The organism is Pseudomonas sp. TWR3-1-1, from assembly GCF_049896545.1.
GTDB lineage: Bacteria > Pseudomonadota > Gammaproteobacteria > Pseudomonadales > Pseudomonadaceae > Aquipseudomonas > Aquipseudomonas weihenstephanensis.
In genome coordinates, this window is the sequence record NZ_JAFCUO010000001.1 from 847,262 (window position 1) to 902,922 (window position 55,661).

General features: G+C 55.5%; 55 protein-coding genes (2 of these 55 running past the window's edge). 31 read left to right on the plus strand and 24 right to left on the minus strand.

The window, feature by feature from the left end:
* Window positions 1-1,070: the 5' portion of an S-type pyocin domain-containing protein gene (locus tag ACP7A4_RS04075; protein ID WP_426245635.1), read on the minus strand. 43 nt of this gene lie to the left of the window's left edge; only the first 1,070 of its 1,113 coding nucleotides appear in the window; it begins with the start codon at window positions 1,068-1,070; its stop codon lies off the left edge, out of view.
* A gap of 276 nt (window positions 1,071-1,346) precedes the next feature.
* On the opposite strand from ACP7A4_RS04075, the gene ACP7A4_RS04080 reads away from it, so the two are divergent.
* From ACP7A4_RS04080 to ACP7A4_RS04090, 3 genes are all read left to right on the plus strand, one after another.
* Complete coding sequence (locus tag ACP7A4_RS04080) at window positions 1,347-1,574, plus strand: type II toxin-antitoxin system Phd/YefM family antitoxin (RefSeq protein WP_059762754.1); 228 nt, start codon at window positions 1,347-1,349, stop codon at window positions 1,572-1,574.
* Window positions 1,571-1,945, plus strand: a complete 375-nt coding sequence (locus ACP7A4_RS04085; protein ID WP_059762753.1) for a type II toxin-antitoxin system VapC family toxin — start codon at window positions 1,571-1,573, stop codon at window positions 1,943-1,945. The genes ACP7A4_RS04080 and ACP7A4_RS04085 overlap by 4 nt, the downstream gene beginning before the upstream one ends.
* A gap of 380 nt (window positions 1,946-2,325) precedes the next feature.
* The gene (locus tag ACP7A4_RS04090) at window positions 2,326-2,754 is read left to right on the plus strand and encodes a response regulator (protein WP_059762752.1); all 429 of its coding nucleotides are present in this window, start codon (window positions 2,326-2,328) and stop codon (window positions 2,752-2,754) included.
* 51 nt (window positions 2,755-2,805) lie between these two features.
* Here ACP7A4_RS04090 and ACP7A4_RS04095 read toward each other — a convergent pair whose 3' ends face one another.
* Window positions 2,806-6,441 carry a transporter substrate-binding domain-containing protein gene (locus tag ACP7A4_RS04095; RefSeq protein ID WP_426245891.1) on the minus strand — a complete coding sequence of 1,212 codons (3,636 nt, stop codon included), beginning with the start codon at window positions 6,439-6,441 and terminating at the stop codon, window positions 2,806-2,808.
* A gap of 67 nt (window positions 6,442-6,508) precedes the next feature.
* Window positions 6,509-7,741 carry an EAL domain-containing response regulator gene (locus ACP7A4_RS04100; RefSeq protein ID WP_059762751.1) on the minus strand — a complete coding sequence of 411 codons (1,233 nt, stop codon included), beginning with the start codon at window positions 7,739-7,741 and terminating at the stop codon, window positions 6,509-6,511.
* 196 nt (window positions 7,742-7,937) lie between these two features.
* Between ACP7A4_RS04100 and ACP7A4_RS04105 the strand changes: the two genes are divergently transcribed.
* From ACP7A4_RS04105 to ACP7A4_RS04175, 15 genes are all read left to right on the plus strand, one after another.
* The gene (locus ACP7A4_RS04105) at window positions 7,938-8,564 is read left to right on the plus strand and encodes a response regulator (RefSeq protein ID WP_426245639.1); all 627 of its coding nucleotides are present in this window, start codon (window positions 7,938-7,940) and stop codon (window positions 8,562-8,564) included.
* Between the two features lie 174 nt (window positions 8,565-8,738).
* Window positions 8,739-9,311 carry a fimbrial protein gene (locus ACP7A4_RS04110; protein ID WP_059762749.1) on the plus strand — a complete coding sequence of 191 codons (573 nt, stop codon included), beginning with the start codon at window positions 8,739-8,741 and terminating at the stop codon, window positions 9,309-9,311.
* Between the two features lie 71 nt (window positions 9,312-9,382).
* On the plus strand, window positions 9,383-9,937 hold the full coding sequence (locus ACP7A4_RS04115) for a fimbrial protein (RefSeq protein ID WP_059762748.1): 555 nt from the start codon (window positions 9,383-9,385) through the stop codon (window positions 9,935-9,937).
* A 44-nt stretch (window positions 9,938-9,981) separates the two neighbouring features.
* Window positions 9,982-12,468 carry an outer membrane usher protein gene (locus ACP7A4_RS04120; protein WP_426245641.1) on the plus strand — a complete coding sequence of 829 codons (2,487 nt, stop codon included), beginning with the start codon at window positions 9,982-9,984 and terminating at the stop codon, window positions 12,466-12,468.
* A 22-nt stretch (window positions 12,469-12,490) separates the two neighbouring features.
* Window positions 12,491-13,246, plus strand: a complete 756-nt coding sequence (locus tag ACP7A4_RS04125; protein ID WP_059762747.1) for a fimbria/pilus periplasmic chaperone — start codon at window positions 12,491-12,493, stop codon at window positions 13,244-13,246.
* 35 nt (window positions 13,247-13,281) lie between these two features.
* Window positions 13,282-13,860 carry a fimbrial protein gene (locus tag ACP7A4_RS04130; RefSeq protein WP_082706773.1) on the plus strand — a complete coding sequence of 193 codons (579 nt, stop codon included), beginning with the start codon at window positions 13,282-13,284 and terminating at the stop codon, window positions 13,858-13,860.
* A gap of 10 nt (window positions 13,861-13,870) precedes the next feature.
* A complete protein-coding gene (locus ACP7A4_RS04135; RefSeq protein ID WP_165599921.1) occupies window positions 13,871-14,353 on the plus strand; it encodes a fimbrial protein in 483 nt (160 codons plus the stop codon).
* The gene (locus ACP7A4_RS04140; protein ID WP_426245644.1) at window positions 14,350-14,838 is read left to right on the plus strand and encodes a fimbrial protein; all 489 of its coding nucleotides are present in this window, start codon (window positions 14,350-14,352) and stop codon (window positions 14,836-14,838) included. Before ACP7A4_RS04135 ends, ACP7A4_RS04140 begins: the two co-directional genes overlap by 4 nt.
* Window positions 14,835-15,329, plus strand: a complete 495-nt coding sequence (locus ACP7A4_RS04145) for a fimbrial protein (RefSeq protein WP_203302919.1) — start codon at window positions 14,835-14,837, stop codon at window positions 15,327-15,329. The genes ACP7A4_RS04140 and ACP7A4_RS04145 overlap by 4 nt, the downstream gene beginning before the upstream one ends.
* Before the next feature lie 8 nt (window positions 15,330-15,337).
* Window positions 15,338-15,871 (plus strand): fimbrial protein, encoded by a 534-nt coding sequence (locus ACP7A4_RS04150; protein WP_203302920.1) that lies wholly within the window; start codon window positions 15,338-15,340, stop codon window positions 15,869-15,871.
* 507 nt (window positions 15,872-16,378) lie between these two features.
* A complete protein-coding gene (locus tag ACP7A4_RS04155) occupies window positions 16,379-16,786 on the plus strand; it encodes a hypothetical protein (RefSeq protein WP_420877433.1) in 408 nt (135 codons plus the stop codon).
* Between the two features lie 545 nt (window positions 16,787-17,331).
* Entirely contained in the window at window positions 17,332-18,513 is a 1,182-nt protein-coding gene (locus ACP7A4_RS04160) for an acyl-CoA dehydrogenase family protein (protein WP_426245647.1), read from the plus strand.
* Window positions 18,510-18,785: a MoaD/ThiS family protein gene (locus tag ACP7A4_RS04165; RefSeq protein ID WP_059762740.1), complete on the plus strand. Its 276-nt coding sequence runs from the start codon at window positions 18,510-18,512 to the stop codon at window positions 18,783-18,785. Before ACP7A4_RS04160 ends, ACP7A4_RS04165 begins: the two co-directional genes overlap by 4 nt.
* Window position 18,786: 1 nt before the next feature.
* Complete coding sequence (locus tag ACP7A4_RS04170; protein WP_426245649.1) at window positions 18,787-19,626, plus strand: hypothetical protein; 840 nt, start codon at window positions 18,787-18,789, stop codon at window positions 19,624-19,626.
* A 150-nt stretch (window positions 19,627-19,776) separates the two neighbouring features.
* On the plus strand, window positions 19,777-20,316 hold the full coding sequence (locus tag ACP7A4_RS04175; RefSeq protein WP_426245651.1) for a DUF4142 domain-containing protein: 540 nt from the start codon (window positions 19,777-19,779) through the stop codon (window positions 20,314-20,316).
* A gap of 45 nt (window positions 20,317-20,361) precedes the next feature.
* Here the strand turns inward: ACP7A4_RS04175 and ACP7A4_RS04180 are convergent, their stop codons facing one another.
* From ACP7A4_RS04180 to ACP7A4_RS04200, 5 genes are all read right to left on the minus strand, one after another.
* Entirely contained in the window at window positions 20,362-20,778 is a 417-nt protein-coding gene (locus tag ACP7A4_RS04180) for a low affinity iron permease family protein (RefSeq protein ID WP_203302976.1), read from the minus strand.
* A gap of 108 nt (window positions 20,779-20,886) precedes the next feature.
* Complete coding sequence (locus ACP7A4_RS04185; protein WP_177332363.1) at window positions 20,887-21,204, minus strand: hypothetical protein; 318 nt, start codon at window positions 21,202-21,204, stop codon at window positions 20,887-20,889.
* 121 nt (window positions 21,205-21,325) lie between these two features.
* Window positions 21,326-21,622, minus strand: coding sequence for a DUF6388 family protein (locus ACP7A4_RS04190; RefSeq protein WP_059762736.1), 297 nt, complete (start codon window positions 21,620-21,622; stop codon window positions 21,326-21,328).
* Between the two features lie 102 nt (window positions 21,623-21,724).
* Window positions 21,725-22,927: an MFS transporter gene (locus tag ACP7A4_RS04195; RefSeq protein ID WP_426245654.1), complete on the minus strand. Its 1,203-nt coding sequence runs from the start codon at window positions 22,925-22,927 to the stop codon at window positions 21,725-21,727.
* A gap of 158 nt (window positions 22,928-23,085) precedes the next feature.
* Window positions 23,086-23,406: a DUF883 family protein gene (locus ACP7A4_RS04200; protein WP_048362974.1), complete on the minus strand. Its 321-nt coding sequence runs from the start codon at window positions 23,404-23,406 to the stop codon at window positions 23,086-23,088.
* A 177-nt stretch (window positions 23,407-23,583) separates the two neighbouring features.
* Here ACP7A4_RS04200 and ACP7A4_RS04205 point away from each other — a divergent pair, with 177 nt between their 5' ends.
* Entirely contained in the window at window positions 23,584-23,838 is a 255-nt protein-coding gene (locus ACP7A4_RS04205; RefSeq protein ID WP_048362975.1) for a hypothetical protein, read from the plus strand.
* 55 nt (window positions 23,839-23,893) lie between these two features.
* On the opposite strand, the gene ACP7A4_RS04210 is transcribed toward ACP7A4_RS04205, so the two are convergent.
* On the minus strand, window positions 23,894-24,376 hold the full coding sequence (locus ACP7A4_RS04210) for a GreA/GreB family elongation factor (protein WP_059762734.1): 483 nt from the start codon (window positions 24,374-24,376) through the stop codon (window positions 23,894-23,896).
* A 25-nt stretch (window positions 24,377-24,401) separates the two neighbouring features.
* Window positions 24,402-24,803, minus strand: coding sequence for a hypothetical protein (locus tag ACP7A4_RS04215; protein WP_048362977.1), 402 nt, complete (start codon window positions 24,801-24,803; stop codon window positions 24,402-24,404).
* A 134-nt stretch (window positions 24,804-24,937) separates the two neighbouring features.
* Here ACP7A4_RS04215 and earP point away from each other — a divergent pair, with 134 nt between their 5' ends.
* The 3 genes from earP to ACP7A4_RS04230 all read left to right on the plus strand — a co-directional run bounded on the left by earP (window position 24,938) and on the right by ACP7A4_RS04230 (window position 27,589).
* Entirely contained in the window at window positions 24,938-26,071 is a 1,134-nt protein-coding gene (earP, locus tag ACP7A4_RS04220) for an elongation factor P maturation arginine rhamnosyltransferase EarP (RefSeq protein ID WP_203302926.1), read from the plus strand.
* A gap of 49 nt (window positions 26,072-26,120) precedes the next feature.
* Window positions 26,121-26,693: an elongation factor P gene (locus ACP7A4_RS04225; protein WP_203302927.1), complete on the plus strand. Its 573-nt coding sequence runs from the start codon at window positions 26,121-26,123 to the stop codon at window positions 26,691-26,693.
* 143 nt (window positions 26,694-26,836) lie between these two features.
* Window positions 26,837-27,589: a sulfite exporter TauE/SafE family protein gene (locus tag ACP7A4_RS04230; RefSeq protein ID WP_048398677.1), complete on the plus strand. Its 753-nt coding sequence runs from the start codon at window positions 26,837-26,839 to the stop codon at window positions 27,587-27,589.
* Here ACP7A4_RS04230 and ACP7A4_RS04235 read toward each other — a convergent pair.
* The gene (locus ACP7A4_RS04235; protein ID WP_426245659.1) at window positions 27,579-28,436 is read right to left on the minus strand and encodes a LysR family transcriptional regulator; all 858 of its coding nucleotides are present in this window, start codon (window positions 28,434-28,436) and stop codon (window positions 27,579-27,581) included. The two genes, ACP7A4_RS04230 and ACP7A4_RS04235, sit on opposite strands and share 11 nt — an antisense overlap.
* Window positions 28,437-28,532: 96 nt before the next feature.
* Between ACP7A4_RS04235 and ACP7A4_RS04240 the strand changes: the two genes are divergently transcribed.
* Window positions 28,533-28,712 carry a DUF1127 domain-containing protein gene (locus ACP7A4_RS04240; protein ID WP_059762731.1) on the plus strand — a complete coding sequence of 60 codons (180 nt, stop codon included), beginning with the start codon at window positions 28,533-28,535 and terminating at the stop codon, window positions 28,710-28,712.
* Between the two features lie 72 nt (window positions 28,713-28,784).
* Here ACP7A4_RS04240 and ACP7A4_RS04245 read toward each other — a convergent pair whose 3' ends face one another.
* Window positions 28,785-30,131: a class II 3-deoxy-7-phosphoheptulonate synthase gene (locus ACP7A4_RS04245; protein WP_059762730.1), complete on the minus strand. Its 1,347-nt coding sequence runs from the start codon at window positions 30,129-30,131 to the stop codon at window positions 28,785-28,787.
* Between the two features lie 160 nt (window positions 30,132-30,291).
* Here ACP7A4_RS04245 and ACP7A4_RS04250 point away from each other — a divergent pair, with 160 nt between their 5' ends.
* Both ACP7A4_RS04250 and ACP7A4_RS04255 read left to right on the plus strand, forming a co-directional pair.
* Entirely contained in the window at window positions 30,292-31,047 is a 756-nt protein-coding gene (locus ACP7A4_RS04250; RefSeq protein WP_059762729.1) for a spermidine synthase, read from the plus strand.
* 361 nt (window positions 31,048-31,408) lie between these two features.
* Complete coding sequence (locus tag ACP7A4_RS04255) at window positions 31,409-33,079, plus strand: DEAD/DEAH box helicase (protein ID WP_048362984.1); 1,671 nt, start codon at window positions 31,409-31,411, stop codon at window positions 33,077-33,079.
* Between the two features lie 167 nt (window positions 33,080-33,246).
* Here ACP7A4_RS04255 and ACP7A4_RS04260 read toward each other — a convergent pair whose 3' ends face one another.
* Window positions 33,247-34,014 (minus strand): DODA-type extradiol aromatic ring-opening family dioxygenase, encoded by a 768-nt coding sequence (locus ACP7A4_RS04260; RefSeq protein WP_203302928.1) that lies wholly within the window; start codon window positions 34,012-34,014, stop codon window positions 33,247-33,249.
* 101 nt (window positions 34,015-34,115) lie between these two features.
* Between ACP7A4_RS04260 and ACP7A4_RS04265 the strand changes: the two genes are divergently transcribed.
* Window positions 34,116-34,775 (plus strand): thiopurine S-methyltransferase, encoded by a 660-nt coding sequence (locus tag ACP7A4_RS04265; protein WP_203302929.1) that lies wholly within the window; start codon window positions 34,116-34,118, stop codon window positions 34,773-34,775.
* A gap of 66 nt (window positions 34,776-34,841) precedes the next feature.
* Here ACP7A4_RS04265 and htpX read toward each other — a convergent pair whose 3' ends face one another.
* Both htpX and ACP7A4_RS04275 read right to left on the minus strand, forming a co-directional pair.
* Window positions 34,842-35,729 (minus strand): protease HtpX, encoded by an 888-nt coding sequence (gene htpX, locus ACP7A4_RS04270; RefSeq protein ID WP_048362987.1) that lies wholly within the window; start codon window positions 35,727-35,729, stop codon window positions 34,842-34,844.
* 313 nt (window positions 35,730-36,042) lie between these two features.
* Complete coding sequence (locus ACP7A4_RS04275) at window positions 36,043-37,254, minus strand: pyridoxal phosphate-dependent aminotransferase (RefSeq protein WP_048362988.1); 1,212 nt, start codon at window positions 37,252-37,254, stop codon at window positions 36,043-36,045.
* A 219-nt stretch (window positions 37,255-37,473) separates the two neighbouring features.
* Here ACP7A4_RS04275 and msrB point away from each other — a divergent pair, with 219 nt between their 5' ends.
* Together msrB and ACP7A4_RS04285 are read left to right on the plus strand one after the other, a co-directional pair.
* Window positions 37,474-37,869: a peptide-methionine (R)-S-oxide reductase MsrB gene (msrB, locus tag ACP7A4_RS04280; RefSeq protein WP_426245664.1), complete on the plus strand. Its 396-nt coding sequence runs from the start codon at window positions 37,474-37,476 to the stop codon at window positions 37,867-37,869.
* Between the two features lie 25 nt (window positions 37,870-37,894).
* Window positions 37,895-38,395, plus strand: coding sequence for a glutathione peroxidase (locus tag ACP7A4_RS04285; protein WP_059762724.1), 501 nt, complete (start codon window positions 37,895-37,897; stop codon window positions 38,393-38,395).
* A gap of 71 nt (window positions 38,396-38,466) precedes the next feature.
* Here ACP7A4_RS04285 and ACP7A4_RS04290 read toward each other — a convergent pair whose 3' ends face one another.
* On the minus strand, window positions 38,467-40,782 hold the full coding sequence (locus ACP7A4_RS04290) for a response regulator (RefSeq protein ID WP_426245666.1): 2,316 nt from the start codon (window positions 40,780-40,782) through the stop codon (window positions 38,467-38,469).
* A gap of 168 nt (window positions 40,783-40,950) precedes the next feature.
* Here ACP7A4_RS04290 and ACP7A4_RS04295 point away from each other — a divergent pair, with 168 nt between their 5' ends.
* Window positions 40,951-41,844 carry an ATP-binding protein gene (locus tag ACP7A4_RS04295; RefSeq protein ID WP_426245668.1) on the plus strand — a complete coding sequence of 298 codons (894 nt, stop codon included), beginning with the start codon at window positions 40,951-40,953 and terminating at the stop codon, window positions 41,842-41,844.
* Complete coding sequence (locus ACP7A4_RS04300) at window positions 41,837-42,319, plus strand: GAF domain-containing protein (RefSeq protein ID WP_048398702.1); 483 nt, start codon at window positions 41,837-41,839, stop codon at window positions 42,317-42,319. The genes ACP7A4_RS04295 and ACP7A4_RS04300 overlap by 8 nt, the downstream gene beginning before the upstream one ends.
* A 2-nt stretch (window positions 42,320-42,321) precedes the next feature.
* On the opposite strand, the gene ACP7A4_RS04305 is transcribed toward ACP7A4_RS04300, so the two are convergent.
* From ACP7A4_RS04305 to ACP7A4_RS04340, 8 genes are all read right to left on the minus strand, one after another.
* Window positions 42,322-45,276 carry an HD domain-containing phosphohydrolase gene (locus ACP7A4_RS04305; RefSeq protein WP_426245671.1) on the minus strand — a complete coding sequence of 985 codons (2,955 nt, stop codon included), beginning with the start codon at window positions 45,274-45,276 and terminating at the stop codon, window positions 42,322-42,324.
* A gap of 95 nt (window positions 45,277-45,371) precedes the next feature.
* Window positions 45,372-48,872, minus strand: a complete 3,501-nt coding sequence (locus ACP7A4_RS04310) for a transporter substrate-binding domain-containing protein (protein WP_426245894.1) — start codon at window positions 48,870-48,872, stop codon at window positions 45,372-45,374.
* Window positions 48,873-48,994: 122 nt separating this feature from the next.
* A complete protein-coding gene (locus tag ACP7A4_RS04315; protein WP_048365122.1) occupies window positions 48,995-49,621 on the minus strand; it encodes a response regulator transcription factor in 627 nt (208 codons plus the stop codon).
* 373 nt (window positions 49,622-49,994) lie between these two features.
* Complete coding sequence (locus ACP7A4_RS04320; RefSeq protein WP_048365123.1) at window positions 49,995-51,326, minus strand: deoxyguanosinetriphosphate triphosphohydrolase; 1,332 nt, start codon at window positions 51,324-51,326, stop codon at window positions 49,995-49,997.
* Between the two features lie 265 nt (window positions 51,327-51,591).
* Entirely contained in the window at window positions 51,592-51,936 is a 345-nt protein-coding gene (locus tag ACP7A4_RS04325) for a hypothetical protein (protein WP_426245673.1), read from the minus strand.
* Window positions 51,933-52,307, minus strand: a complete 375-nt coding sequence (locus tag ACP7A4_RS04330) for a phage holin family protein (protein WP_048365125.1) — start codon at window positions 52,305-52,307, stop codon at window positions 51,933-51,935. The genes ACP7A4_RS04325 and ACP7A4_RS04330 overlap by 4 nt, the downstream gene beginning before the upstream one ends.
* Before the next feature lies 1 nt (window position 52,308).
* Complete coding sequence (locus tag ACP7A4_RS04335) at window positions 52,309-52,623, minus strand: DUF883 family protein (protein ID WP_059762717.1); 315 nt, start codon at window positions 52,621-52,623, stop codon at window positions 52,309-52,311.
* A 131-nt stretch (window positions 52,624-52,754) separates the two neighbouring features.
* Window positions 52,755-54,491 carry a cation:proton antiporter gene (locus ACP7A4_RS04340; RefSeq protein WP_426245676.1) on the minus strand — a complete coding sequence of 579 codons (1,737 nt, stop codon included), beginning with the start codon at window positions 54,489-54,491 and terminating at the stop codon, window positions 52,755-52,757.
* A gap of 176 nt (window positions 54,492-54,667) precedes the next feature.
* Between ACP7A4_RS04340 and ACP7A4_RS04345 the strand changes: the two genes are divergently transcribed.
* Window positions 54,668-55,661: the 5' portion of an acyltransferase family protein gene (locus tag ACP7A4_RS04345; protein WP_426245678.1), read on the plus strand. Its footprint extends 104 nt past the window's final position; 994 of the gene's 1,098 nt are visible here — the first part of the coding sequence; the start codon lies at window positions 54,668-54,670; the stop codon falls past the right edge of the window.

Sequence of the window (55,661 nt, forward strand, 5' to 3'; positions counted from 1 at the left end):
TGTTCACCAGTAGTGGCGTCGTACTCGCCTAAGTGGTTTCCTTGCTTGTCGTACACCTCTACTGCCCCATGCTGATAGTCCCATTCGTAAATACGTTTTTTGCTTTCCCAGCGCTTGCGATTTCCTTTTTTACGGATACGGATAGCATCTGGGAACGCAGGAAGTGTAAGCGGGGGAGTGTGGTATTTGATATCCCCACCACCAAACGGTTTTGCATACACCACATACAACGACTTGAGGCCAGTTTCTTCCGGAAAGACCAGAATGCAGTCCTCGGTTGTAATGTCATCGCCAGGAAGGCCGTCAAGCTGGCTGTCCGTGTTTTCCGGGATCGGATGTACGAGGATGGTGCCCAGTTGCTTGCCGTTTTCGTCGGGGTAACTCAGTGGTGGCATGCCTGAAGAGCTGTGTGGTGGCGTCCAAAGGATGGTGATCCCATTTAGCTCAGCCTCCATCGCAGTTTTGGTTGCGTTCCACCTCACTTGCACGATGCGTACTGAGTCATCACCTGACGCGCCGGTGTGAATGCCGTAAATCTGCATGACCCCTTCGGCATCACGTCGGAACTGAAAGCGCACCCGTGTGCTGGCCTTGTTCAAGCTGCGCAGTTGTTCGTCGGTATGGAGTGTGCCATCACCCATTTTGGCGGGGAGCATCCCCATTATAAAAACGCTGACCGGGCCTCCCGCGCCACGTATTGCCCACGTCATACGCTGTTGCATGATGCCGCCACCCGCTACGCGTGCGAGTCCGGCATCTGCACCGATGGCCATTGCCACTGCATTTGACGCAGAGGGCAAAAGCATGGAGGCAACCACCATGATGTTGCCGAAGTTGGAGGCGGGTTCGATGACCTTCCCTGCATCCGTGCTGCACCAATTTTCAGAGACGCAGGACTTGGCGAAGACCTGGTCGGTGCGTTTCTTGGGGGATGGCCATTCATCTTTTGGGACGTACACCGGTTCTGGCACAGAGGGTTTTGCCCACGCTGCCCATGAGGCTCCACCGTTTGGGCGCTTCTGATGCCATGTCGAGTCTAAAAAAGGGTCGTCCTTATCGTCCTTCCTCATGTGAAGTCCCTGTATGAGTCCATAGAAACCAAGGACATTGCCGCCCAATATCGGCTTGGGTCAATTTGACTTGGTAACTGTGAGTTTCAGCGCTCCGGTGTGTTTGGGGGGGGCGACGTGTCTCAACTGCGGCGTGCGCTGTCATCTCCCAACTTCTCAATGACTAGGCTTGTCGCTATGAGCACTGCCCGCAAGCGCAGGCAGCCAACCATTCTTTGCTTAGTCCACCCGATGGACTAGGCTGGCTGCATTGACCAACCATCGAGAGATAGTGACATGCAGACCCACAACATCCATGCAGCGAAAACACACTTCTCGCAGCTTGTTGATGCGGCAGCGGGCGGGGAGACCATCATCATCGCCAAGGCAGGCGTGCCAGTGGCCAAGCTGGTTCCTATTACAGCCCCCAAGCGCCGCGGGATGCTCGCTGGAGTGACATTCAACGCCGAGGCCTCGGACGCTCTGGATGTTGAAATAGCGGATCTGTTTGAGGGCAAGGCATGAGGTTATTGCTCGACACTCATATCCTGATCTGGGCAGCTATCGGCGACGACAAACTGTCTAAGGCGGCGGCCCAGCTTATCGACGATGAGGCCAACACCCTGTATTTCAGCGCCGCTAGCATCTGGGAGCTGACCATCAAGGGCGCCGAGCGCACCGGTGTTATTCCAGCTGTGCTACGCAAAGTGCTGTTAGATGCGGGCTATCTTGAGTTGCCGATCACTTCTGATTACGGGCTGACTGTGGGCAATCTGCCCAATCATCACCGCGATCCGTTTGACCGCATCATGGTGGCCCAAGCGCTTGCAGAAGGTATCAGCCTGGTGACACACGACAGCGCCATGCACGCGTACCCTCACACGATCATCGTTTGATCTGTGCGCTATCTACTTGCAAAGCCGCCCATCGAGGCGGCTTTTTTCGGTCTGTCATAAATAGACCTGTAAACGCACCTTGTGAGCATTTGCGGTGTCGTCAGGAGAAGGTGCTGATCGGCGCCATGCCATTCCCCGTTCTTGAGATCCTCACTCTCCTGATGGTAAAGATTGCCCTCGCTCGTGCTACACGGGATCGAAATGGAGAGCTAGGCGCCTATGTCAATCCGTAGAAGGGTGGCTGTGCGCAATGGTGTAGCGACTTGTGGGATTTTTCCTACGTATTCGTAGGAGTCTTCCTCGTTCCTGCTTATTCAAGGACGAGCAACAATACCCCACACCTTCAGTCTCTCCAGATTTCGCCCCTACGAGCGGTAACAATGTCTACTCCCTCACTGCGCATATTGATCGTTGAAGACGAGCATCTTCAACGTTTGTCCATCGAGAAGATGTTCAATAAATTTGGATACCACCGCATTGCACCTGTCGGCTCTTTTGACGAACTGCTGGCCATGCTTGATCGCGCGGACGAGCCTTTTGATCTGGTGGTTATCAATACGGCATTGGTGCCTGAGACTGATAGACACTTTGAGACGTTCTGTATCCAGTGTCCGTACGTTCGTAACGCGCTGGTCTATGAGGGGCGTCCCAGGTTTGTCGCCGCGAACGATGAGAGGGAAGGGGGGGTATTCAAAAGGCTCCCAGGGGTACCTGACACGAGGATAATCGAAAACCTTATGTCCTCAATCGATCCCTGCCCGAAAGAGGCGGCTGCGTGTAGTGCCTTGAGTGGCAGAAGCAATACTTGATCCCTCAGAGGCCTCTGGCGGTTGCGAAACTGCAAAGAGTGCGTCGGTTTATTAATTGGGATTCCTGAGCCCCAGCAACGCCTCTTCCAGCATCCCGATCGCTGTTTCGACCTGAGCGACCAACGCCCTGAGCTGATTCAGTGATACTTGCGGGTCAATACACGCGATCTCAAGCTTGCGGCAGCACTGAACCAGGTGCTCGCCCTTTACCACTCGTGCTGCGCCCTTGATGCGATGGGCCAGTTCTACAAGCTTCTCAACCTCACCTTCTTGCAGTAATACCGTCATAAGTTGACAGTCCTTACGGTTGCTCTTGATCAACTCATCGAGAATTTTGCGCAGCTTTATCGGCTCGCTGCTGATCAAACCCTCCAGCGGGCCAAGATCAACCATTTGTACTGAGTCAGGCACCAACGCCAGTTGGGCCATTGCAGGCTGTTGTACCTCCTCCAAGTGTTGGTGGGCGAGCAAATGCGCGTCCAGTTCATCAACGCTGATCGGCTTGATCAGGCACTCGTTCATGCCCGCGAGAATGCACAGTTCAAGCTCTTGCGGCTGGGCATCGGCGGTCAGGCCGATGATCACAGTGGGCTCCTGTGCGTTGTCCTGTTCCTCGCGCCGAATGGCCCGGGTGAGTTCTGCGCCGTTCATGACCGGCATATGGCAGTCGGTAATCACCACATCAAACGCCTGCGTGCTCCAGCTCTCGAAAGCCTGCTGGCCATTTTCCGCTTCGCTGACATCGTGGCCCAAGTAGTTCAACTGCTCGGATAGCACCTTGCGATTGACCTGGTGATCATCAACCACCAGCACCTGCAGGCGATAACGCTGCCTGACTTGCGCTGGCGCCAGCAGCGGCAGCAGCGGCACGCTAATGGCCTCAAGTACCTGCACGCGCAACTCGATATTGACCTGCGTCCCCCGGCCCAACGCACTGTTCATGCTCAATTGGCCGCCCATCATTTCGCACAGCGAGCGGCAGATCACCAGGCCCAGACCAGTGCCTTCGGTGTGCTGCACATTGCGCTGCACCTGGGCAAAGGGGCGGAACAGGCGCTGCTGATCGACCGAACTGATGCCCACACCGGTGTCTTGCACGCTGAGGCTCACGTTGAGCAGAATGTTGTCGAGCAAGGCGCCCACGATACTGACCTTGACCGTGCCTTCCTCGGTAAATTTGATCGCATTGCTGACCAGATTGGAGAGGATCTGCTTGAAGCGCAGGGCATCGACCAGCACATCGCAATTGATGCTCGAATCGATCTCCAGCAACAGGCGCAGGCGTTTTTGCCGGGCCAGCCCTTCAAACACCCGGGCCACCGATTCCACCAACTCGCGCAGGTTGGCGCGGTTGGGCGACAGGCTCAGACGCCCGGATTCAATACGGGCGATATCGAGAATATCGCCGATCAACTCCAGCAGGCTTTTAGCCGAGGTGTGGGCAATTTCAATGCTGGCGCGATCAATGGGCTCATCAGTGGCGCGTTTGAGCGCCAACTCCAGAATGCCGATAACGGCGTTCATGGGCGTACGGATTTCATGGCTCATGGTTGCCAGGAAACTGCTCTTGGCCTTGCTGGCGCTGTCGGCCTGGCTCTTGGCCTCCTGCAGTTGCTGCACCAGTTGGCGGTGTTCGCTGATATCCAGCCAGCCGCAGATAAGACCCTTGGTGATGCCCTGGCAGTCGTGGAACGGTTGTACCCAATGGCTGACCGACACGATCTTGCCTTGCAGCTCAATAAGATGCAGCGACTCGATGGTCTGACCGTTGCTCAGTGCTTGCTGATAGTTTTGATCAAGCTCAGGTGGGTTCTTGATGTGCTCGCCGGGTAACTCATGCACAGCCTTGTTCAGCACCTGATCCTTGTTCAAACCGATGCTTTTAAGGAAGCTGCGGTTGCACGACAGGATGACCCCGTTTACATCACACACATACAGCGGTGGTGGCATGCAGTCGGTCAGGGCTTCGACAAATTGCAGTTGGTCATTGAGCATGCGCTCGGCCTTGAGCCGGGCCTTGATCTGGCGGCGCAGGTAGATCACCCACACCAATACCAGCAACAGTAACAGCGCAGCGCCGACGACGATTTGACGGATCAGCCGTTCGTAATCCACCCAGGTTTGCCCGCTCATGCCCGGTGGCGCTCGCCAGCGGTTGGCAATGGCGCTGAGTTCATCCGGTGCAATGTTCTGCAAGACCTTGTCGATAATGGATTGCAGTTCCGCATCACTGCGGCGCAAGGCGAAGCTGGCCGTGCCCGGGCCCAGGTCCAGCATATTGTTGATGACCAGTTTGTCGCGAAATAACCGTTCGCTGTAATAGCGCGCCGCAGGCAATGCTATGACCGCGGCATCGGCCTTGTCTTCATAGAGCAGGTTCATCGAGTCCAGCGTGTCACCGGCCTCGATCAGCGTGGCTTTGGGATAGTTTCTGCGCAGTTGTTGTATGGCCACATGCCCGCTGGGAATGGCCACACGCTTGTCGACCAGGCTGTCCAGCTTGCCTTGTTGCGCTATGGTGCTAAGCAGCACAAAAGGACCGTTGATCACCGGCCGGGTAAAGCGCAGATGTTCCTCACGTTCGGGGCTGGCCGTCATCAGTGCCAGATCGGCATCGCCCTTGAGCAAGGTTTCGATGATTTGCGGGTAACCGCCGCCGCGCGAAATCACCTGAAAATGCAGCCCGGTGCTCAGGGTGATCACTTCCAGAAGATCGGCCACTTCACCGGAAAAAATCCCGTTGGAGTCAAAATAGGCACCCGGGGCCAGGTCATCGTTGATCACCAGTCGAGCTACCGGATTACGCTTTATCCAGCGCACCTGTTGCGGCGTAAGGTCGATCGGCTCTTCGCCGGGAATAAAACTGTTGCCGATCCAGCGCTTGGCCAGATGGGTAAGTCGATCGTCGCCAATGGTCTCAAGGGCGATATTGATCAGCCGCTGTAACTGATTGTTGTCTGCGCGCAAGGCATAGCTGTAACCGCCAATAGCCAGATCGCTGAAGCGCTCAAAGCGCACATAGCCGTAGAACGCATGATTGATCTGGTAATAGGCGCTGTACAGGTCGTCGACATACACATCCGCCTGGCCGAAAGCTGCGGCGGCAATGGCTTTGTCATGGTCGGCATAGACCTTCAAATCCGCCCGTGGATAGCGCCTTAGCAAGTCGTTCATATGCTCGTCGGTAGCCGCTACGCGCAAACCAGCCAGATCGCTGGGCGAATTACGTGGTTCGGCGCTGCGCTTGAACACAGCCAAGCGGTCCCGGGCATAAGGCTTGCTGAAGATCAACTGCGTGCCCGGCTCCTGGCTACCGTGGCTGCTGAGCACATCGATGCTGCCCTCCTGCAGCGCCTGGGCGGCGTCCTTGGCGTTGGCAAATGGCACGATCTTGACCTTAAGCACCAGCAATTGGGCAACAAGGGCTGTTACATCGGCACTGATGCCCTCGTACTGGTTGCTCTGAGCATTGATCGAGAAGGGTGGGGACTCGTCAGGCGATACGCCGACCCTGAGTTCGCCCTTGTGGCGCAGCCATTGCCAGTCTTTCTGGGTAATACCCAGGTCCTGACGGTCGATGCGCAATTGACTGGAGAGCGTTTGGGGGGCCGAAGTTAGTGCGCCAGCCTCCACGGGAGAGCTGATCAGTAGCGAGCATAAGGCCAGCCAGAACAAAGGTAAGTACATCGAAAAGAGACCGTGGAAGTCTGATGGGACGCAACGCAATACGGCATGGTCATCGTGGCTGGCGAGATTATAGTTCAAAGCCATCGCCTTTATTGCTCGGTGATGGTCCCGTGCTGGCGAGCAGCCTGATCCTGCAGTAATCGATAAAGTGGCTTTGCGGCATGGGCCGGGCAAATAGATAGCCCTGGGCAATGGTACAGCCCAGTTCGATCAGGCGGGTTTGTTGTGCGGCGGTTTCTACGCCCTCGATCACCAGCGAAATATCCAGCGCCCGGGCCAGAGCCACCGAGCAACTGATAATCGCGGCACACCTGGGGTTGCTTTGCATCTTGTGGGCAAACGCCCGGTCCAGCTTTATCTCGCTGAAGGGCAGCTCGCTAAGGCGATCCAGCGATGAGTAACCCGCGCCAAAATCATCCATGGCCAGGCCACAACCGAGCATGCGCAGGCGCACCAGATTCTCAAGGCTACTGGCCGGGGCGCTGAGCAGGCCTGTTTCGGTGATCTCGAAGATCACACAGGCTGCTGGCACCTGCGCGCGCTTGAGCATCATCGGAATGCGCTCGGTCAGGCCGCTGCATGCCAACTGCGCCGGATGCAGATTGAACGCCAAATGGATTGCCTGGCCCTGCGCTGCCAGTTGCTGGTGCAGGGCCAAACCCTGCTCGAACAGATGCCAGAACATTCTGTCGATCAGATTGTGCTGCTCCATCACCGGCAAGAAGTGTGCAGGAGCCAATACTCCCCACTGCGGATGCACCCAGCGCGCGAGCACTTCTGCGCCCACCAGATCCTGACCCGCAAGAGTGACTTTGGGTTGGTAATAGGCCTCGAACGCGCCGTTATCCAGGCCTTGCAGCACATCGTTCAGGGTGGGCAGCTCCGCCGGCAATAACGGCCTGGGCTGGGTGTTACAGTGCGCCTTATAACGTTTGGCCAGTTGGTTGAAACCCTCGATATTGAACGGCTTGCCCAAATCACCGAGAAAGGTGAGGCCAAGGCAGTGGATCATCAACACCGTAGCCTGACGCAGAATCGGGTCAAGCCCGCTGCACAGCACCACTGCACGCACCTTGCCGCTGCTGGTGGCATGACGCAGAAAGGCCAGGCCATCCATGCCGGCCATTTTCAGGTCACACAGCACAATATCCACATGGCTGCAGCCCGCCAGGGCTGTGATCGCCTCATCGCCGTCAGCCGCTTGCAACACCGTGCCCGGCAGCAGTTTTTCCAGCGCGGTCACAGTGACCAGCCGCTGGAAGGGTTCATCCTCCAGCACCAAAACCGTCAAGTCTTGCATCGCGCACATCTACTCAGAAAGGAGGGGAATCAGTGTGCTAGCGTACTGAAAGTGTCCAAATGGGAATTTTCCGATCTTTTCTAGGAAATTTCCGAAGCTAAACTTCACGAAGGCCTATAGCCAGATCCTGCCTGGCTAAGCGTGTTAGCCTTTACCGCTGTTCAGTGGCAAGCGCGTTCAAGAGGTTAAAGGCACCATGCATAGCGTTCTTATAGTTGATGATCACCCGGTGATTCTGCTCGCGGTCACGGTTCTGCTGGAAAAACATGGCATGCGCGTGGTGGGTGAAGCAGACAACGGGCTTGATGCTGTACAACTGGTGAGCGAACTGACGCCGCAGGTGGTAGTGCTTGATATCGGAATTCCCAAGCTCGATGGTTTTAGTGTGATTACCCGTATCAAGGCCCTGAATGTACGCAGTGAAATACTGATCCTGACTTCCCAGCCTGCCGACTCGGTGTGCAGGCGCTGCATCCAGCTCGGTGCCCGCGGTTTTATCAACAAGGAAGAAGGCCTGGACAAACTGATTACTGCCATCAAGGCCGTAGACGCAGGCTATACCTTCTTTCCCTCGCTGACCTCTGACAGCGTCAGCTCGTCAGATCAACTGACCGAGCTTAAGCAGATCCAGTCGCTGACCGACCGCGAATTGACGGTCTTGCAGCACTTGGCCCAGGGTTATTCAAACAAGCAGATCAGTGAAAAACTGTTTTTGAGCAACAAGACCATCAGCACCTATAAAACCCGCCTGCTGCAAAAGCTGAGCGTCAATTCGCTGGTGGACCTGGCCGAGCTTGCCAAGCGCAATGCGCTGACTGCCTGACCGCTAGCAGGAAAAAGCATGTGGGAAATTTCCTAGCATGCTATCGGCAACGTCCTACTCACTTTTACACTATCGCCCCCTAAAGTTGCCCCAGCTCAACGGTACTTCGATACCCGAGCTTGAGAAGGTTCCGGTGAACTTCCTCAAGGGAAACAACAACTTTAGGAGCGTGAAATGAAAGTTAAAACTTTGGCTGGCGCCATTATGGCAGTTACTCTGGTGGCAACTTCGGCTGGTGCAATGGCTGAAAATCAGGGTAATGGCGTCATTACGTTTAAAGGCTCCATTATTAATGCGCCATGCTCTATCGCTCAAGACTCGCAGTTTCAGACTGTTGAAATGGCGCAGGTTGCCAACGTTGCGCTGAGGGATGGTGGTCAGTCTCGCCCTACGCCTTTCCGAATCGAACTGCTCGGCTGTGAATTGGGTGTCTTGAAGTCTGCGACTGCTACCTTCACCGGTTCGCCGGCAGCCAACACTGACCTGCTGGCACTCAGAGGCACGGCTCGCGGTGCCAGCCTGGCTATCGCCGATCAAAACGGTACCCTGATCCCGCTGGGCAGTGAGTCGCCTGCACAGACGCTGTCTAACGGCGATACCTTCCTCGCGTTCAGCGCTTACCTGCAGGGTGACAGAGCACCAGGCACGCCGGGTGTAGGTGATGAGCCAGGCACACCTGGAGCGGCTGCTGAAATTACGCCGGGTGACTTCGAGACGTTCGCCAACTTTACCCTCGCTTATCAATAACTCGCTCCGTCATTGAGATGCCCCTGAGTACGTACTTAGTGCGTGCTTGGGGGAAGTTTTCGGAGGTGTTGATGATTCGCTCTGGCGTCCTGCTGCTGTTGTCACTGCTCCTGGTTCTGTACCTGTTTGGTGTGCAGGCCTGTGCCGCTGACCTACTGGCTAACAAGCAACAAGAAGGGCGTGTGCAATTAGTCGGCAGTATTGTGGATACGGGCTGTGCCATGCGCATGGGTAATGAAGGCCAAACGGTCACCTTTCAACCGGCCTCGCTGGATGGCCTGGTACGCGGTGAAGCCTCGTTTCAGCGGCCTTTGAATATTTACCTGAGTGATTGCGGCATCACCTACACAGGTTCCAATGCCCTATCGTCGCGGGCCTTGAAATTGACATTTGAAGGTGAGGTTGACGGTAATAATTTTAGCCTCCAGGGTGCAGTCAAAGGCATTGCATTGCGGATAAAGGATGCTCGTGGAAAGTTGATTGCGCCCGGCATGTTACTTGATGACAGCTCCGGTGTTGCTGACACCATGGTGCTTAATTACGTCCTGGAACTTGTCGGTACTGGAAGTGCACTTCAGGCGGGTAACTATCACGCCACTATCAAATTGAGTATTCAGCACTTCTGAGTGATTGAAGTGGTGAGGCTTTATAGATCAAGGATTGTATTCGCGTGGATCACCGTAAGGTATTGACTGCCACAGCGTTGTGTTGTTTGGCGACGTGGGCCAGTGCAGCCCAAGAGTTCGAGTTCAATACCGATGTATTGGACCTTAACGATCGCCAGAACCTTGATCTTGGGGTGTTTGCTTCGGCGAACTTCATCATGCCGGGGGAGTACACACTGATGGTTCATCTTAATCGCGATACGCTCACTGAATTCCCCGTTGTTTTTATTACCCCGGATGATAACCCGAAGAACAGTCTCCCCTGCCTCTCCCCAGCACTTGTAAATGAACTGGGTTTGAAAGAGCAAACAATTAAAAACCTGACCTGGTGGCGCGACGGTGCGTGTCTGGAGCTCAGCAGTATTCCCGGCATGCAGGCTCGTGGCGATCTGAGTACTTCAGGGTTGTACCTGAGCATCCCCCAGGACCAGCTGGAATACACCGCGCCGAATTGGGACCCGCCTTCTCGCTGGGACGATGGCATTACCGGTGCGCTGTTTGACTACAACTTCAACGCTCAGACCACCGACCGTAAAGGCAGTCGCAACGACAATCTGAATGGCAACGGTACTGTGGGTTTCAATCAGGGTGCCTGGCGCTTTCGCGGCGACTGGCAATCACAAATGCAGCGCAGCGCTGGCCAGGCCTCACAGCAACAATTCGCCTGGAGCCGCTTTTACGCATTGCGTGCCATACCGTCTTTACGTTCGAGCCTGATTGTCGGCGAAGGCTACCTGGACTCCGACCTGTTCGGCAGCTTCCGCTACACAGGCGCCAACCTGAGCAGTAACGACAATATGTTGCCGCCCAATCTTCGAGGCTATGCCCCCGAGGTCACGGGCGTGGCCCGCACCAACGCTCGCGTGGTGATCAGCCAGCAGGGCAGGGTGCTTTACAACACTCAGGTGCCGCCGGGCCCCTTTCGTATCCAGGACCTTAACGATGCGGTCAGTGGTCAGTTGGATGTGCGCGTCGAAGAACAGGACGGCAGTGTTCAGGATTTCACAATGGACACCGCCAGCATTCCGTATCTGACGCGTCCGGGGTCTGTGCGCTACAAGCTGACAGGCGGTAAGCCTTCCGACTGGGAGCATCAGATGGACGGCCCGATCTTCACCACTGGCGAGTTTTCCTGGGGTGTAAGTAATGGCTGGTCGTTGTATGGCGGCGCACTCGGCGCCAAGGATTACGGTTCGCTGGCGGTGGGTGCCGGCCGTGACTTGCTGGCTTTTGGCGCGTTGTCGGTGGATGTCACCCAATCCCGTGCCGCTGTACCGGCCAGCAACAGTGCCCTGATGGGCAAGTCCTACCGGATCAGCTACTCCAAGCGCTTCGATGAGTACGACAGCCAGGTGACCTTCGCCGGCTATCGCTTCTCCGAAGAAAACTACATGAGCATGAACGAGTTTATTGAAGCCAGGCATGGTGATCGGCCGCTTAACCGCAGCAAGAACATGTACACCACCACCCTGAGCAAACAGTTTCGTGATGCCGGCCTCAGCCTGTATTTCAACTATAACCACCAGACCTACTGGGACAGCCGGGCCAGTGATCGCTTCAGCCTGTCGATGTCGCGCTACTTCGATGTGGGTCGTTTGAAAAATCTTAGCCTGTCGCTGACGGCCTATCAGAACAAATCCAATGGTGCCTCCGATGATGGTGCGTATCTGTCGGTCAGTATTCCCTGGGGTGGTACGGGCTCAATCAGCCTCAACACTTCGGTTAATAACGGAGATAGCACCCATACCTTGAGTTACTACGACAGCCTCGACGAGCGTAACCAGTACATGCTCAGCGCCGGTAAGACTTCAAGCGGCGAAACCGCCAGTGGCTTTTTCTCCCATCAAGGGGATCAGGCCCAAGTGGTTGTCAGTGGCAGTTACCAGGAGGGCGAATACACCACGGCCAGCCTGTCCGTAGAAGGCGGCGCCACCATCACCGGTCGAGGCGCGGCCCTGCACCGCAGTAGTGTAATGGGCGGCACCCGATTGCTGGTCGATACCCAGGGTGTGGCCGATGTACCGGTGCGTGGCAACGGCGCCGTGACCCATACCAACCGGTTCGGCAAGGCCGTGATCACGGACGTCAACAGCTACTACCGCAATCAGGCCAGTATCGATCTGGACACCTTGCCCGACGATGTTGAAGCAACCCAGTCCGTGATCCAGGGCACGTTGACCGAAGGCGCCATTGGCTATCGCAGCTTTGACGTGATCGCCGGAGCAAAGGGGATGGTCACCATTCTGATGGCCGATCGTGACGCCCCGCCCTTTGGTGCAACCGCCAAAAATAGCCGCGGCCAGGACACCGGCATTGTCGGTGAAGAAGGTTCGACCTATCTGAGCGGCATGCAACCTGGCGAAACCATGACGCTGAACTGGGGGGGCAACGACCACTGCCGCTTCACCCTGCCGGACAAGGTTGCTTCACTCAAATCACAACTGGAGCTGCTGTGTCAGCCCCTTGGCGACACAAGCAACGGCGCCACTTAATTTATGGCTACAGGAACCACCCATGATCTTCTGCAAACGCTACACCTTTGTACTACTCGCCATGCTTGGTGCAAGTACCGTACAAACCAGTCAGGCCGCTGTATCACTGGACCGCACCCGGGTGATTTTTATCGGCGGTGAAAAATCCGTCAGCCTGAGCATCAGCAACCAGAATGCGCAGTTGCCTTACCTGGCCCAGGGCTGGATCGAAAACGAACAGGGCGAGAAAGTCACCGGCCCCATGGTGGTGCTCCCCCCTGTACAGCGCCTGGAACCCGGTGCCAGCAGCCAGGTGAAGATCCAGGGCCTGCCAGAGTTGAACCTGCTCGCCCAGGATCGCGAGTCGATTTTTTACTTCAACCTGCGCGAAATTCCGCCGCGCAGCGACAAGGCCAACACCTTGCAAATCGCCTTGCAAACCCGGGTAAAGCTGTTCTACCGGCCCTTGGCGATTGCGCAAAAGAAGGGCTTGAGTGAAGCGCCCTGGCAGGAACAACTGACCCTGAGCCGTCAGGGCGAGCGCTATCAGGTTAACAACCCGACGCCTTATTTCATCACTCTGATTGAAGCCGCCCCGGATCTCAAGACAGCCAGCCCGGCGGACTTCAAGCCCATTATGGTCCCGCCCAAGTCCCAGCAGGATCTGGGCTTGAGCACCAAGGTGCTGGGCGACAAGCCAGTGCTGACCTACGTCAATGACTACGGCGGCCGTCCGCAATTGCAGTTCAGCTGTGTGGCGGGGACTTGCACCGCCAGCCCTGTTACCGACAAGAAATGACCTTGAGCCATGACCTCTTCAAGTGAGCTGAAACCATGATCCCTCGACTCCGCAACTGCCTGGTGGCCTTGCTCTGCTGCTCAAGTGTTTCAACCTTGTCCCAGGCCGCAGGTACAAACGTGCAGACGGCCGAGTTCCAGGTGATCGGCAGCTTGCTTGAAAGCGCGTGTTATCTGGACACCAGTTCCAGCCATCAGACCCTGGACCTGGGCAACCTGAGTACAGCTCGCCTGGCTCAAATGGGCGATCAGGGCAGGCCTGTAACGCTACAACTGAAACTGCAGGGCTGTGTACGCAGCGAGGGCGGGCGCCGGGATGACCGGCTGGGCACCCTGCTGTGGAGTGCCAGCGAGCCAGTGGCCACGCTGACCTTCAGCGCCGTGTCCGATCCAGATACCCCGGAACTGATCAAGGTAGAGGGTGCCAGTGGTGTTGGCCTGCGCGTGCAGGACGTTCAGGGGCGCAACCTGCATCTGGGGCAAACCGCGCCTGTGTGGTTTGTCACGCCGGGTGACAGCCAGTTGACTTACTACATCCGGCCTGAGCGCACCGCTGCACCGCTGCGTCCGGGCGCTTTTCGTGCCAGCCTGAATGTGAATCTGAGCTATGACTGAGCACTGCAAAATGTCGGCCCTGCGAGTGGCGCTTATGGTGCTGGCACTGGGTTGTGGGTCATTCGCGAATGCTGCCTCCAGTATGACTGTGACGATCAGCGGCACTGTTCTGGCGCCCACCTGTGTGATCAACGGCGGAAGATTTATTAATGCCTATTTTGGAGATGTTCAGACCGCCGATATCGATGGCAGTTACAAGACGATCCCCATCCCTTACACCCTGAATTGCTCCAGTGTCGAGAGCAGCGTCATTCGTATGCAAGTGAGAGGAACCCAGTCGTTTACTCCTGCACTGTTGGCTATTACGGGTATTCCCGAAGTTGGCATCCAGTTCATAAAAGACGGCACCAACCTTGCGATCAATACGTGGTCAAATTTCAATCGCACCAGTACACCTCGGTTGCAAGTTGTGTTGGTCAAGAGGGCTGGGAGTACCCAGATACGAACCGGGGCATTTTTTTCCAGCGCGACATTGATGGTTGAATATCTATGAACGTCCTGTCCCGAGTGCTGGCTGTTCTGTTGGCGTCTGCACTGCCTTTGGCATGCCTTGCTGTCGATATGCGTATGGATTTCGGCGGTAATATGATGGCGGCCCCTCCGTGTGTGATCAACGACGGTAAATTGATTGCCGCCACATTTGGCGATGTGCAAGTCGACGATATTGATGGCAGTTACAAGACCATCACCCTCCCTTACACCCTTGATTGCTCACTGGCGGTGAGCAATCAGGTTCGCATACAGGTGCAGGGGGCCGGCACCTGGTTTTTACCGGCTTTATTGGCAGTGCCAGGCAATGACGAACTGGGTATTGCGTTTAAAAAAGATGGCTCTGCGCTTGCGCTCAATACCTGGGCAAATTTCGATGCCAGCAAGAAACCGTTGCTGCAAGCAGTGTTGGCCAAAAGGACTCAAAGCAGCGACATCGTAAATGGCACGTTTTCGGCCACCGCCACGGTGATGGTGGAGTATCAATGAACGCCTTAAATCGAGTGTTAACAGTTCTGTCGCTGGCTGCCTTGCCTTTGGCTGGCATGGCCGAAACCCTGCAGTTAAGCGGCACTCTACTGGCACGGCCCCTCTGTACGGTCAGTGACAAGGGCGGGCGTCTGGATGTGCGCTTTGGCAATCTCGCCATCAATCGCATCGATGGTGAGCAATACCGCAAGGCGATCCCTTATCAAATCAACTGTCCGGGTGCGAGTACCCGTACTTCCTGGCGCATGCGCCTGACCCTCAAGGGCAATCCTGCTGTTTTTGAACCTAAAGCGTTGCAGTCCTCTGTGCCGGACCTTGGCATCAAGGTATTGCTTGGCGGGGCCGAGCTTATTCCCGGCGAGCCTCAATTTATGCAGATCACCCCCACCGCCTTGCCGTTGCTGGAGGCAGTACCCGTCAAGCTTAAGGACAGTGAGTTGCCGAGTATCGACTTCACCGCTTCGGCACTGTTACTGGCCGAGTTTTATTAGGAGGATTTATGGGCAAGTGGATCGTGAACCTGACCCTCTGGATTGCCCTAGGCCTGTGGTGGTCAGCAGCGGTGGCAGAGGAAGACAACCTGTACTTTTCCGGCTCGCTGGTCAATGAGCCTTGTATGCTCGCGGCGGAAGATGCCCAGGTTGAGCTGGATTTTTTAAGCGTTGTGGACAAGGACCTTTATCTCAATGGCCGCACCCGCGGGCGGCCCATGACTTTGCACCTGCAGAATTGTCAGTTGGGCACAGGCAACAGCAGGGTCAGTATCATGTTCAGCGGGCCTGAAAGTATCGACCCACCTGGGCTGCTGGTATTGCAAAGCGGCGATGTGCACGGTGTCTTGTTGGGGTTGGAAACTGTCGACGGCAAGCCCTTGGTACTAAATGAAACCCACAATATGGGGGCGTTTATCAAAGGCAGTAACTTGATAAATTTCAATGCTTATCTGCAAGGGGAGTCGCAGGCGTTGGTAGATAGGAACATAGGGTTGGGGGCGTTTTATGCGGCGTTAAGTTTTACGCTAAGCTATGACTAGTTGATGGGGCGTTTGATTTTTAAAAACGATCAGGTTGTGTTTATTTTAAGTCTTGCTGTCTCGTGATGGTTAAGATCCCCGTCTCGCATTAATTGCCAGGTTATTTATATGCGGCTGATTTTAGTGTTTGTGGTGCTGTTATTTGGTTTTGTATCGAGGGCACATGCTACCGCTACCTTCGTTGTGACGTCGATTGTGTCTGAGGGTGGGTTTACAAGAATATCCTATACGTTAAGCGGATGGTCTCTTGAAGACTCAGGATTAAGTGCCTGTGGTGGAACTAATCGGATTTGCCTAGTACGTCCAGAGATTAGGTTGGTGGGTTCGCAAAATAGTGGTGATCAATGGTCCGTTACTACGGCTCTTAACCGTCCGGTGACGTTCGGAGATATTCTTCGTGAGCTTAATAGTATGGGGGTGTTTATGCCTTATAGCGATTCGTACTTGATAGAGTCAGCCGCGGATCTTACGGGGGGGTGTATGGTTTATACTACGGGCAGCGGCAATATGGGTGGCCCTGCATATGATCTTACTAATTGTGTGCCATTAAGGCCGCCAACACCTCCGGTGCAATGCAGTATTAGTGGGAATGCGACTGTCGACCATAGAGCGCTGTCCGGCTCAGAACTTAATGGCGCACAAGCATCGACCCGTCTCAATGTTAGATGTAATGCTTCTGCCAGCATCTCTGTCAGGGCAGCCCGTACAAACACTTGGGGCGTCAGGCTTAGAAATGATGACAGTCTTTACTCCGTAGTGACAATCAATACTCGGGATGCCACCAATGGCATTAATATGTCGGTTACAAACAATCTGGATAGTCCACTTAATATCATTTCCACTTTAGTCACCCGAGGGGCAGTTGCGCCCGGTCCGTTTTCCGGGTCTACGGTGATAACGGTGTCCCCTAATTAAGCCAGCATCTGTGTGTGATATGGCCAATCCTTGTAGCAGCAGCCTCGTTCCTTCGGCAGCTGCTACGTGTGTTTGCCAGCATCCACGCCCCCAGCAACGCCATACTGGCCAGTAAGTACATGCCTGCATGGGGGTGGACTGCCCACGCTGCCCATGAGGCTCCACCGTTTGGGCGCTTCTGAAGCCAGAGCAAGTCTAAAAAGGGTCATTCTTATCGTCCTTCTTCATGCGACGTTCCTGCGTGCGTCAATGTTGAGGCCAGCAGGGTGCAGTCCAATCTTGGTGTGGGGTAATTTGACGCAGTAAAAAGTATTGTCGCAAGTGCTTTTCGTGCTGCACACGAAGCGCATGCGGGGTTGATAACGGGTTTACAGGACAGGGTTTATCTTTTAAAACGATTTAGCGCACAGGTCATGGCGTTTTTTTTATTCTGGCCTACTCTTTGTCGTGGTGTTAACAGCGCTGACGCTGATAAACGGCGGCTTGGGTGGCTGCTTGGAGGTTGTAAGTTATGTACTGTCTTGCTCGCTATGGAGGGACCCATAATGCGTATAGATTGGCAAGGCGCTCGGGATGTAAAGGCAGTGTATGGTTCTCTTATAGAGCGCGAGTTAAATAGTTCTGTCATTGAACGCGACCGAACATCGACCCCGATAAGTCACGATTTAATTTCGAAGTTTGCGCAGTTAGGTCTTTATAAGTACCACCTGCCTAAATCATGGTGCGGCTTAGGGCAGGGGTATGCTGCATGGGGCCAAGTGCTGGAAAAAATTGGTTATTTGTCTGTGGATGCCTCCTTTCCGTTTTTGATCTCGGTGCGGATGTCTTTTATTACAGCCCTGCTTGCCCTCGAGCGTGATGATGTTAATGATCAGTACATTAACGATCTGGTAGAAGGGAGAAGAGGCGGCGCGTTTGCCTACACAGAGAATGCGGATGCATTCACATTCACCTCGTGTGCGGTGCGCGATAAAGATATTGACTATTTCGTACTGAATGGGGTGAAGGAAATTGTGACTGGCGCTGAGACAGCTGATGTATTTATGGTGTTTGTGCGCAGCAATACGTTGGATGTTCAGGTTTTTTTAGTGCGTGCGGATGATCCGGGTGTCGTTGTGTTGCCTCGCGTCATGCTGGGGTGCCGCTCCACCGGAATTTCATCTCTGTCTTTAAATAATGTACGGTTGCACAAAAGTCGTTTGTTGGTGGCCTCGGATGGACTCAGTTTTGCCCAGCGTTACTTTCTTAATTGTCGACGATCCTTGCAAACAACGTTGTTCTTAGGGCGGGCGCGGGCAGTCATTGAAGCAGCCGTAGATTATGTGCACCGTACGGTACGTAATCAGCAGCGCTTGATTGACTTTCAGCATGTACAGGCTGTGGTGGGTGAGATGTATATCCTGCTTGAGTCTGCACGCGCTTTTGTCTATCACGCCTTACTTCGACAGGATCTGGGCGCATCGGATCCTTATTGGGATCCGGTGTCATCATCCGCTAAATACCAGGCGGTTGAGGCTGTTAATAAAATTGTCTCGATGGCACTGAGCATCACAGGAGGTTGGGGGTATACCGAAAACAGTGGTCTTGGTCGGGCGCAACGGGACTTTGCATCCTTGATTGCGGGTGCGGACCCTCAAGAGAAGCTTAAGGTGGATCTCGGTATTTATAAAATCCATGAATTGGAGATGCAGGAACAGCGCAAGTATCAGCAGGAGTTAAAGGAATGAATATTAAGCTATCGGGAAACCTTGCAAGGTTCATGGGTTACGCACGTGAAATGAGTATTGATGTTGAACCTCAGGACACAGTTAAGAGTGTGATCCTGAAAATAATCAGCCTACACCCGGATCTTCGTGCTGTTGTTCTGGATGGCCAAGGGCAAGTTAAGAAAAGCTTTCTGGTTTCGCTAAATGGTGAAAAGCTATCTGTTGATTCGCTGGATGTAAACGTTAATAACCACGATGAATTGGATGTTTTTACGGCCATTGCAGGAGGTTGATATGTATATTGATCGCAGTGTCTCTAGTGTCCGGGCCATCGACCCTACCTTGTTCAGTCCTATACAGTTTCATCCACATGCTCTGCTTGAGTTTGGCGTAAATGATGTGTGCGCCTGGTTTATTAAATATTTAGGCGTGTCGATTGCTCGGCAGCTCAAGGACTATCAGCAAAGTATGGTTGTCGTCGGGTGTGAGATTAATTATGCTCGCCCCTTTCAATTCTTCGATGCGGCTGAGTTTACGGCGATTCTAGACAAGGTCCGGTTAAGGCAATCGAATACGGTGCTCGAGTTTTTTCATGTGTTCGCCGCCCAGGAAGAGGTGTTTGCGCGCGTTATTCTGCATTGGAAGTTATTGCGACTTGATGGAGCAGCCGCCTTGTCCGCCGTCTCGGGACACATGCATGAATCATTGTTGGTGCGATTTAAAGAAGAGGAAATAGATTCATCGCCGATTCAGCGAAAACTATTGGCGTACGTCAGTGAGGTTGAATACTCAAGTCCTGTTTGCGTTGAGGGCTCTCTTGATATCACATTGCATCGACATCAATGCGAGGTGGCTGACCAATGGACATTTTTTCAATTGACTTCTTTGGTGGCGCAGGCGCGTGAATGTTTGGTGATGTCTAAAGCCGCTGCTCAGTATCGGATGAGTAAAGTATTGGGCGTCCCCTTAAAACAAGTCGCCATGGAGCTAAGTTGTCCTGTTTATTTATTTGAATTGATGCGTGTGCACACAAAAGTTTATAAGTGGCAAGGGCAGTGGGTTTTCATCCATCGTATTTATAATGTTGACCGGGGTCATGCGTTAGCGGCCACAGTCGTTGAGCGGTTTGAATAAACGCAGCCACATCCCGGTGCTCGTAAACATGACGTCCGGTACTTTTTGCAGCGACCACTCGTCGCCCCCATCAGGTTTTTCTAAACCTTTACCCGCATACGCCTTCAGATTCTGTGCAGGGAATAAACCTGCCTTTTTCTGGAGGATGTTATGAAAACCCCGAGTGTCCCTAAACGCCTTGTCGCCAGTTGTGCATTGGCTTATGCCATGTTCATGGCGGGAGCTGCCGTGGCTGCCAGTCCTGCCGAGTTTGTTGACGAGGCGTCTGCAGCAGGGATTGCGGAGATTGAAAACAGTCGCATGGCAATTCAGAAAACCACGGCTGTAGATATCAATAGCTATGCAGTCGAAGTCATTAAGGACTACACCGATGCCAACCGTGACCTGAAAGAAATCGCTCAAAAGCAAGGTCTTAAGGTGGCGGCTGAAGAGGATATTTTGAGTAAAGCGAAGTCTATGATGCTTCAAGTGCAGGAAGGGGCGTCGTTTGATGTGGCTTACGCGGCTCATCAGGTCAAGACCCATGAAGATGCCATTGCATTGTTCAGGCATCAGACCCGTCAGTCCACGTCACCGGAACTCAAAGCGTTCGCTCACAAGTACTTACCCAAACTGGAGATGCATCTGGAAATGGCAAAGAAACTTGCCGCGGCTCACCAAAAAGGTGGCGCTGATAAACCTTACAGCTAATGGCCATGGGCTGCGCTGATGCCTGAAAGTATCAGCGCGGTATGTTCAAGCAGGGGTCTGGGTGCCTTTTTCGGTCGCAGTGACTACCGATTCGGTGCGCGTCACTTCTACCGATTGGTTTTCACCCATGCGCTTGTACTGCTTGCGAATGTTGCGCAGTTCTTTGGCATCCAGTGAGTCCAGGTTGAGCACTGCATTTTGCGCTTCTTTGGTTACGCGCAGCAATTCGTCGATCTTGATGTGCAATACATCGTTATCACGGTTTTGAGTGTTTTGGATGAGGAACACCATCAGGAAGGTGATGATGGTGGTGGATGTATTGATGATCAACTGCCAGGTGTCATTGAAGTGGAAAAAAGGCCCCGACACGGCCCAGATCACGATGAGCAGGAGTGCAATCTGGAACGTACGGGGGCGGCCCGCGGCTTTGGCAAGCCCTTGGGAAAAGGTGTCGAATTTCATCTGTAAGCCTTTAAGTGGTCGTTACATCTTGGACACCACCTATGACTTGAAATTCTTTTTTACAGTTACCTTTTTGAGCCGTTTTGAACGATGGCCTTGAGTGCAGGATTAAGGTTTGGCAGAACCTGACGGGGTTATTAACTGATCGTTGTCGCCCACTGGGCCATTTCCGTCTGTATTCGTACCGCCCTGGCGACCAGGGTCATTGCCCTGAATCCTGGGGTCAACTGAAGGATGGGTAGGCGTATCGGCATCGTTATGGATTTTGGAATCCTGATTGATGCTGGGCTCAACCCCTTGAGTTGCAGGCGGGTTGACGGGATTTTCGGGGATGGTCGGTCCCGTTGAAGACGGTGCGGCATACGAACTGGCGGATAAAATGCCTAGCGCGGCGGCGAAAGAGAGGTGTTTGAGCAGCGTCATCATGATGTCAGCTCCAAGGTGGGCGAGGACTACATGATATTGGTGTGGGCGTTTTACCGATTCGTGCCACTCAAGTGACGAACGGTTGGCTGACAACCGTTGCGTCACTCAATGCGCGCGCCACTCACACCGCGATGTCGTTGAATCCGCAGTATTCTTCCCAGCTCATGTCCAGTGCTTCAGCCACCTCTTGATGAACCTCCCGACGCATGGCTGCGAGTTCTTCAGGTGAGCGTGCAATCAGCTCCAGCGCCAGTTCCCACGCTTCCAGTCCGCGGCTTTGTGCTTCGTCTTCAAATGCCCAGAGGATTTGCTGTTGCCGGTCTTCGTGGCTCAGTTCCTTCATTTCTTCGATTAAGTGCGGGTGCGCCTTGATGAATGTGTCCAGGGCGAGTTCGTTGCGCGATTCTTTAGGGATCATTCGTTATCTCGGAGCAATAAGAGGGTCTGCGCGGGCAGGTTATTTTCAGGGGGAATGCATCCTAGCGACTAAGCCAAGTGATGAGAAGTGCTGTAACACTCTCTAGTCGACGGGTTGCAGCTTGCTTTCGCGTTGCAAGGCGTAGCCCCAGACAGCCAGGGTTAATGTGGCGATGACGGCCCCGACGAGCACGATGCCATCCCACCCATAGACCGGATAGGTTTGCGCACCCGCCAGTGAACCCAGCGCGCCACCGATGAAATAACAGGTGATGTAACCGGCATTGAGGCGATTACGCGCAGCAGGACGGACTTGAAACACCGCATTCTGATTGCTGACGTGAACCAGTTGCACGGCAAAATCCAATGCCAGCACGCCGATCAACAAGGCGGTCAACGAGGTGCCGGCAAACGCCATCGGTAGCCAGCTAGCAAGCAGGACCAGCAAGCCGACGGTGGTGGCCTGCTGCCCTTTGCCTCGGTCAGCCATGCGTCCGGCCCAGCTGGCCGCCAGTGCGCCGACGGCACCGGCCAGGCCGAACAGGCCGATCACAGCGTCCGAGTAGCTATAGGGTGGCACCGCCAGCAGAAAAGCCAGCGGGGTCCAGAACAAGGCAAACAGCGAGAACGTCAATAAGCCCAATGCGGCTCTCAGGCGCAGCACTGGCTCGTCGACGAACAGGCGAAACACCGATCCCAGCAATTTTGGATAGCTCAAGCCCGCACTGTGGTGATGGCTGGGCAGGGCGACAAACAAAGCGATGGCGCTGATAAACATCAGTGCTGCCGCCAGCAAGTAGATGGTTCGCCAATCACCCGCCGAGGACAACGCCCCCGCAACGGTCCGCGCGAGCAAAATCCCCAGCAGCAGGCCACTCATCAAGGTGCCTACTACGCGCCCGCGGCTTTGCGGATCTGTCAGGCTGGCACCCATGGTTACCAGTATTTGGGCTGACACTGAAAACAGGCCCGTAATTGCCGTACCCAGTAACAGCCAAGTCAACGAGGGGGAAAATGCGCTCAAAAGAAGCCCCAGCGCACTGAGTACCGTCATGATCACAATGAGTCGGCGTTGCTCGAACAAGTCCCCCAGTGGTACCAGCAACAAAAGGCCTGCGCCGTAGCTCAGCTGCGCGGTAATGACCACGGAGCCAGCGCCGCTCATGCTCAAGCCCATGTGTTGGGCGATGGTGTGAAGCAACGGTTGCGCGTAATAGTTGCTGGCAACCGCCAGGCCGGTGGCGGTCGCCATCAGCAGAATCAGGGCGGTGCTTAAGGGCTTGGTGGCAGCAGTTGAGGCTGACATTGACTGTCTCGAAGGCGTTGGGAGTGGCGTGAAGTATCGGGACTGTCGGGCGTCAATGTCACTGAGTATGTCGAAAAAATAACGGCTCAAACAACAAAGCCCCTCGCCAGGCTGGCGAGGGGCTGTGCAGGTGCAGCGCAGTCGGGCTATAAGCCTGATTAGTTGCGGCGCCCCAGTAACAGGCCAACCACCAGGCCAAAGCCTGCCGAAATCGCCACGGTCTGCCATGGATGGCCACCGATGTAATTTTCTGTGGCGTCCACGACGGGCTTGGTGCGCTCGCGCACATTGCTCACTGAATCCAGCGCCTGTTTAAGTTTCAGGCCAACTTGCGCACGCAGGGTTTCACCCTCTTCGCCGACCAGTGACGCACTGTCTTTAAGCAGTTTTTCCGATTCGGCAATCAGGTCTTGCAGCTCACTGAAAGCCTGGTCTTTGATTTGGTCTTCAGCGGCGTGTACGGCGTTTTTTCGAGCCATTGCGGTACTCCTTGCAGGTGAAAGGGTGATGAGTAATGGAGTCAGTCCCGTGCTGAAAAGTTGCATCTGTTTTCGCAGGGGATGCGGTACTAGGGTGACAGCGTAGTTAAAAACCAGGCTGAGACACTTCTTTTGAGGGTGTAAGATGTAGCCCAATTTACGCCGCAGGAAAATCTCATGAGCTTCAACCTCGCCAATAAGTCTCTCGCTGAGCGTGCTGCGCTTGAAGATGAAAAGTCCCGTCTGTTTGATCTTTGGCAGAGCAATCTGGGCAAGGCCAAAGGGGATGCGGCGCGTTTGTTTGGTGAGCGCTCCAAACGCAAGGGCAAGTGGGCTGAATGGGTGCGCTCGGAACTGGACGCGATGTCACCGCCGGAGTACGCCAACATGGTGCGCAGTGAAGTGAACCGTCTGATGGCGGCTGCCAAGTAAGTCGCAGCGAGTAGCCCCGCAGGCGCAAGCTGGCTCGCGATCCAGCGCAGCCCGTCTAGTCAATCGTGCAGACGCTGAAGTATTGCGCTGTAGCGCCCACGGTAATCTGCACCTCGTCGTCCACCTGTTTGCCCAGCAGCGCTGTGCCTAGCGGCGAATGCGGGGTGATAACCGTCACGGTTTGCCCCTCAACACAGAGCGTGAGGCCGGCGGCATCAGGCGCCAGAAATAGATGCTGCGCATTGCCGTTTTCGGCTTCCAGGTTGACCAGCGCGCCGACCTGAATCCCGCGCGCCGCATTGAACGGTTCTAGCGCCATTGTCCGGCAGCTTTTCAGCGACTGGCGGATCTGCTCAACCCTGCGTGCTTGCCCCGTCGCCAGATACGAGGCTTCCAGACCCAGCGTGTCGTATTTGTTTTCCGCGACATTCTCTTCGTGCGTGGCGGCTTCATAAGCCGTTTGAGCGGCGCGCTGGAGTACATCGAGGTCAACCTCAAGCTTTTCCAGTAGCAGGCGGTGCACAACAGTCTTGTTCATAAGGGGGGGCGTTTTATGTCTGAGGTTAATTGCAAAAGCGCAGCACATTAGCCCGGCTTTTATCGGTTGGGGCATTTTGGTCTTGCTGTAACCAAAACTGGCACGTTGGGTTGGACAGGTTGCGATAGTTGCTGCGCGCTTGGTCAAGGCGTTGCTGTTGCTCGCTTTGATAAAGATTTTGCTGGTACTGCTCAAACATCACGTTGCTGGCTTCGGGCGTTTGAACGGGCGGTTGCGGTTGGATGATTTGGCGCAGGTCGTTGACCACTGGCGCCAAAGGGGCAGGCCCGAGCGTGCGATAAAGTAGCCAGCCGGTCAGTGCAATCGCCATGCAACCTAGCCAAAGGCCAGCGGCGATACAGCCGATCAACGACAACGGGCTTAACCTGACAGACAGTCGACGGCGAGCAATCGGACGAGCGGGCATGGCAGCCTCCTGGCAGGCGCGAATGGATGCGAGCGGCGATTGTCGCACGACTGCCGAGCAGATTAATCCGTGTCAGCGCTTCTGTATCGACTGTTTTATGCGGACAATCCGCCTTTTGAGCGTTGGAGCCCGGAATGAAAGCCTCCTGGGATATTTTTTGCAGTGTGGTCGATAACTACGGCGACATTGGTGTGACCTGGCGGCTGGCCCGGCAATTGGTTGCCGAACATGACGTGGCCGTGCGGTTGTGGGTCGACGACTTGCAGGCGTTTGTCGCGCTTTGTCCCGAGGCAGACGCCACGGCAACCCAACAATGGCGCCAAGGGGTTGAGGTGCATCTGTGGCCGCAGGAGTGGGAGGCGGCGCAGGTGGCTGATGTCGTCATCGAAGCCTTTGCCTGCAAACTGCCAGAGGCTTATCTACTGGCCATGAAAGCCCGGCCTGTGCCTGCGCTGTGGATCAACCTTGAGTATTTAAGCGCCGAAGACTGGGTGACCGGTTGTCACGGATTACCCTCGCTGCGGCCTGACGGGCTCAAGCGCATGTTCTTCTTTCCCGGTTTTGAGAAAGGCACGGGGGGCCTGTTGCGAGAAGCAGATCTGATTGCCCGACGCCAGGCGTTTGAGCGTGATCCGCAGGCACGACGTGCTTTTTTGCAGGCGCTGGGGGTGTATGCGTTAGACGGTGCGCACCTGATTTCGCTCTTTGCTTACGAAAACACCGGGCTGGCCAGCTGGCTGGAGGCGATGGCAGCGGGCGCTCGACCCACGCATTTACTGGTGCCGCAAGGTCGCATCATGGGGGATCTGTTGCGCTGGCTGGATGTCGATCAATTGCCACTTGGAACGGTTGAGCAGCGAGGTCAACTGAGCGTTCAGGCACTGCCGTTCGTCCGGCAAGAAGATTACGATCGGCTTTTATGGAGTTGTGACTTCAATGCCGTGCGTGGCGAGGATTCATTTGTGCGGGCGCAATGGGCTGGCCGTCCGCTGCTGTGGCACATCTATCAGCAAGAAGAGGACGCGCACTGGATCAAGCTCAAGGCGTTTTTGGCGTTGTACGTCAAAGACTTGTCCGCGCCCGCCGCGCAGGCGTTCACCGAGCTGTGGCTGGCCTGGAACGCTGGCGCTGACATGGCGCATAGCTGGAATGCGGTGCTTGAACACTGGCCTGAAATCACCGCGCACAGCGAGCGCTGGTGCTTGCAACAGGCAATGCAGGCTGATCTTGCGCAAGCGCTGGTACTGTTTTATAGAAATTGGATATGATACGCGGCCTAGATTTTTGTAAATCTCAATCCAAATTCGGATACTCGCAATGAAAACTGGTAAAGAGCTTAAACCCGGCACCGTCATCAAGCTCGAAAACGACCCTTGGTTGGTTCAGAAAGCTGAATTCACCAAGTCGGGCCGTAACAGCGCGATCATGAAGACCAAGCTGAAGAACCTGCTGACCGGCTACAAAACTGAAATCGTTTACAGCGCTGATGACAAGCTGGAAGACGTGATCCTGGATCGCAAAGAAGCGACCCTGTCGTTCATCTCCGGCGACACCTACACGTTCATGGACACCACTGACTACACCATGTACGAGCTGAACGCTGAAGACATCGAAGCTGTTCTGCCCTTCATTGAAGAAGGCATGACCGATGTTTGCGAAGCCGTCTTCTTTGAAGAACGTCTGGTTTCCGTAGAGCTGCCGACCACCATCGTGCGTCAGGTTGACTACACCGAAGGTTCCGCGCGCGGCGACACTTCGGGCAAGGTGATGAAGCCTGCCAAACTGAAAAACGGTACCGAGCTGAGCGTTGCAGATTTCGTTGAAATCGGCGACTGGATCGAGATCGACACCCGTGACGGTGGCTCCTACAAGGGCCGCGCCAAGGTTTAAACCTTGCGTTAACCGCACCACAAAAGAGCCCGGCCTTATGGTCGGGTTTTTTTTGCTGGATGAAATCGTGCGCAAGGCCCGGTTTTGAGCTTTGCCACAGGCGAGCGACTGGGTAGCATGGCGGCTCACCAAGAGGGCCAGTAATGCTGATCGATTTTGCAATGTATGCCGCGCTGGGGATTGCCTTGGGCGCGCTGGGCGGGTTGTTCGGCATTGGTGGCGGCTTGATTGCCATTCCGGTGCTGGGCTTGTGGTTCGGGCTGGATCAACAGATGGCGCAGGGCACGGCCTTGGTGATGTCGGTGCCCAATGTGTTCGTGGCGCTGTACCGCTATAACCAGCGCAACCGTATCGATTGGCGCCAGGCACTGCCCTTGGTGGTGATGAGCTTTTGTTTTGCCTGGCTGGGCGCCATGCTCGCGGTCGGCCTGGACCCGAGCCTGATTCGCTGGGGGTTTGTCGGATTCTTGCTGGCCATCACCCTCTATAACCTGATCAAACTTTATGGCGCTTCGGCGCAAGCCGCTGCAAACACTCGCTTCGGTTGGCCGTGGTATGGCGTGCTGGGCGCGCTGGCGGGGACGACGGGCGGACTGTTCGGTGTGGGCGGCGCTGTGGTGGCGGCCCCCGTACTGACCAGCGTCTTCGGCACTTCGCAAGTGGTGGCTCAGGGGATGTCCCTGGCGCTGGCGGCCCCCAGTACCAGCGTCACGCTGCTCACCTATGCCGTGCACCATGAAGTGAACTGGCACATGGGGGTGCCGATGGCCATTGGTGGCCTGTTGAGTATCAGTTGGGGGGTCAAGGTAGCCCATGCGCTACCGGAGCGCGTATTGCGTGGCATGTACTGCGGCTTTTTGCTGATCTGTGCCGGGCTGCTGGCGATCAAGGCTTGAAGCCGTCGATGATGTACTGAGCAAAACACTCGATGATGGGGGAGGGCGTGGTGGTGGCCTTGCGCAACAGCACGATACTGGCCGTAGGCAAGAGCGGCAGGTTTTCGGCTTCGCCCACGATACGCAGGTCGGGCGTTAACAGGCTTTCGAGCTGTGCAGTCACCGCAAGTCCTGTGCTCACGACTGCATTGATGGCTGCCAGGCTGGCGCTGGTGTAGGCAACGCGGTACTCGCGCTGTAATGCATCCAGTGCATTGCAGGCCCAGATCCGGCAAAAGCACTCGGTATTGAACATCGCCAGGGGCAAGGGCGTTTGCTCGTGCGGCGAGAAGCCTTGAGCCACCATCCACACGAAGCGTTCCTGGCGCAAGATCTGGCCCCTTTCAGAGCCGGGTTTGCGGGTGACGATGGTCAGGTCCAGATCGTTACGCTGCAACAACTGCGCTGAAGGTTCGCAATGCACTTCGACATTGATCAGTGGATAGTCCTGGGCAAAGCGCGAAAGAATGCCGGGCAAAAAACGCATCACATAATCATCCGGCGAGCCGATTTTGATCATGCCCACCATCTGCGGCTGGCGCAGGGTATTGAACACCTCACTGTGTAATTTAAGGATGCGCCGCGCATAGCCCAGTAACACCTGCCCTTCGGGAGTGAGCACCACGTTGCGCCCCTCGCGCTGAAAGAGCGGGCATTGCAGCACGTCTTCCTCCAGCCGTTTCATTTGCATGCTCACCGCCGATTGAGTGCGGTTGACGGCTTCGGCTGCGCGGGTAAATCCACCGTGATCGGCGATGGCTGCGAACGTGCGCAGCAGGTCGGTGTCGATGCTCGGAAAGTCAGCCATTGATCAATCTCGCAAATGAATTGCATAAGAAACATTCGTTGGATTGATCTTATGCCTGTGCGCAGACTTGAGCCATCCCCAAGGAGAATTCGAGCGATGAAAGGTCAGATAAGTGCAGGCTGGTTTGCGCGGGTGGTTCGCTGGCATCAACTGTCGCGCGAACGCGCACATTTACGGCGGGTCAGTGATGCCACATTGAAGGATTTGGGGTTGAGCCGGGCGGATATTGAAATCGAAAGTCACCGGCATTTTTGGGAAGACCCGTTCAACAAATGAGCCGCAATCCTTGCTGGCGCAGGCGCAGGTTGCGATCCTTTTAACATCAAGAGATCGCAACTGCGTGCTCACTCAGCGCTTAACCTGCTTGAGCGTTTCGGCAATCAAAAACGCCAGTTCCAGCGACTGATCGGCATTCATGCGTGGGTCGCAGTGGGTGTGGTAGCGGTCCGACAAGCCATCTTCGGTAATCGGACGCGCGCCACCAATGCATTCAGTGACATTTTGTCCGGTCATTTCGATGTGAATGCCGCCTGCATAGCTGCCCTCGGCCTCATGCACCTGGAAGAACTGCTTCACCTCGCCGAGGATCTGCGCGAAGTCGCGGGTCTTGTAACCGCTGCTGGCCTTGATCGTGTTGGCGTGCATCGGATCACAGCTCCAGAGCACCTGCTTGCCTTCGCCTTCGACCGCGCGGATCAGGCTTGGCAGGTGATCGCCCACCTTATTGGCGCCCATGCGCACGATCAAGTTGAGGCGGCCCGGGTCGTTGTCCGGGTTGAGGATATCGATCAGGCGGATCAGGTCTTGGGTGTTCATGCTCGGGCCAACCTTGACCCCAATCGGATTATTGACCCCGCGCAGGAACTCGACATGTGCGCCGTCGAGCTGGCGCGTGCGATCGCCGATCCACAGCATGTGGGCCGAGCAATCGTAATAATCGTTGGTCAGGCTGTCGCGACGCACGAACGCTTCTTCGTAGTTCAACAGCAGCGCTTCGTGAGCCGTGAAGAAGCTGGTCTCGCGCAACTGCGGCGAGCTGTCCATGCCGCAGGCGCGCATAAAGGCCAAGGTTTCGTCGATGCGGCTGGCCAATTGGCTGTATTTATCCGCCAGTGCCGAGTTGGCGATGAAGTCCAGGTTCCATTTGTGAACCTGATGCAGGTCGGCAAAGCCGCCCTGGGCAAAGGCGCGCAGCAGGTTCAGGGTCGCCGTTGACTGGTTATAGGCTTGCACCAGACGCTCGGGGTCCGGCACGCGGCTTTTTTCATCGAAGCCGATGCCGTTAACAATATCGCCCCGGTACGCTGGCAGGGTTACGCCATTGATCGTTTCATCGTTGGCCGAACGCGGCTTGGCGAATTGCCCGGCCATGCGCCCGACCTTGACCACCGGGCAACCTGCGGCGAAGGTCATGACGATTGCCATTTGCAGCAACACTTTGAACGTGTCGCGAATTTTGGCGGCGGAAAACTCGGCAAAGCTTTCAGCGCAATCGCCGCCCTGCAACAGAAACGCCCGACCTTGTGTGACCTCGGCAAACTGACGGCGTAATTCGCGAGCCTCGCCCGCAAAGACCAGTGGCGGGTAACTCGCCAGGCTCTGCTCGACACGCAGTACGTGCGCGGCATCAGGGTAGTGCGGTTGTTGCTGGATTGGCAGGGCGCGCCAGCTGTCGGGGGTCCAGGGTTGGCTCATCGCAGACTCTAGTGTCAAGGGGAGATGGCGCATGTTATCAGCAATTAGTGCGTGACCTGTTGCGTGGCAATGGCCGACAATCGCGCCTTTCTGCTCGGCGCCGAGTGGTGTTTTTTTAGAGCGATGCCCGGGTTGTGCCGGGTCGCGGCAAGGAGAGGAAATGTCTGAGGAGCGCGTTGAGCGTCTGCTCGCTGAGGTTCATGATGACTTCGGCATGATTCGAGTACTTGAAGTGGAAGACTACCGCTTCCTCGAATTTGGCGATGCGATCGAGCAAAGTTGCGTGTTCACCGCTGATCCCAGCTGGCTGGAATACGACTATACCCGCGCCATGCTGATTGGCGCGCTGTGCCATGAAGCCCCCGAAAGTGCCTTGTTTCTAGGTTTGGGCGCCGGAACCCTGACCCAGGCCTGTCTGAAGTTTTTGCCCCTTGAGGATGTCGAAGCCATTGAGTTGCGCCCGGATGTTCCGCGTCTGGCCATCGAGTACCTTGGGCTGGACGATGACCCGCGCTTGTACATTCGCATCGGCGATGCGCAGGAGTTGCTGGAAAGTGCGGAGTCGGCGGACCTGATCTTTGTCGACCTGTACAACGACTTGGGGCCTGCGCCTGCTCATCTGGGCTGGAACTTTCTTGAAAGCTGCCAGAACAAGCTCAACCCCAACGGTTGGCTGATCATCAACCAGTGGGCCACAGATGATGGCAAACCGCTGGGTGCAGCGCTGCTGCGCGGGTTATTCCATCGTCACTATTGGGAGCTGCCGGTGAAGGAGGGGAACGTCATTTTGATGGTGCCTGCCGATCTGGAACAAACGCTGGAGCTGCCGGCTTTGACGCTGCGGGCCCAGGGCTTGGCTGCGCGTTTGGGCTACTCGCTGGAGTCCTTGATCAAGGCCATTCGCCCAGCCACGTGAAGGGCGAAGGTGAAACGTTTTAGCCCGCGGGCGAGGGTTTAATCATTTTGCAGCGGGCAAAATATCGTCAAGGCCCGGTCTACAGAGGCGTTCAGCGCTTTTATCCTTAAAAAAACACTTCTTTTTTTGGATAAATCCGGTATAGTGCGCGCCGGCCTTTAGCCGGGCCACGTTTAGGTGTCGCATTTCCCGAAGCACGCTTCGGCTGCTCGTCCGTTTCGCGGACAACCCTGAACGCTCCATTCATTTAAACGTTTTCGCAAATCCCCGCCGACAAAGCAGCCAGGGCGACTCTTGAGTCTTACACGGCATGCGCAGCTTTGGAGCATGGGTCTTTGCGGATGCACTTAGAGGCAGACCCATGACCCAGGAAACCGGCGGCTTCGCCGCTTTTAATCTTAATCCGAACATTCTTGCAGCCGTTGCAGCAACTGGCTACGAAGAACCTTCGGCTATTCAGCAGCAATCGATCCCGATCATCATGGCCGGTCACGACATGATTGGTCAGGCGCAAACCGGTACGGGTAAAACCGCCGCGTTCGCCCTGCCGATCCTGCACCGCATCGATCCTGCTAAGCGCGAGCCGCAAGCCCTGATCCTGGCGCCAACCCGTGAGTTGGCGCTGCAAGTAGCAACCGCTTTCGAAACCTACGCCAAGCAAATGCCGGGTGTAACTGTTGTAGCCGTTTACGGCGGCGCGCCTATGGGCCCACAACTGAAAGCAATCCGTAATGGCGCACAAATCGTTGTCGCCACACCGGGCCGTCTGTGCGACCACTTGCGTCGTGACGAAAAAGTATTGGCGACCGTGAACCACCTGGTTCTCGACGAAGCTGACGAAATGCTCAAGCTGGGCTTCATGGATGACCTTGAAGTGATCTTCAAGGCCTTGCCAGCGACTCGCCAGACCGTATTGTTCTCGGCGACCTTGCCGCAGTCGATCCGTGCCATTGCTGAGCGCCACCTGCGCGACCCGCAACACGTGAAGATTCAGACCAAGACTCAGACCGTTACCGCGATCGAACAGGCTCACCTGTTGGTTCACGCTGACCAGAAGACCTCGGCTGTATTGAGCCTGCTGGAAGTTGAAGATTTCGACGCCCTGATCATGTTCGTGCGCACCAAGCAAGCGACCCTGGACCTGGCCAGTGCCCTGGAAGCCAAAGGCTATAAAGCTGCTGCGCTGAACGGTGACATTGCTCAGAACCAGCGTGAGCGCGTTATCGAATCCCTCAAAGACGGCCGTCTGGACATCGTTGTGGCGACCGACGTAGCGGCACGTGGTCTTGACGTTCCACGTATCACCCACGTGTTCAACGTTGACATGCCTTACGATCCAGAGTCCTACGTTCACCGTATCGGCCGTACTGGCCGTGCCGGTCGCGAAGGTCGCGCCCTGTTGCTGGTTACGCCGCGTGAGCGTCGCATGCTGCAAGTGATCGAGCGTGTAACCGGTCAAAAGGTTGCTGAAGTCCGCCTGCCGGATGCTCAAGCTGTTCTCGATGCTCGCATCAAGAAACTGACCAACAGCCTGACGCCGCTGGTGGCTGACGCTGAATCGACTCACGGTGATCTGCTGGATCGCCTGATTGCCGATATCGGTTGCAGCCCACGTGCATTGGCCGCAGCGCTGTTGCGCAAAGCCACCAATGGTCAGGCGCTGACCTTGGCTGCCATCGAGCGTGATCGCCCACTGGTGCCTAACAGTGCACCGCGTGAGCGTTCCGAGCGTTCGGGTGACCGTCCGGACCGTGGTGATCGTGAGCGTCGCGCTCCCGTTGCATTGGCCGAAGGCCGTGCTCGTTGCCGTACCGCGCTGGGTGCGCGTGATGGCATCGCTGCCAAGAACCTGCTGGGCGCTATCCTCAACGAGGGTGGTCTGGCACGTGAAGCCATCGGTCGCATTCAAGTGCGTGATAGCTTCAGCCTGGTAGAACTGCCGGAAGATGGCCTCGAAAAACTGCTGGCCAAGCTCAAAGATACTCGCGTTGCAGGCAAGCAGCTCAAGCTGCGTCGCTATCGCGAAGATTAATCACTGTTGCAGTGATTGATCGCTAAAAAAATCCCCGACTGGTTCGGGGATTTTTTTTGCCTGCCTTTTTTGGTGGCTGCCCGTAGTTGCAGCCAAGGCACCCAAGCTGCGAGTGTTGACTGAGACGGCTCTATGCTCAATCGGATCGCGTTGGAGCGATTGCAGGTTCACCCGAACCGATAGATGTCCATCCCCAGAGCGCCCATCGTCCAGCCTTCGTGTTCAATACGAGGAGCCCCCCCGGCACCGCGAGCGAAATAAAGCGGCAGCAAGTGCTCGTCACTCGGGTGGCTGCGTACGGCATTTGGCGCCTGGCGGCGATAGTCGTGCAGCGCTGCCTCGTCATCATGGGTGAGCTTTTCAATCATCCAGTCACGAAAATCTTTGGCCCACGTCTCGATACTCTCTGGCCCCGCACGCCAGTCAAGCTCACGCAAGTTGTGGGTAATGCTGCCAGAGCCGATCAGCAAAATGCCTTCTTCACGCAAACCCGCCAAAGCGCGACCGATTTTTGTCTGATAAGCCGGGCCTTTGTGGCTGGGCAGTGAAACTTGTACAACCGGAATATCCGCTGCCGGGTACATCAATGACAGCGGCACCCAGGTGCCGTGATCGAAAGGGCGTTTGGCGTCGAGTTGTGCGGGTAGACCGCCGTCTTGCAACACTTGAGCAATGCGTGCTGCCAGGGCTGGCTCGCCCGGCGCGGGGTATTGCACGGCAAACAACGCAGGAGGGAAGCCGCCAAAATCGTGCCACGTTTCAGGCGCTGCGGCGCTGCTAACGCGCAGTTCGGGGCTTTCCCAATGGGCAGACATCACTACAATTGCTTTAGGTCGTGGCAATTCACTGGCCAGGCGAGTCAGGGCGGGGCCACTGGCGCCTGGTTCGAGTGCTAGCATCGGCGAGCCATGGGAGATAAAAAGACTGGGGAGCATGGCGTTATGTCTCAAGGTTAAGATGCGTCATCTTCATCCTGATCATTGATCTAAATCCAATATAAGTTTTAGTACTTATCTATCGAATTTAAAGGTGAATCATGCAGCCTGAGTTTTGGCACGACCGGTGGAAGAACAATCAGATTGGCTTTCATCTGGACCACGTCAACCCGTATTTGGCGCGCTATTGGCCAACCTTGGGGTTAGAGCCAGGTGCGCGTGTGCTGGTGCCTTTGTGTGGGAAAAGTCTGGATATCACCTGGCTGGCCGCTCACGGTTACCACGTGTTGGGTGTCGAGTTGTCTGAGGCTGCTGTAGAGCGCTATTTCAGCGAGCATAACCTCACCCCCGACATTACCCGGCGTGGCGCCTTCAGCGTCTATGAGGCGGGGCCTGTGACTCTCATGTGTGGTGACTTGTTTGCGATCAGCGCAGCCGATGTGGCGACGTGTCAGGGGTTATATGACCGTGCGGCAATCATCGCCTTACCGCCTGAGATGCGAGCAAATTATGTTACCCACTTGACGAAAGTCTTGCCGCGCGATTGCAGGGGCCTGTTGATTACCCTCGACTACGACCAATCCGAAATGCCGGGGCCGCCATTCTCAGTGCCGGATACAGAGGTTCAGCGCCTGCTGACCCCAGAGTGGTCGCTGGAGGTGCTGGAGCAATCCGACATTCTGGACAAGAGCTGGAAGGCCCTGAATAAGGGCGCCACTCGCTTGGTAGAGCGCGCGTATCGCTTGCAAAAAAACGTCTAAGCCCGCTGCGGCGAACATGAAAAAGGGCGACCGAAGTCGCCCTTTTATTGTGCCTGTGCCGTCAGGTTAGCCGCGACGACGCAATGCATCGATACGTTCTTCCAGCGGCGGGTGGCTCATGAACATGCGCGCCAGGCCCTGCTTGATACCGCCATTGATACCAAAGGCGGCCAAGGTGTCAGGCATATGCACCGGCAGGCCCTGTTCGGAGCGCAGACGTTGCAGGGCGCTGATCATGGCGGCGGTACCCGCCAGATGAGCACCGGCTTCATCTGCCCGGAACTCACGTTTGCGCGAGAACCACATCACGATGGCGCTGGCCAGGAAGCCCAGTACCAACTCGGCAAAAATGGTCGCAACGTAATAGGCAATGCCTCGGCCTTCATCGTTCTTGAAAATCACTTTGTCGACAAAGTTGCCGATAATGCGCGCAAAGAACATGACGAAGGTGTTCACCACGCCCTGAACCAGTGCCAGGGTGACCATATCACCGTTGGCCACATGGCCGATTTCGTGAGCCAGCACGGCTTTGACTTCATCGGGCGAGAAACGCTCCAAAAGCCCCTGGCTAACAGCCACCAGGGCATCGTTCTTGTTCCAGCCGGTTGCAAAAGCATTGGCCTCATAAGCCGGGAAGATCCCGACCTCGGGCATTTTGATCCCGGCCTCCCGAGACAATTGCTCAACGGTTTGCATCAGCCATTGTTCATGACGAGTACGAGGTTGAGTAATCACCTGGGTGCTTGTGCTCATCTTCGCCATCCATTTGGAGATGAACAGCGAGAACAGAGACCCTGCGAAACCAAAGACTGCACAGAAAACCAACAGCTGACTGAGGTTCAGATCAACCCCGTTGGCCGCCATGAACCCGTTAAAGCCGAACAGGCTCAGGGTGATGCTGGCAATCAGCACGACCGCCAGGTTAGTGGCCAAAAACAGCAAAATGCGCATCATGGTTGTAAGAATCTCCTCGTCTTAAGGTGTTGCCGCATGCGGGGTATATAAGGTGCTGTTACAGGCTATTCAACCAAGTGACTATTTCAAACTGTGTCCTACAGCGTGATTCTAGTTGCAAGAGAGCCATTTCCTAATACGGATTGACTTTTTTTAGGCTCAAAAATTCCCACAAAACCCAGTGGATACGAGGCTTAAGGATTTTTTAAGGCGTATTCAGGCGCGAAAAGGCCCGGAAGGTACAGTAAGTGAAGAATGTTTCATTAGACACATGCTGTGCGACATTTGATGCGTCGCACAGTATGTAGAGAAATTACTGACGGTAGGTTTTCAGAAAGTTACCGATTCTGCCGATCGCCTGATCCAGTTCGTCCACGCGTGGCAGTGTCACCACGCGAAAGTGATCTGGCCACGGCCAATTGAACGCCGTGCCTTGCACCACCAGCAGTTTTTCCGACAGCAGCAAGTCGAGCACGAATTTCTCGTCGTTAAGAATCGGGCAGACTTTTGGATCAATGCGCGGGAACGCATATAGCGCGCCCATCGGTTTTACGCAACTGACGCCCGGAATGTCATTGAGCAACTCCCAGGTACGGTTACGTTGCTCCAGCAAGCGGCCGTTGGGCAGCACCAGGTCATTGATGCTCTGGTAGCCACCGAGCGCGGTCTGGATGGCATGCTGGCTGGGCACGTTGGCGCACAGGCGCATGTTGGCCAGCATGTCGATGCCTTCAATGTAGCTTTGGGCATTGTGCTTGGGACCGGAGATAGCGATCCAGCCGGAACGGAAACCTGCCACCCGGTACGATTTGGAGAGGCCGTTAAAGGTCAGGCAGAGCACGTCCGGTGCCAGCGACGCAGTGCAGATGTGCACGGCATCGTCATACAGAATTTTGTCGTAGATCTCATCCGAGAACACCACCAGGTTGTGCTGGCGAGCGATTTGCAGCATGCCTTGCAGCAGCTCTTTGGAATACACCGCACCCGTTGGGTTGTTCGGGTTGATGATGACCATCGCTTTGGTGTTTGGGGTGATTTTGGCTTTGATATCGGCCAGGTCAGGGAACCAGTTGGCTTGCTCGTCGCACAGGTAGTGCACCGGATGGCCACCTGCCAGCGTTACCGCTGCGGTCCATAGCGGGTAATCGGGGGCGGGCACCAGCACTTCATCGCCATTGTTGAGCAACGCTTGCAGCGACATCACGATGAGTTCGGAAACGCCATTACCCAGGTAGATGTCTTCAATGCCCACGCCTTCTACCTGCTTTTGCTGGTAGTACTGCATCACGGCTTTGCGGGCGCTGAACAGGCCTTTGGAGTCGCTGTAGCCCTGAGCGGTAGGCAAATTGCGGATCACGTCCTGAAGGATTTCGTCCGGCGCTTCAAAACCAAATGGCGCCGGGTTGCCGATATTCAGCTTGAGGATGCGGTGGCCTTCCTCTTCCAGACGTTTGGCGTGCTTGAGCACTGGGCCGCGAATGTCATAACAGACGTTGGCGAGCTTGTTTGATTTGCTGACCTGCATGGCGATGTGATCCCGAAAATGAACGATCCAGCCAGGACGTGACGCCTGCACTGGGAAATTCTGTGTCTTCACACAGCGGCAACCCGCTTTGCTTCAAGAATCCGTTTGAATGCACATAACGCGGGTGCCAGACTGGCGCTTAACGAGGCGCAATCATACGTGCCACCCGACCCCTGGAAAAGCCACTGGTCGGGGTTTTTCAGCTATAGGGGCTTAAGCATGCAAAAGTTGGAAAAAACACTGGACGAGTGGAAGGCCATGCTCGATCCGGAGCAATACAACGTGTGCCGCCTCAAAGGCACCGAGCGGCCATTCTCCGGCAAGTACAACGCCACCAAAGCGGACGGTGTTTACCATTGCATTTGTTGTAATGAGCCGTTGTTCGACTCTGCGGCCAAGTTTGACTCAGGCTGTGGTTGGCCAAGCTTTTATCAACCCATTGGCGAGCGTGCGATGGTCGAGATTCGTGATGTGAGCCACGGCATGGTGCGCACTGAAGTGACGTGTGCCAAATGTGATGCGCATTTGGGCCACGTATTTCCTGACGGCCCGCCCCCTACCGGTTTGCGTTATTGCATCAACTCGGTGTGCCTGGACTTCGTGGCGCGCGACTGAACTTCACGTTATCGAGGGTGGCGTCATGACTGACAACCTGTGGAACATTGCTTGCACCACACTGAGCGGTGAGCAAAAGACCTTGGCCGACTTTGCGGGCAAAGCCGTGTTGGTGGTTAATACCGCGAGCAACTGCGGGTTTACCTCACAGTACAAAGGGCTGGAAGCGCTGTGGCAGCAGTACAAGGATCAAGGTTTGGTCATTCTGGGGTTTCCCTGCAACCAGTTCAGGCAACAGGAACCCGGGGATGAAGCGGCAATCTTGCAATTTTGCGAGGTGAACTTTGGCGTGAGCTTCCCGTTGTTCAAAAAAGTCGAAGTCAATGGCCCTCAGGCGCACCCTCTGTTTACTGCCCTCAAACAGCGCGCCCCTGGATTGTTGGGCTCAACAGGCATCAAGTGGAACTTCACCAAGTTTTTGATCGGTGAGCACGGTCGCAGTATCAAACGCTATGCCCCTGCGACGAAACCCGATGCCTTGAAAGCTGACATCGAATCACTGCTGCGTGTGGAGGTGCGGCCGTAAAGGCGATGGCTGAGGTGTTTATGTAGGCGCGGTAGCCCCGTTTCTCACTCATTGGTACCCACGCCCTCTGCCTAAGGCTTGAGCGGCACCCAGGTATCGAGCAGCGCTTGCAATTCTTCACGCCGGAACGGCTTGGACAGGTAGTCGTTCATGCCGGCGGTGCGGCAACGTTCACGTTCCTCAGGCATGGCATTGGCTGTCAGAGCAACTATCGGCAGGTCTGCCCAAAGCTCGCTTTGGCGTATTTGCCGGCTGGCTTCATAGCCATCCATAACGGGCATGTTGCAGTCCATCAGCACCAGATCAAAACGATGCTGTGCCAACTGCTTCAAGGCTTCCCCACCGTGGGCAGCAACCATTACTTCGCAGCCCAGTTTGCTCAGCATTCCTTTGGCGACCAACTGGTTAACCGGGTTGTCTTCCACCAATAGAATGCGTGCCCGGTGCGGTGCGGGCTGGAGGTGGGTCGGTGCACGCAAGGTCTCGTCATCGTCTTTTTGCAATAAGTGCTGCAAGGTTTGATAGAGCGCTTTACGCGAAAGGGGCCGGGCTTTCTGCTGGAGCGGCGCCAGTGCATTGACCTGATCGCTCGGCATGAAATTGCCATAGGCGGTGACCAGTAAAATCGGTGTGCTGATCGCCGGGCGTAAGCCAAACAGGCATTCGGGGCAGTCCGTGATCAACAAGTCTGGATTGACCTTGGCCAAGGAGTCGTCGATCGAAAAGCGCTGAAATTTCAGGCCCCAGATCGGCAACAGGCTGCTCAGCAACTCTGCCAGGCCACTGCTCGCGGTTGTGACCGCAATCACGTTACCCAAAAGGGGTTTGGGCGTAATCGCCTCTGTGTGGCAGGGCAGGGGCAGTTCAGCGCAGAACTGACTGCCAAAACCCACTTCGGAGCTGATGGTCAAGCGCCCTTGCATGACTTCACACAGGCTGTTGGTCAATGCCAGGCCCAAGCCTGTGCCGCCGTACTGGCGAGTGATACCGGCGCCCGCTTGGGTAAAAGGTTGAAAGATTCTGGCCTGTGCCTCTTGAGCAATCCCAATCCCTGTGTCGCAGACCTCGATACGCACGCGATCATGCTGTGCGCTCAGGCGCACATCCACCCGCCCGAACCGGGTGAACTTCAGGGCGTTGGATAACAAGTTGCTGACGATCTGACGCACCCGCGTCGGATCGCCCAATACCAGCGCCGGGAACTGCGGGTCGATCAGGCACGTTAGCTCGACGCTGGGCGCAGCGTTCTGCGACAGCAGGTTGGCGGTGTCTTCAACCAGCGTTCCAAGATCGAACGCAATGTGCTCCAGTTCCAATTGCCCGGCGTCGAATTTGGACAGGTCGAGAATATCGTTGAGCAGCTCGACCAGCACTTTGCCCGAATCATGGGCAATCGACAGCTGCTGGTGTTGTTCAGCATTGAGCGGGCTGTCCAGGGTCAGGGCGAGCATGCCCAACAACCCATTGAGAGGGGTGCGTATTTCGTGACTCATATTGGCCAGAAAGGCGGAGCGTGCCTGGGCCATTTCCAGCGCCGTGCTGCGGGCGGCTTCCAGTTCTTCATTGGACTGGCTGAGGCGGTCATTGATCGCTTTTAATTGCTGGGTGCGGGCCGACACGATGTGTTCCAGCTGCGCCAGGTATTCGTTCAGACGGTTTTCGGCGCTGCGCCGCTGTTCGATCTCACGCACCAGTGCATCAAACTGCTGATTGGCAACGTTGACCAGCACCCCGATTTCATCGTCTTCGTGGCCAGGCGGGCAATGGATACGTGAAGGTTGAGGGTCGCCGGGTTTGCTGTTGCTCAGCTCACGGATCACCCGCACCAATGGCTGGGTCAGCATCACGTAAAACAGGCCGAGTAAAATGCCTGACAGGATGAGGCTGCGCGCGAAGCCGCTGAGTAAGGTCACTTCGGCCCGGTGTAAAAAACGGCTGCCAAAAGGGTAGGTGTCTACCTCAAGGTGCAGCACGCCAACGCTTTGTTCCGGCATGTGATTGAAGTAGAGCCGGTCATCAAACGAACGATTGGCCCCGAACAGGAAGTCACTGAGTGCCCGGTAGCGCCCGGATTCGGGCTGATCCTGCACCGATGCCAGCACCGACTTATCGTTGTCGCTCAGTTGCGCGCCGATGATTGCAGGCGAGCGCAACAGCCCCAGCACTAACTCTTGAGCCAGCTCAGAGTCCAGATTGTAGGCAATCCGTGAAGCCGGGTTATGGCTGATCTCAAGCAAGGAATAGATTTCACGATTGATGGCAGCGTTTTCGCTGGCATAATCGATGCCGATTTGCAGCAGGCTGAGCAGCGTTCCCAGTACAAAGCCGACCAGCACTGTCAGCCGCGCCTGTTTGAACGACAGGCGATGGGTGAGTTTTATGTCCATAAGGTGCTGCACCTGTTTCCATGTCCTGTCGGCTGGCAAGAGATTAACAGGTTAGCTGGCAGACTTTGCCCAGTTAACCGCTGGTAATTACGTATCCGCTAATCCGGGGATGGGCATCCGTGTCCACTCCATCAATGCGCTTTGTGTGTATCAGTCTGAGGAGATGTTGTGGATTCTAAACTGAATGCCTTTCTTGAGCGTGCTGACGCGGTGCTTGCGCGTATTGAACCGTTGCTGCCGGCGATCCGCCAACCGGTGGATTGGGATCGCTCTCTCGCCGCGCGCTGGCAGCGCGAAGGGCGTACGGGTTATTTGATGCCGCTGGACGTCAGCCTTCAGATGCGTCTTAGCGACTTGATTGGCGTCGATCAGCAGCGCGATCAATTGGGCCGCAATACTAAACAATTTCTGGACGGTTTACCGGCCAACCATGCATTGCTTTGGGGGTCGCGCGGCACGGGTAAGTCCTCCTTGATTCGGGCGTTGCTGGCCGAATACGCCTCGCACGGGTTGCGCCTGATTGAAATCGAGCGCGATCACCTGGCCGACCTGCCTCGCGTGGTTGAAGCCCTGCAAGGTCTGAAGCAACGTTTTGTACTGTTTTGTGATGACTTGTCTTTCGAGGCCGGCGAGGGCGATTACCGCGTGCTGAAAAGCGTGCTGGATGGCTCCCTTGAGCAAGCCCCGGAAAACGTTCTGTTGTATGCCACGTCTAACCGTCGGCATTTAGTGCCAGAAAAAGAAAGCGACAACGAAAACTGGAAACACGTCGACGGTGAACTGCATCCCAGCGAAGCCGTGGAAGACAAGATTGCGTTGTCTGATCGATTTGGCCTGTGGCTGTCGTTTTACCCGTTTACGCAGGAGCATTTTCTGAGCGTGGTTGAACACTGGATCGGCGTGTTGGCGGGCAAGGCCGGTTTGCAGTGGGAGCGCAATGAGGCACTGGATATTTTGGCTGTGCGCTGGGCAACCGGGCGTGGCAATCGTAATGGACGCTGCGCTTACCAGTTCGCACGCTACTGGGTTGGATTGAAATTGTTGGAGCAACCGAATGATTGATTTGAACGCAACAGGTGATGGTTTGGACGGTTATGCCTTGTTGAAGGCGCAACTGGAGTCCTTGTTGGCTGATGAGCGTGACTTTATTGCCAATGCCGCACAGTTTTCGGCATTTTTGTATCACCAGCTCGATGATTTGAATTGGGCCGGGTTTTACCTCAATCGCAATGAAGAGTTGGTACTGGGACCTTTTCAGGGCCAGATCGCTTGTGTGCGCATCCCGTTTGGTCGGGGTGTGTGCGGTGCTGCGGCCGCAACCCGAGAGACCCAGCGGGTTGAGGATGTACACGCGTTCGCAGGGCATATTGCCTGCGACAGCGCGTCCAACAGTGAATTGGTGGTGCCTTTGATCAAGGACGGTCGTTTGATCGGTGTGCTGGATCTGGACAGCCCGAGCATCGGGCGTTTTTCAGCGCAGGATCAGCAAGGCATCGAAGCACTTGCGGCCATCTTTTTGCGTTTGAGCGATTGCTGAGCCTATGGGCCCAGCCCGGCCTTGCGTAGCAGCACGTCGACTTCCACGCTGTCGACCTGCTCAGGCGCCAGAAAGCGCTGGGCATACTGCATATAGATCTGCTCGTGCATAAACAGCGCGAACAATTGCGGGTCAATATGAGCATCGTGGCACATGGCTGCCATGATGCTCAGCGCTTCACTCAGGGTTTTACCGCGTTTGTACGGTCGATCGGACGCGGTTAACGCCTCAAAGATATCGGCAATCGCCATCATGCGTGCCGCCAGGCTCATCTCTTCGCGTTTCAGCCGTTTCGGATAACCGGTGCCGTCCATTTTTTCATGATGCCCGCCCGCTATTTCAGCAATGTTGCCCAAGTAGCTGGGGAAGGGCAGGTGCTTGAGCATGAGGATGGTTTGCACGATGTGGTTATTGATGATGTAACGCTCTTCGCGGGTCAGGGTGCCCCGATTAATGCTCAGGTTGTACAGCTCGCCGCGATTGAACTTGTACGCAGGCACGTCCAGTTGAAAGCCCCATATATTGTCCGGCTCCATGCATTCGGCCTCGTTGCGTACGAACAGGTGTTCCGGCTTGTCGGCCAACAGTGACTCGGTCACCGGTAAGGCTTGCTCCGTTCGGGTTGCCTGGCGTTTGTTTTCTTCCCATGACACGCCCAGCCGATCATCCAGCGTGCGGGTCCAGGTGCGCAGGGCAATCGTCTTTAAGCGCTCCAGGTCGGCCTCGGCCATGGCTTCGCTGCCAAGATTGCTGCGGGCAACAAAGGCAAAGTCATCGTCCAGTGCGCCCAGGCTGGCGTCACGGGCTTGAGCCAGTTGCTTCTCGTCTGCACCCAAAGCCTTGCCCTGCCAATAGCTGACCCAGGCATCGCGCTTGAGAACCTCGAAACGGGTGCGTATTTCGTGGATCCGGTCGTACAGGGTTTCAAGTTTGGTGGCTTTGTCGACCACGTATTCTGGCGTGGTGACCTTGCCGCAATCATGCAGCCAGGACGCGATGTGCAGCGCTTCCCACTCTTCATCGGTGGGTTGATAGTGCGCAAATGCGGTGTGTTGGCTGGCGGCAGCCGCCTGGGCCAGCATCAAGGTCAGGGCGGGCACGCGCTGGCAATGACTGCCGGTGTAAGGGCTTTTGGCGTCAATCGCCCCGGCCAGCAATTGGATGAAGGCGTCCAGCAGCTGCTTTTGTCGCGCTTGCAGGCGCTGGCTTTCAATAGAAACCGCCGCCGCGCCCGAGACGGCCTTGATGAAGGCAATACGGTCGGCGCGCAGGTGCTCCTGGTCTTCACGTGAGCCGCTGTTGTTGAGTAATAACACCAGGATGCCCACGGTCTCGCCATGACGGTTGTGCAGACGAATCCCGATCAGGTGCACGCTTTGGCTGTCGAACGCCTGCATCACGGGTTGCAAGTCACCGGCCTGTGCATGGCTGAGGGTGCACACCACGCTGTCGTTACCTTCATGCAGCGTACGCAACCAGGGCGGATATTCGCGCTCCTGAGCATTCAGCGCGGGGTGAGTCAATGTGCTCAAGTCGCGGGGTTGATCGTTAATGATCAACCCTTTGAGGGCGAAATGAGGCCCCTCACTTTCGGTCAGATAAATCAGCCCGGCCTGCGCCTGGGCAATCTTCATGGTTTCGCGCACCACCGATTGCAGCAGCGGTTCGAAACGGGTGTGCGCTGACAGGCTGGCGGTGATCTCAAAAAAACTGGCCAAGGTCTCTTTCATGCGGCGCATGGAGGCAGCCAATTGGTCGATTTCAAGCACCGGTGAGTGCTGTATCGCGGGGTAATTGAAGTCAAAACGCCGTATCGCTTCGGCTTCTTGCACCAGGGCACGCAGGGGTTTGACCAACAATCGAGAGATTAACCAGCCTAAGGGCAGGCACAGCAGCAGGATCGCCAGGGTGACAATGGCGCCTTCCCAACGCAGTTGATAAGCATCGCCCAGCAGTTCGTCTTCAGGAACCATCAGGGCCAGATGCAAGCCGTTCAGCCCACCATCGGTCAGCCTAGCTTGTGAGACGATCCACTGTCTTTGATCAGCCTTGAGGCGATGGTCGGGGTCGATGCCATGGCGGGTTAAGGCTGCGAATGCGGGGCTAAGTTGTTCGACGCGAGACAGGTGAGTGGACTCAGGGTCGGCCAGTGACGGCTGGTAATCCGGGTAAGCAACGGCCTGGCCTGTGTCATCAAATAACGCGATTTCTGTGCCGGGCGTGACCTTGTGCCGGGCCAGCGTGGTGGAAAGTTGAGAAAGCGTGAGGTCTGCTCCGATCACCGCTTTGGCCGAACTGCGACGGGATAATGTAGTGCCCACCTCGCGTGTCGAGAAAAACAAATACGGGCTGGTGGTGAGTTGGTCGGTGATGCCCCGCGCCGGAATAAACCAGCTGCGGGCACGTGGGTCGTAGGTTTCATCGGCTTTATTGCGTTGTTCAAGCAGCGACAGGGACTCATCAAAAAACAGAATTTTCGACTCAACCTCGCTCAGTAGCCCCGACCGTTGAATGCTCCAGACCTGATACATGGCTTGTTGCGGTGCATTCAGGCGGTTCTTGGTTGCTTGATTACGTAAAGGGCGAACCAGAAAGAAGTTCCCTTGGTTGTCCCCCAGATAAAGGGCGGCGAGTGCCGGGTTGTCATTGAGTGTTTGTACAAACGGTTTCAACAATGCCATCCGGCTTTCGAATTGATCGGTAGTGCCGTCGGTACCGAGTGAAAGCAGGTTCAGCGCCTGGCGTATTGGCTGGTAGGTGTGCAGCAAGTCTTGCTGCACATCCTGTTCTATCTGGCTGAACACCTGCTGGCTGCTGTTGAGAATGATCCGTGTGGCTTGCACATAGTTAAAAATTCCCAAGGCCACACCCAGCAATACCAGCAACAGCGTGAACATCACGCTGATATGGACATGCAGGGGAAATTGGCGCTTTTTAGCTGACGCAGTCTTGGGCATACAAGGTGTCCCCGCCGATAGGAGTGCGCTGGTCCCTGTAAGCATAGTTAGGCCAGGCTCACGAGCGCCTTTTTTTGTGCAGGGTGACTCCTTGGTTATTCGGCAAGCTTGGCCAGTTCATTGAGCAGCGTTTGCTCCAGTGACGCCATGGCATGCCTGACCTCATCACAGGCGTGTTGCAAGGTGTCGGGGCTGGCCGTTTCCAGCGCTTCACACCGCTCAATCAATTTCACGGCCCCGACAATACGTGCGGCGCCTTTAATTCTGTGGGCCAAGTCAGTTAAGCCCTCCCGTCCTTCGTCTACGCGCAGTATGCGCAGCGCCTCAAGGTCAGCCTGGTTGCTGCGTAACAGCTCTTCGAGCAATCGCTTGATCCTGATGGGGTCTGCACCTGACAGCGCATAAAGGCTTTCAACATTGAATGCGACTTCGGCGTAGACAGGCTTGAGTTCGTTCAGACGCTTGCAGAGCAATGTGAGGCTGATGGGCTTGAACATGCAGTCGTCCATGCCTGCCTGTTGGCAGTTGAGACGCTCCTCTGGTTGGGCGTTGGCGGTGAACCCCAGGATCGTGCACGGTACTCGCTGGTCAACGTGTTCGATATGTCGAATCGCGCGGGTCAAGTCATAGCCATTCATGACGGGCATATTGCAATCAGCAATGACCACGTCGAACCCCCCTTGCTTCCAGAGTTCAAGCCCGGCGGCACCGTTTTGCGCCGTGGTGTACACATGGCCTAAAAAGCCCAATTGCTGACACATCAACAAGCGATTAGCCGGGTGATCGTCCACAACCAGGACATTGAGCGTCCGTGTGCTGTGGGTGATCTCCGGCTCTTTTGCGGTCTGACTCAGGCTGGGTGCCAGAGACGGTACTTTCAGGGTGACCTGAACCAGTGTGCCCACCGTGGGTTGGCTGCTCAGCGTCAGCGTGCCGCCCATCATTTCGCACAGGCTTTTGCAAATCACCAGCCCGAGTCCTGCGCCCCCCAGGGCGAGCTGGCCGCTGTTTTCTACTTGTGAAAAAGGTTCAAACAGGCGCGCCTGATCGCTGCTGCTGATACCAATGCCTGTGTCTTGCACGCTGAGCTGCACCTGAACCAGATCCGGGGTGTCTGTCGGGAGCAGGTTCAATGCCAGCGTCACATGACCGCGATCTGTGAACTTGATGGCATTGCTGATCAGGTTGGTGAGGATTTGTTTAAAACGCAGGGGGTCGACCAGTACATCCGGAGCGTCATGCCCCGGGGTGAAAATCAGCGACAGGGCCAGCTTTTTTTGCCGTGCCAAACCGTCGAACACCCGGATCACGGAGCTGGCCAATTCGCGCAAGTTGACGCGCTCAGCTGACAGGTTCAGCCGGCCCGACTCGATTCTGGCGATATCAAGAATATCGCCAATCAACTCCAGCAAGTCTTTGGCAGAGTTGTACGCCACCTCAATTGATGGTCGATCGAGCTGGCCTTTATCCGCTCGTTTCAACGTGAGTTCCAGCAAGCCTATAACCGCATTCATGGGGGTGCGGATTTCATGGCTCATTGTTGCCAGGAACGTACTTTTGGCGCGGTTGGCCTCATCAGCCAGCTCTTTGGCGGAGCGCAGTTTGTCCATCAATTGACGGCGGTCACTGATGTCGATCCAGCCACCGATAATGCCTTGCACCTCACCCAGCGAATCTCTGTAGGGAAGAATCCAGTGGTAAATGGTCATGATCTGATCGCCGATGTGCAATTGGCGATCCATGATCAGTGGCGTGCCTTCGCGTATAACGCGCAAATAGTCAGCCTGAAAGTCCCGGGCTTCGTGTTCATTACTGATGGCACTGCGAGTTTGTATGACCGTTTTGCCGATGACTTCTTCGCGCTTGGCGCAAAACGCTTCCAGATAACTGTCATTACAGGTTTGCAGAATGCCCTGGCGATCTCGCACATAAATGGGGTGAGGTGTTTCATTGACCATTGCGCGCATAAATTCGAACTGATCGCTGAGGGCGCGCTCAGCCTGTTTTCGCTGCTGTATCTGGCGGCGCATGTAAGCGTTCCAGACCAGTGACAGCAGCAGCAAAAGCGTGGTCCCGATGATGACCTGGTAAATCAGGCGATGATAATTGCGCCAGTAGCTATCAGAGGCGGGCACATAACCGCGCCAGCGGCTGTTGATAATGCCCAACTCATCCGGGGCAATGCTGAGCAGTGCTTTGTCGAGGATCGAGCTTAGTTCGCTGGCATCGCGGGCTGTGGCCAGGGAAAAGGTGGCAGGCTGGGTGCCAATCGTAGCGCTGATTTGCAGGCGGTCCTGAAACAGTTGAGACGCCAGCAAGTAATTGGCAATGACCAGGGTATTCACAGCCCCTTGTACTTTGCCCTCTGACAACAATTGCGTCGCTTGATAGATATCGTCGGTTTCGACGAGCGTGATGTCTGGGAACGCTTTGCGAAGATAGCCGGTTAGCGGGTTACCCAGGGTCAACGCCAGGCGTTTGCCGGCCAGCTGTTCCAGGTTGGCGGGGTGCTGGATGCCTTTTGCAGTCAGCAGGACAAATGAGTTTTCGAGATAGGGACGACTGAAATTGAGTTTGTTTTCGCGCGATACCGATGGGCTGATCACCGAAATAATGTCGGTCTCATGTCGCTGAATCATGTCGATCATGTGGCTCAGGCTGCGGGTACGCTGGATCTCGAACCGCAACCCGGTGCGCAGGCGAATCATTTCCAGCAGGTCTGCGGTAATACCGCGAAAATTTCCCTCGGCATCAAAAAAGCTCAGCGGCGCCAGCGTTTCGTTAACCACGACCTTGACCACGGCATGTTTAGCCAGCCAGCGCTGTTCACGTTCGGTCAGTTGGAGCTTTTGGTCAGTCAGCAATATGTCGCTGCCAGCGCTCCAGCGTTTGGCGATGTTTTGGCGCTCGTTGTTGGGGATGGCCTCAAGCGTGGAATTGAGGATGTCCAGCAGGACGTGGTTATCACGACGAACAGCAAAGCTGAAGCCATAGGCTTCATGCTTGCTGAAATTGGCCATTTTAATGTTCTTCAAATAGCCCTTGTTGATCATGTAATGCGTGGAGAGCGTATCGCCCAGAAACACATCGGCCTGATCAAATGCCACCGCGTTTATTGCATTTTGGTACGAAGGGTATGACTGAATGATGGCCTTTGGATAAAGCCTTTTGATCTCATCGAGTGGCAGGTAGTGGTAAACCATGCTCAAGCGCAAGCCTTCCAGGCCTTGGGTCAAGGAGCGGGTTTCTCCTTCGCGGGTTACAAGAACAGGCTGGTCAACGGCATAGGGAGTTGAAAGCAGCAGGTTCTGATTGGCGGCTTCGTAACCATTCGAGGTACCGAGCAAATCAATGTTGCCTTGCTCCAGGGCCTGGATAACGTCGTCTCTTGTTGCAAAGCGCTGAACGTTGATCGATACGTTGAGTGCCTGGGCCAGAAGGCCGATGTAGTCGGCAGTGAAACCTTCGTAATCCTGGCCGCTGGTCGTCATGTCAAAAGGGGGATAGTCCGGAGAAGAAATGCCCACCCGCAATACGCGTTTTTCCTGAAGCCATTTGCGCTGTTTCTTATCGAGCGGGGCTTCCAGGTAAGAGATGCCCTAGCGGCTCAGCAATGGGTAGTTGTCACTGCCGGTGGCGTGAGCCAGCATGGACCAGCATAGAAGTAAGCCGGTGATCAGTGATAAAGGATGTAGTAACCGCGTGGGCATCGTGTTTCTCACACTAAAGAATTGCGTTTAGCTAGTTCGATAAGATCAACCAATGAGTTTGCTTTTAATTTTTGCATGAGTCTTTTTTTGTAAGTGCTCACTGTTTTATTACTCAAGAACATCCCTTTGGCGATTTCTTTGTTTGTTTTGCCTTGCGCGAAAAGCTGTAGAACCATGAGTTCGCGGTCATTCACTAATTTGAATAACTCGATTTCTGAACAGTCGCCATCCTCGTGTCGCTCAGGAGTCAAGGCTTGACTGGGGAAATAATTGTAGCCAGAGAATACGGCTTTTATTGCGCTGACAAGTTCACTCAGTTCTTCTTGTTTGCACACATACCCCGCCGCACCGGATTGCATGCAGCGCATGGCAAACAGGGTAGGGGACTGGGCGGTCAGGACCAATGTTTTAAGGGTTGAATTCATGGCGTTGAAACGTGCGAGCACTTCCAGTCCGTCGAGTTTAGGGATGCTGATGTCGAGAATGATCAAATCGGGCACGCATTCACGCACCATTTGCATTGCGTCGACACCATTGTCGGTTTCGCCGACTATTTCATAACCTTCATGTTCTAACAACATACGAATTGCCAGTCGGATAACCGGATGATCGTCAACTATAAAGACGGTGGTCATAATTAATTCCTGTTAAGCACGGTATAGAAAGCGCGCACCATAGCTCAGTTATATGAGCGGGCACACGAACCTGCGGGCCTACAAACGTAGTATGGGAAAAAACCTACGGAAATTAAGGCGCGAGAGCACGATTTGTTAACGTTGTGAGTGGAAAGGTAATGAGGGATAGAGTGTTTTTTTAGTGTTTGGTTTGTGCTGTTGAATGAGGTGTTTAGTTTGGGTTGGGAAAAGTACTACACGCGTTTTTGGTGTTTGCTACTTGTGCTTGTTTAATGATGTTTAATTAAGAGTGTGTGCGTAGGTGTTTCCGAGCAGTGGTTGTAGGGCTAGCCTGTAGGATTCAGGCCGGCCCTGTTAGGACCGAGACTCAAATTCAAGTCGGACTTGAGCGGCCAGTCATTTCTCTGGCCATCTCGGTGGCATAGCTGTCTGTCATGCCTGCAATGAAGTCGATGACGCGCATAAACGAACGGTGTAATGGCCAGTAAGGGTCAGGCGCGCTATTGCCCAGCAAATCCAGAATGCGCCGGCTTTTGAACGAAGGCGTGCGCCCGCCATGTTGCTCAAGTACAGCGCCGCAAAAGGCATTCAGGAGAATTTCCAGCGTGGTGTACGCGCCGATTTCGTGAAGGGTTTTGCGCTTGTCCTGGAAGATTTTTTTGCGGGCCATGTCTTTTGCATCCAGCACGCAACGTTTTGCCGGGCCATGCATATGCTCTACCAAGTCCCCGGGTAGCGTGCCGTTGAGCAGTGCTTGTTGTTGCTCGACAAAGGCGAGCGCAGCGGCATTGGTCAAATGCTCGATGGCTTTGCCACGCAGAATGGCCAATTTGCGTCGCTCGGAATCTTGAGGGCCCAGCAAACGATAGGTTTCAGGCAAGTCATCACCCACCAGTCCCAGCAGCAGGGATTCGACTTCGCGGTATCCCAGCAAGTCCATCTCCAGGCCGTCCTCAAGGTCAATGAGTGCATAGCAGATGTCGTCCGCCGCCTCCATCAGATACACCAGAGGATGGCGTGCCCAGCGCTCTTCTTCGAGTTGCGGCAAGCCCAGTTTGTGGGCGATCCCTTCGAGCAGATGCAGTTCACTCTGATAGCAACCGAACTTGTGCTTTTTGTAACCTTGCGAATCGGCATGGCGCGCCGTCCAGGGGTATTTGAGGAACGTACCCAAGGTGGCATGGGTCAGGCGGGTGCCGCCATCAAACTGATGGTATTCCAGCTGCGTGAGCACCCTGAATCCTTGGGCATTGCCTTCAAAGCTCAGGAAGTCAGTGCGCTCGACATCACTCATATCATCGAGCCAGCCACGGTCTGCGGCCTGTTGAAACCAGTTACGGATAGCGTCTTCACCCGAATGCCCGAAGGGCGGGTTGCCAATGTCATGGGCCAGACAGGCCGACTGTACAACCATGCCCAAATCACCGGGGTCACACCAGTCGGGCAGGGCGCTGCGAAGCGTCTCCCCCACGCGCATGCCCAATGAGCGGCCCACACAGCTGACTTCAAGGGAGTGGGTCAGGCGGGTGTGGATATGGTCATTGCTATTGACGGGGTGAACTTGGGTTTTACGGCCCAGACGGCGAAAAGCACCTGAAAAGATGATTCGGTCATGGTCTTTATGAAAAGGGCTGCGTCCCAGCTCTTCAGGACTGTGGTGAGGTTTTCCGAGGCGTTCGCGATTAAGTAGAGTTTGCCAATCCAAGGCGCAGTGCTCCGTCAGTGACTGTGCTCGCAGCTTCTCGCGTCACGCGCGAGCGTGCAAGTTGGATCAGGTGGGGACATGAACCTGCGTTCACTGTCGAGTCACGAGGCTGCGATCGAGCGCGAAGCGGCCGCACACCCGGTGGCTAAGGTGTGTCTGACGCACCGGGTTCGATGGTTCTACGATGGCTGCGCTGACGAACGTCGCCTCGTGTTATTCATCAACCGTTACACAGTCAGGTGCAACGGGTGATGCAATCATCGCCTCAAGGCTTGCGCGCGGAGCCCTGGATGACCAGTTTGATCAGTGGCAGCAGACCGGTCGTCAGCCCGATCAGGCGCGACATACGACCGCTGCCTTTGGAACGTGCGCCCTTACCGGTCAAAAAGCCCAACAGGGTGACAGCGCCTACGCCCCACAACGGCGCATGCTTGATCCCCAGGCTTTCTTGCCAGTTGCTGGTCATCCCGCGTATTTTTTGCAAAGGCTGGAGCAACTGCTGGGTTTCATGGCGAATTTCCTGGCGATGCATTTCCATGCGCAAGCGAATCAACACTTTACGCATCTCGCGCCGTGACGCTTTTTGCGGCATTTCAGGCAGGCTGCTCATGGCAATAAACGCTCGCGGTCTTTGGCCAGCTCTTCGAGCGTGGCATTGAAAGGAGAGGATTCATCGAACACCGCTGCTTTAAGACGAAGGCCGCAGAAAATCGCCGCTAACGTATAAAACACACACAGGCCGATGATGCCGGTCAGGCGATAACTGTCCCAGACCAGAATCAGCACCAGCGCCGACAGCCCGATCAGCAATAACAGGCCAAACACCAAGGCCAGCCCGGCAAACAGTAACAGGCTGACAGTCCGTGCCTTCTGTTCTTGCAACTCGATGCCTAATAACTCGACATGGCTGTGCAGCAGGCCCAGAAACGCGGCACCCAAGCGCCGCGGTGAGGAACGAGGGGAGCCGGATTCTTCTGTCATATCAGCGCCGCGTAGCCAGCAGGCCAATCAAAAAGCCGACGCCGGCGGCAATGCCAACCGATTGCCACGGGTTTGCCTGAACGTAGTCTTCGGTGGCCACGACGGCTGCCTGCCCACGCTGTTGCAGGGTCTCTTTGGTTTCATCCAGCGACTCGCGGGCCTTGAGCAGGCTGTCCTTGATTTGGGCACGCAGCTCTTCGGCTTGATCACCCGCCAGGGACGCGGTGTGCTCCAGCAGTCTTTCGGTGTCTGCAACCAGCGCCTGGAAGTCAGCCATCAATATCTCTTGAGCATTCTTTGCTGTAGTGCGGGCCATGTGAATCTCCGTAAGTGGCTTGATGATGGTTCGAGTGTAGGCATTGATTGAAGGTTCACTGCATTTCTCTCACTTGCTGACGCAGGCGTTAGAGGCGTTGACCTTCAATCAGAGAAAAACCTTACCTTAAATTATTCATTTTCGCGGGTGAACCCCTGATTCTCGCGTGCATCAGGGTTTTCAATGCAGCCTTCCAGCAAGTGATAACGGTTATGCCGCACTTCATCCACTCGATGGCGCACGGTTTTTTCCGAAAGGCCAAGCAGAATCAAGGCATGAGAGGCCAGCATCAGGCTGGATTCCAGCAGTTCCGGTACCACTTCGGTCGCCCCGGCAGCCTTCAGTTCAGCCAGTTGGCTGTCGTCACGGGTTCTGACCAGTACCGGCACATCAAGTGTGATCAGGCGAGCCTCTTTGAGCACGCACATGGCCACCTCAGTGTTGTCTACGGCGATGACCAGCAGGCGCGCCCGGTCAAGGCCGACAGCGCGCAACAGATCACCACGGCGGGCGTCGCCGTAATGCACGCAGCTGTCGACTTTGGCGGCTTCTTGAATGCGATCCGGGTCGTAGTCCAAAGCCACAAAATCATGATGCTCACTGCGCAAGAAACGGCCAATGGACTGACCCACCCGCCCATAACCGCACATCACCACGTGGCCGTGCAGTTCAGCGTTCTGCGCGGCGATTTCTTCAAGCTCGGCTTCTTCGTTGGACTTGCGGTGCAAGCTGGCGGCGATCTGCGGTGCAGCGCGCAGTAAAAGTGGCGTCAACAACATCGAGCAGAAGGTCGCGGCCAACAGGTAGCTGGCAATCTGGGGCGGGATCAACGAGTTGATTTGCATTTGTGCCATCAGTGCAAAACAGAACTCGCCTCCCTGCGCCAGGGCCAGGCCACTGCGCCAGGCCGTTTCACCATCGCTGCCGCGCAACTTGACCAGCGCAGCGACCACGCCCCCTTTGATCAAGAGCAAGGTCAAGGTCAGGCCCAGAATCAAAAAGCCGTCATGCACAAACAGTTGAAGGTCGATGAGCATGCCGATGCTGACGAAGAACAGCCCCAGCAAGATGTCGCGGAACGGGCGGATATCCGCTTCGATCTGATGGCGGTAATGGCTTTCACCCAGCAGCATGCCAGCCAAAAATGCGCCCAGTGCGGGCGACAAACCCAATAAATGGGTGAGCCATGCCGTGAGCAGCACGATGACCAGTGCCAGCAACACAAACAGTTCGGCGGAGCGCGAGGCGGCTACTTCGTGGAACAGGCGCGGTAACAGGAAGCGGCTGGCCAATAGCAAGCCGACAAACAGGATCACGGTTTTGCCCAAGGTGATGGGTAACGCCCAGTACCAGGCTTGCTCGCTGCTGCCTGCGAACACAGGCACTAATGTCAGTAAAAGCACCGCCACCACGTCTTGGAACAGCAGCACGCCAATCGCGTTTTGGCCATGACGACTGAAAATTTCACCGAGGCTGGTCAGCTCTTTACTGACGATGGCCGTGGACGACAGCGCCAGCCCGGCGCCGAGTAAAAAGGCGGCATTGAGGCTCATGCCAAACGCGTACAGCAGGCTCCCCAACACCAGCGAGGTGCACAGTACTTGCAGGCTGCCCAGGCCAAAGACCACCCTGCGCAGCGCCAGCATTTTGGGCAGCGAAAACTCCAACCCTAATGAAAACAGCAAAAACACCACCCCCAATTCAGCCAGGTCGGGCAGGTCCGGGCTGTCGTTGATCCAGTCCAGAGCGGTAGGCCCGACAAACAGCCCGACACACAAATAGCCCAGGACTGGAGGCAGCTTTAACCGCCTGAAAAAGGCGATCACCACCAGTGAGGAGGCGAGGATGATTAACAAATTGGCAAACACGCAGGTCTTCCTTGTCTGTTTGAATAAAAAAAGTCGCGAGCTTCCAGTAATTCAAAGGGGCTTGCGCTGACACACATCATGATTAAACGCCAACATTTCAAAATCACGGTCCTTCGCTATGCTCACAGCCAAGCTACTTAATTGGATGTTGGACAAGCGTAGTCGTCAGGAGCGTTATGGAACGTCTGTATTCCCTGCAAGGCTTGAGAGGCGCTGCCGTTTTGGGAGTGGTGTTATTCCACATGGCGTCAGTTGAGGCGAAGTATTCGGGTGGTGATCTTTTATTGCCAGCGTGGGTCGACTTCTTCCAGCTGGGGGTTGATCTTTTTTTTGTGATCAGTGGCTTTGTCATGGTGATTGTGACCCGTGGCCGCTTTCAGAGCGCGGTGCAAACCCAGCGTTTTGCTTTTAATCGGCTGTCGCGCATTTACCCTAATTATTGGCTGTATTTTTTTATCACCCTGGGCGTCACTTTGGCGCTGCCGGGCGTGGTCAATACCTCGCATGGCAGCTCCAATCTCTTGATGTCGTTTTTATTGCTGCCCAATGATCGAGTGCTATTGGTGATGGTGGCCTGGTCGCTGGTATTTGAGTTGTGGTTCTACCTGGTGTTTACGGGGTTGTTGTTATTCAAAGAAAAACACCTGCCGCTATTGCTGGCGTTGTGGGCGTGCGGGCTGATTGCGTTCAACCTGTTGGCCAACTGGCAAGACTTCAATCCGGCGTTGAAAATCATGCTCCACCCTTACGCGCTGGAATTCATCATGGGCAGCGCTCTGGCACTGTTTTTTTACAGTAAGCACAGCGTCAAGGTGCCAACGCCCTGGGTCTGGGCAACCTTGATGGCTGCTTTGACCGTCGGGTTTGGGTTGATCTACGTATTCAAGCTGTTCTTCACCGAAGGCTTGCTGCGCATGGTGTCGGTGGGGGTTATTTTTGGCGCGCTGATTGGTTCGCTGGCCCTGCTGGAGCGGCGCAAGTTGATTCGTGTGCCACAGTTTCTGATTTTCACAGGTGATATGTCTTACACGATTTACCTGTCGCACTTGCTGGTGTTGGGCGTGATCGGGCATGTGTGGCAGCGTATCGGCGCATGGCCTGACAGCGTGTGGGACAATCTGTTTTTTCTGCTGCTGATGATGAGTGCCGTGATCTGTTACGGGGCGCTGG

Excerpts from the sequence above, each read along its gene's own strand:
- ACP7A4_RS04080 (WP_059762754.1), top strand. The coding sequence starts at position 1,347 with ATGCAGACCCACAACATCCATGCAGCGAAAACACACTTCTCGCAGCTT.
- ACP7A4_RS04085 (WP_059762753.1), top strand. The coding sequence starts at position 1,571 with ATGAGGTTATTGCTCGACACTCATATCCTGATCTGGGCAGCTATCGGC.
- ACP7A4_RS04090 (WP_059762752.1), top strand. The coding sequence starts at position 2,326 with ATGTCTACTCCCTCACTGCGCATATTGATCGTTGAAGACGAGCATCTT.
- ACP7A4_RS04095 (WP_426245891.1), bottom strand. The coding sequence starts at position 6,441 with ATGTACTTACCTTTGTTCTGGCTGGCCTTATGCTCGCTACTGATCAGC.
- ACP7A4_RS04100 (WP_059762751.1), bottom strand. The coding sequence starts at position 7,741 with ATGCAAGACTTGACGGTTTTGGTGCTGGAGGATGAACCCTTCCAGCGG.
- ACP7A4_RS04105 (WP_426245639.1), top strand. The coding sequence starts at position 7,938 with ATGCATAGCGTTCTTATAGTTGATGATCACCCGGTGATTCTGCTCGCG.
- ACP7A4_RS04110 (WP_059762749.1), top strand. The coding sequence starts at position 8,739 with ATGAAAGTTAAAACTTTGGCTGGCGCCATTATGGCAGTTACTCTGGTG.
- ACP7A4_RS04115 (WP_059762748.1), top strand. The coding sequence starts at position 9,383 with ATGATTCGCTCTGGCGTCCTGCTGCTGTTGTCACTGCTCCTGGTTCTG.
- ACP7A4_RS04125 (WP_059762747.1), top strand. The coding sequence starts at position 12,491 with ATGATCTTCTGCAAACGCTACACCTTTGTACTACTCGCCATGCTTGGT.
- ACP7A4_RS04130 (WP_082706773.1), top strand. The coding sequence starts at position 13,282 with ATGATCCCTCGACTCCGCAACTGCCTGGTGGCCTTGCTCTGCTGCTCA.
- ACP7A4_RS04135 (WP_165599921.1), top strand. The coding sequence starts at position 13,871 with ATGTCGGCCCTGCGAGTGGCGCTTATGGTGCTGGCACTGGGTTGTGGG.
- ACP7A4_RS04140 (WP_426245644.1), top strand. The coding sequence starts at position 14,350 with ATGAACGTCCTGTCCCGAGTGCTGGCTGTTCTGTTGGCGTCTGCACTG.
- ACP7A4_RS04145 (WP_203302919.1), top strand. The coding sequence starts at position 14,835 with ATGAACGCCTTAAATCGAGTGTTAACAGTTCTGTCGCTGGCTGCCTTG.
- ACP7A4_RS04150 (WP_203302920.1), top strand. The coding sequence starts at position 15,338 with ATGGGCAAGTGGATCGTGAACCTGACCCTCTGGATTGCCCTAGGCCTG.
- ACP7A4_RS04155 (WP_420877433.1), top strand. The coding sequence starts at position 16,379 with ATGGGTGGCCCTGCATATGATCTTACTAATTGTGTGCCATTAAGGCCG.
- ACP7A4_RS04160 (WP_426245647.1), top strand. The coding sequence starts at position 17,332 with ATGCGTATAGATTGGCAAGGCGCTCGGGATGTAAAGGCAGTGTATGGT.
- ACP7A4_RS04165 (WP_059762740.1), top strand. The coding sequence starts at position 18,510 with ATGAATATTAAGCTATCGGGAAACCTTGCAAGGTTCATGGGTTACGCA.
- ACP7A4_RS04170 (WP_426245649.1), top strand. The coding sequence starts at position 18,787 with ATGTATATTGATCGCAGTGTCTCTAGTGTCCGGGCCATCGACCCTACC.
- ACP7A4_RS04175 (WP_426245651.1), top strand. The coding sequence starts at position 19,777 with ATGAAAACCCCGAGTGTCCCTAAACGCCTTGTCGCCAGTTGTGCATTG.
- ACP7A4_RS04180 (WP_203302976.1), bottom strand. The coding sequence starts at position 20,778 with ATGAAATTCGACACCTTTTCCCAAGGGCTTGCCAAAGCCGCGGGCCGC.
- ACP7A4_RS04185 (WP_177332363.1), bottom strand. The coding sequence starts at position 21,204 with ATGATGACGCTGCTCAAACACCTCTCTTTCGCCGCCGCGCTAGGCATT.
- ACP7A4_RS04190 (WP_059762736.1), bottom strand. The coding sequence starts at position 21,622 with ATGATCCCTAAAGAATCGCGCAACGAACTCGCCCTGGACACATTCATC.
- ACP7A4_RS04195 (WP_426245654.1), bottom strand. The coding sequence starts at position 22,927 with ATGTCAGCCTCAACTGCTGCCACCAAGCCCTTAAGCACCGCCCTGATT.
- ACP7A4_RS04200 (WP_048362974.1), bottom strand. The coding sequence starts at position 23,406 with ATGGCTCGAAAAAACGCCGTACACGCCGCTGAAGACCAAATCAAAGAC.
- ACP7A4_RS04205 (WP_048362975.1), top strand. The coding sequence starts at position 23,584 with ATGAGCTTCAACCTCGCCAATAAGTCTCTCGCTGAGCGTGCTGCGCTT.
- ACP7A4_RS04210 (WP_059762734.1), bottom strand. The coding sequence starts at position 24,376 with ATGAACAAGACTGTTGTGCACCGCCTGCTACTGGAAAAGCTTGAGGTT.
- ACP7A4_RS04215 (WP_048362977.1), bottom strand. The coding sequence starts at position 24,803 with ATGCCCGCTCGTCCGATTGCTCGCCGTCGACTGTCTGTCAGGTTAAGC.
- earP (WP_203302926.1), top strand. The coding sequence starts at position 24,938 with ATGAAAGCCTCCTGGGATATTTTTTGCAGTGTGGTCGATAACTACGGC.
- ACP7A4_RS04225 (WP_203302927.1), top strand. The coding sequence starts at position 26,121 with ATGAAAACTGGTAAAGAGCTTAAACCCGGCACCGTCATCAAGCTCGAA.
- ACP7A4_RS04230 (WP_048398677.1), top strand. The coding sequence starts at position 26,837 with ATGCTGATCGATTTTGCAATGTATGCCGCGCTGGGGATTGCCTTGGGC.
- ACP7A4_RS04235 (WP_426245659.1), bottom strand. The coding sequence starts at position 28,436 with ATGGCTGACTTTCCGAGCATCGACACCGACCTGCTGCGCACGTTCGCA.
- ACP7A4_RS04240 (WP_059762731.1), top strand. The coding sequence starts at position 28,533 with ATGAAAGGTCAGATAAGTGCAGGCTGGTTTGCGCGGGTGGTTCGCTGG.
- ACP7A4_RS04245 (WP_059762730.1), bottom strand. The coding sequence starts at position 30,131 with ATGAGCCAACCCTGGACCCCCGACAGCTGGCGCGCCCTGCCAATCCAG.
- ACP7A4_RS04250 (WP_059762729.1), top strand. The coding sequence starts at position 30,292 with ATGTCTGAGGAGCGCGTTGAGCGTCTGCTCGCTGAGGTTCATGATGAC.
- ACP7A4_RS04255 (WP_048362984.1), top strand. The coding sequence starts at position 31,409 with ATGACCCAGGAAACCGGCGGCTTCGCCGCTTTTAATCTTAATCCGAAC.
- ACP7A4_RS04260 (WP_203302928.1), bottom strand. The coding sequence starts at position 34,014 with ATGCTCCCCAGTCTTTTTATCTCCCATGGCTCGCCGATGCTAGCACTC.
- ACP7A4_RS04265 (WP_203302929.1), top strand. The coding sequence starts at position 34,116 with ATGCAGCCTGAGTTTTGGCACGACCGGTGGAAGAACAATCAGATTGGC.
- htpX (WP_048362987.1), bottom strand. The coding sequence starts at position 35,729 with ATGATGCGCATTTTGCTGTTTTTGGCCACTAACCTGGCGGTCGTGCTG.
- ACP7A4_RS04275 (WP_048362988.1), bottom strand. The coding sequence starts at position 37,254 with ATGCAGGTCAGCAAATCAAACAAGCTCGCCAACGTCTGTTATGACATT.
- msrB (WP_426245664.1), top strand. The coding sequence starts at position 37,474 with ATGCAAAAGTTGGAAAAAACACTGGACGAGTGGAAGGCCATGCTCGAT.
- ACP7A4_RS04285 (WP_059762724.1), top strand. The coding sequence starts at position 37,895 with ATGACTGACAACCTGTGGAACATTGCTTGCACCACACTGAGCGGTGAG.
- ACP7A4_RS04290 (WP_426245666.1), bottom strand. The coding sequence starts at position 40,782 with ATGGACATAAAACTCACCCATCGCCTGTCGTTCAAACAGGCGCGGCTG.
- ACP7A4_RS04300 (WP_048398702.1), top strand. The coding sequence starts at position 41,837 with ATGATTGATTTGAACGCAACAGGTGATGGTTTGGACGGTTATGCCTTG.
- ACP7A4_RS04305 (WP_426245671.1), bottom strand. The coding sequence starts at position 45,276 with ATGCCCAAGACTGCGTCAGCTAAAAAGCGCCAATTTCCCCTGCATGTC.
- ACP7A4_RS04315 (WP_048365122.1), bottom strand. The coding sequence starts at position 49,621 with ATGACCACCGTCTTTATAGTTGACGATCATCCGGTTATCCGACTGGCA.
- ACP7A4_RS04325 (WP_426245673.1), bottom strand. The coding sequence starts at position 51,936 with ATGAGCAGCCTGCCTGAAATGCCGCAAAAAGCGTCACGGCGCGAGATG.
- ACP7A4_RS04330 (WP_048365125.1), bottom strand. The coding sequence starts at position 52,307 with ATGACAGAAGAATCCGGCTCCCCTCGTTCCTCACCGCGGCGCTTGGGT.
- ACP7A4_RS04335 (WP_059762717.1), bottom strand. The coding sequence starts at position 52,623 with ATGGCCCGCACTACAGCAAAGAATGCTCAAGAGATATTGATGGCTGAC.